The sequence below is a fragment of the Bradyrhizobium glycinis genome (assembly GCF_016031655.1).
GTDB lineage: Bacteria > Pseudomonadota > Alphaproteobacteria > Rhizobiales > Xanthobacteraceae > Bradyrhizobium > Bradyrhizobium glycinis.
Window position 1 is genome coordinate 1 of sequence record NZ_JACCHQ010000038.1, and the last position, 52661, is coordinate 52661.

The 52661-nt window shown below is 63.6% G+C and carries 66 protein-coding genes and 1 pseudogene (1 of these 67 running past the window's edge); 32 read left to right on the forward strand and 35 right to left on the reverse strand.

Features of this window, described 5'->3' with window-relative positions:
• Together HZZ16_RS33700 and HZZ16_RS33705 are read left to right on the forward strand one after the other, a co-directional pair.
• The coding region (locus tag HZZ16_RS33700; RefSeq protein ID WP_197954728.1) for a GrlR family regulatory protein at positions 1 to 557 on the forward strand (557 nt) is incomplete at its 5' end.
• Between the two features lie 144 nt (positions 558 to 701).
• Positions 702 to 1679 (forward strand): ABC transporter substrate-binding protein, encoded by a 978-nt coding sequence (locus HZZ16_RS33705; RefSeq protein ID WP_197954730.1) that lies wholly within the window; start codon positions 702 to 704, stop codon positions 1677 to 1679.
• A 141-nt stretch (positions 1680 to 1820) separates the two neighbouring features.
• Here the strand turns inward: HZZ16_RS33705 and HZZ16_RS33710 are convergent, their stop codons facing one another.
• On the reverse strand, positions 1821 to 2519 hold the full coding sequence (locus HZZ16_RS33710) for a substrate binding domain-containing protein (protein WP_197954732.1): 699 nt from the start codon (positions 2517 to 2519) through the stop codon (positions 1821 to 1823).
• Between the two features lie 78 nt (positions 2520 to 2597).
• A pseudogene (locus HZZ16_RS38490) lies at positions 2598 to 2648 on the reverse strand (hypothetical protein); the annotation flags it as partial.
• A 243-nt stretch (positions 2649 to 2891) separates the two neighbouring features.
• Between HZZ16_RS38490 and HZZ16_RS33715 the strand changes: the two are divergent.
• Entirely contained in the window at positions 2892 to 3593 is a 702-nt protein-coding gene (locus HZZ16_RS33715; RefSeq protein WP_197954734.1) for an alpha/beta hydrolase, read from the forward strand.
• Positions 3594 to 3821: 228 nt separating this feature from the next.
• Here the strand turns inward: HZZ16_RS33715 and HZZ16_RS33720 are convergent, their stop codons facing one another.
• From HZZ16_RS33720 to HZZ16_RS33745, 6 genes are all read right to left on the reverse strand, one after another.
• Positions 3822 to 4571: a metallophosphoesterase family protein gene (locus tag HZZ16_RS33720; protein WP_197954736.1), complete on the reverse strand. Its 750-nt coding sequence runs from the start codon at positions 4569 to 4571 to the stop codon at positions 3822 to 3824.
• Positions 4572 to 4685: 114 nt separating this feature from the next.
• A complete protein-coding gene (locus tag HZZ16_RS33725; protein ID WP_197954737.1) occupies positions 4686 to 4856 on the reverse strand; it encodes a hypothetical protein in 171 nt (56 codons plus the stop codon).
• A complete protein-coding gene (locus HZZ16_RS33730; protein ID WP_197954738.1) occupies positions 4853 to 6253 on the reverse strand; it encodes an amidase in 1401 nt (466 codons plus the stop codon). Before HZZ16_RS33730 ends, HZZ16_RS33725 begins: the two co-directional genes overlap by 4 nt.
• Positions 6254 to 6284: 31 nt before the next feature.
• Positions 6285 to 7634, reverse strand: a complete 1350-nt coding sequence (locus tag HZZ16_RS33735; RefSeq protein ID WP_197954739.1) for a TRAP transporter large permease — start codon at positions 7632 to 7634, stop codon at positions 6285 to 6287.
• The gene (locus HZZ16_RS33740; protein ID WP_197954740.1) at positions 7631 to 8233 is read right to left on the reverse strand and encodes a TRAP transporter small permease subunit; all 603 of its coding nucleotides are present in this window, start codon (positions 8231 to 8233) and stop codon (positions 7631 to 7633) included. The genes HZZ16_RS33735 and HZZ16_RS33740 overlap by 4 nt, the downstream gene beginning before the upstream one ends.
• Positions 8234 to 8347: 114 nt before the next feature.
• Positions 8348 to 9475, reverse strand: a complete 1128-nt coding sequence (locus HZZ16_RS33745) for a TRAP transporter substrate-binding protein (RefSeq protein WP_197954741.1) — start codon at positions 9473 to 9475, stop codon at positions 8348 to 8350.
• A gap of 361 nt (positions 9476 to 9836) precedes the next feature.
• On the opposite strand from HZZ16_RS33745, the gene HZZ16_RS33750 reads away from it, so the two are divergent.
• The gene (locus HZZ16_RS33750) at positions 9837 to 10007 is read left to right on the forward strand and encodes a hypothetical protein (protein WP_197954742.1); all 171 of its coding nucleotides are present in this window, start codon (positions 9837 to 9839) and stop codon (positions 10005 to 10007) included.
• Between the two features lie 4 nt (positions 10008 to 10011).
• Here the strand turns inward: HZZ16_RS33750 and HZZ16_RS33755 are convergent, their stop codons facing one another.
• The 4 genes from HZZ16_RS33755 to HZZ16_RS33770 form a co-directional block, all read right to left on the reverse strand.
• Entirely contained in the window at positions 10012 to 10338 is a 327-nt protein-coding gene (locus HZZ16_RS33755) for a GcrA family cell cycle regulator (RefSeq protein ID WP_197954743.1), read from the reverse strand.
• Positions 10339 to 10377: 39 nt separating this feature from the next.
• Positions 10378 to 10557 carry a hypothetical protein gene (locus HZZ16_RS33760; protein ID WP_197954745.1) on the reverse strand — a complete coding sequence of 60 codons (180 nt, stop codon included), beginning with the start codon at positions 10555 to 10557 and terminating at the stop codon, positions 10378 to 10380.
• A 161-nt stretch (positions 10558 to 10718) separates the two neighbouring features.
• Positions 10719 to 11030: a hypothetical protein gene (locus HZZ16_RS33765; protein ID WP_197954751.1), complete on the reverse strand. Its 312-nt coding sequence runs from the start codon at positions 11028 to 11030 to the stop codon at positions 10719 to 10721.
• Between the two features lie 162 nt (positions 11031 to 11192).
• Complete coding sequence (locus HZZ16_RS33770; RefSeq protein WP_197954753.1) at positions 11193 to 11408, reverse strand: dodecin family protein; 216 nt, start codon at positions 11406 to 11408, stop codon at positions 11193 to 11195.
• 262 nt (positions 11409 to 11670) lie between these two features.
• On the opposite strand from HZZ16_RS33770, the gene HZZ16_RS33775 reads away from it, so the two are divergent.
• Complete coding sequence (locus HZZ16_RS33775; RefSeq protein ID WP_197954754.1) at positions 11671 to 12333, forward strand: phytochelatin synthase family protein; 663 nt, start codon at positions 11671 to 11673, stop codon at positions 12331 to 12333.
• A gap of 425 nt (positions 12334 to 12758) precedes the next feature.
• A complete protein-coding gene (locus HZZ16_RS33780) occupies positions 12759 to 13352 on the forward strand; it encodes a hypothetical protein (protein WP_311974438.1) in 594 nt (197 codons plus the stop codon).
• Positions 13353 to 13416: 64 nt separating this feature from the next.
• Here the strand turns inward: HZZ16_RS33780 and HZZ16_RS33785 are convergent, their stop codons facing one another.
• On the reverse strand, positions 13417 to 14148 hold the full coding sequence (locus tag HZZ16_RS33785) for a DUF3750 domain-containing protein (RefSeq protein ID WP_197954757.1): 732 nt from the start codon (positions 14146 to 14148) through the stop codon (positions 13417 to 13419).
• A gap of 130 nt (positions 14149 to 14278) precedes the next feature.
• On the opposite strand from HZZ16_RS33785, the gene HZZ16_RS33790 reads away from it, so the two are divergent.
• Positions 14279 to 14533, forward strand: coding sequence for a hypothetical protein (locus HZZ16_RS33790; RefSeq protein WP_197954758.1), 255 nt, complete (start codon positions 14279 to 14281; stop codon positions 14531 to 14533).
• Between the two features lie 231 nt (positions 14534 to 14764).
• On the opposite strand, the gene HZZ16_RS33795 is transcribed toward HZZ16_RS33790, so the two are convergent.
• From HZZ16_RS33795 to HZZ16_RS33805, 3 genes are all read right to left on the reverse strand, one after another.
• Positions 14765 to 15580 (reverse strand): aminoglycoside phosphotransferase family protein, encoded by an 816-nt coding sequence (locus HZZ16_RS33795; RefSeq protein WP_197954759.1) that lies wholly within the window; start codon positions 15578 to 15580, stop codon positions 14765 to 14767.
• Between the two features lie 294 nt (positions 15581 to 15874).
• Positions 15875 to 16879, reverse strand: a complete 1005-nt coding sequence (locus HZZ16_RS33800; protein WP_197954760.1) for a methyltransferase — start codon at positions 16877 to 16879, stop codon at positions 15875 to 15877.
• Between the two features lie 13 nt (positions 16880 to 16892).
• Positions 16893 to 17870 carry a Bug family tripartite tricarboxylate transporter substrate binding protein gene (locus HZZ16_RS33805; protein ID WP_197954761.1) on the reverse strand — a complete coding sequence of 326 codons (978 nt, stop codon included), beginning with the start codon at positions 17868 to 17870 and terminating at the stop codon, positions 16893 to 16895.
• A gap of 159 nt (positions 17871 to 18029) precedes the next feature.
• Here HZZ16_RS33805 and HZZ16_RS33810 point away from each other — a divergent pair, with 159 nt between their 5' ends.
• Together HZZ16_RS33810 and HZZ16_RS33815 are read left to right on the forward strand one after the other, a co-directional pair.
• Positions 18030 to 19601: a winged helix-turn-helix domain-containing tetratricopeptide repeat protein gene (locus tag HZZ16_RS33810; RefSeq protein ID WP_197954765.1), complete on the forward strand. Its 1572-nt coding sequence runs from the start codon at positions 18030 to 18032 to the stop codon at positions 19599 to 19601.
• Positions 19602 to 19703: 102 nt separating this feature from the next.
• Positions 19704 to 21326 carry an ABC-F family ATP-binding cassette domain-containing protein gene (locus tag HZZ16_RS33815; RefSeq protein ID WP_197954766.1) on the forward strand — a complete coding sequence of 541 codons (1623 nt, stop codon included), beginning with the start codon at positions 19704 to 19706 and terminating at the stop codon, positions 21324 to 21326.
• Between the two features lie 84 nt (positions 21327 to 21410).
• Here the strand turns inward: HZZ16_RS33815 and HZZ16_RS33820 are convergent, their stop codons facing one another.
• Together HZZ16_RS33820 and HZZ16_RS33825 are read right to left on the reverse strand one after the other, a co-directional pair.
• Positions 21411 to 22502: a type II asparaginase gene (locus tag HZZ16_RS33820; RefSeq protein WP_197954767.1), complete on the reverse strand. Its 1092-nt coding sequence runs from the start codon at positions 22500 to 22502 to the stop codon at positions 21411 to 21413.
• Positions 22503 to 22758: 256 nt separating this feature from the next.
• The gene (locus HZZ16_RS33825; RefSeq protein WP_197954769.1) at positions 22759 to 23007 is read right to left on the reverse strand and encodes a hypothetical protein; all 249 of its coding nucleotides are present in this window, start codon (positions 23005 to 23007) and stop codon (positions 22759 to 22761) included.
• 202 nt (positions 23008 to 23209) lie between these two features.
• On the opposite strand from HZZ16_RS33825, the gene HZZ16_RS33830 reads away from it, so the two are divergent.
• Complete coding sequence (locus tag HZZ16_RS33830; RefSeq protein WP_197954771.1) at positions 23210 to 23668, forward strand: cupin domain-containing protein; 459 nt, start codon at positions 23210 to 23212, stop codon at positions 23666 to 23668.
• A gap of 8 nt (positions 23669 to 23676) precedes the next feature.
• Here HZZ16_RS33830 and HZZ16_RS33835 read toward each other — a convergent pair whose 3' ends face one another.
• From HZZ16_RS33835 to HZZ16_RS38195, 3 genes are all read right to left on the reverse strand, one after another.
• Positions 23677 to 24573 (reverse strand): dienelactone hydrolase family protein, encoded by an 897-nt coding sequence (locus tag HZZ16_RS33835; RefSeq protein ID WP_197954772.1) that lies wholly within the window; start codon positions 24571 to 24573, stop codon positions 23677 to 23679.
• 4 nt (positions 24574 to 24577) lie between these two features.
• On the reverse strand, positions 24578 to 25540 hold the full coding sequence (locus HZZ16_RS33840) for an alpha/beta hydrolase (protein WP_197954773.1): 963 nt from the start codon (positions 25538 to 25540) through the stop codon (positions 24578 to 24580).
• A 107-nt stretch (positions 25541 to 25647) separates the two neighbouring features.
• Complete coding sequence (locus tag HZZ16_RS38195; protein ID WP_311974441.1) at positions 25648 to 25806, reverse strand: hypothetical protein; 159 nt, start codon at positions 25804 to 25806, stop codon at positions 25648 to 25650.
• On the opposite strand from HZZ16_RS38195, the gene HZZ16_RS38200 reads away from it, so the two are divergent.
• The 3 genes from HZZ16_RS38200 (at position 25730) to HZZ16_RS33850 (ending at position 26667) form a co-directional block, all read left to right on the forward strand.
• Positions 25730 to 26044, forward strand: coding sequence for a nitroreductase family protein (locus tag HZZ16_RS38200; protein ID WP_311974439.1), 315 nt, complete (start codon positions 25730 to 25732; stop codon positions 26042 to 26044). The two genes, HZZ16_RS38195 and HZZ16_RS38200, sit on opposite strands and share 77 nt — an antisense overlap.
• On the forward strand, positions 25981 to 26331 hold the full coding sequence (locus HZZ16_RS38205; protein WP_376707609.1) for a nitroreductase family protein: 351 nt from the start codon (positions 25981 to 25983) through the stop codon (positions 26329 to 26331). Before HZZ16_RS38200 ends, HZZ16_RS38205 begins: the two co-directional genes overlap by 64 nt.
• 132 nt (positions 26332 to 26463) lie before the next feature.
• Entirely contained in the window at positions 26464 to 26667 is a 204-nt protein-coding gene (locus tag HZZ16_RS33850) for a hypothetical protein (RefSeq protein WP_197954774.1), read from the forward strand.
• Between the two features lie 26 nt (positions 26668 to 26693).
• Here HZZ16_RS33850 and HZZ16_RS33855 read toward each other — a convergent pair whose 3' ends face one another.
• From HZZ16_RS33855 to HZZ16_RS33865, 3 genes are read right to left on the reverse strand one after another with little or no spacing between them, the layout of a single operon-like run.
• A complete protein-coding gene (locus tag HZZ16_RS33855; protein ID WP_197954780.1) occupies positions 26694 to 27812 on the reverse strand; it encodes an HD-GYP domain-containing protein in 1119 nt (372 codons plus the stop codon).
• A 50-nt stretch (positions 27813 to 27862) separates the two neighbouring features.
• Positions 27863 to 28195 (reverse strand): PilZ domain-containing protein, encoded by a 333-nt coding sequence (locus HZZ16_RS33860; protein WP_197954782.1) that lies wholly within the window; start codon positions 28193 to 28195, stop codon positions 27863 to 27865.
• Positions 28192 to 29304 (reverse strand): DUF2336 domain-containing protein, encoded by a 1113-nt coding sequence (locus HZZ16_RS33865; protein ID WP_197954783.1) that lies wholly within the window; start codon positions 29302 to 29304, stop codon positions 28192 to 28194. The genes HZZ16_RS33860 and HZZ16_RS33865 overlap by 4 nt, the downstream gene beginning before the upstream one ends.
• A gap of 293 nt (positions 29305 to 29597) precedes the next feature.
• Here HZZ16_RS33865 and HZZ16_RS33870 point away from each other — a divergent pair, with 293 nt between their 5' ends.
• The gene (locus tag HZZ16_RS33870; RefSeq protein WP_197954784.1) at positions 29598 to 30545 is read left to right on the forward strand and encodes an AraC family transcriptional regulator; all 948 of its coding nucleotides are present in this window, start codon (positions 29598 to 29600) and stop codon (positions 30543 to 30545) included.
• A 51-nt stretch (positions 30546 to 30596) separates the two neighbouring features.
• Positions 30597 to 31187: an NADPH-dependent FMN reductase gene (locus HZZ16_RS33875; protein WP_197954785.1), complete on the forward strand. Its 591-nt coding sequence runs from the start codon at positions 30597 to 30599 to the stop codon at positions 31185 to 31187.
• Here the strand turns inward: HZZ16_RS33875 and HZZ16_RS33880 are convergent.
• On the reverse strand, positions 31184 to 33265 hold the full coding sequence (locus tag HZZ16_RS33880; protein WP_197954786.1) for a methyl-accepting chemotaxis protein: 2082 nt from the start codon (positions 33263 to 33265) through the stop codon (positions 31184 to 31186). The genes HZZ16_RS33875 and HZZ16_RS33880 overlap by 4 nt on opposite strands.
• Before the next feature lie 89 nt (positions 33266 to 33354).
• Positions 33355 to 33795, reverse strand: a complete 441-nt coding sequence (locus HZZ16_RS33885; protein WP_197954787.1) for a DUF1810 domain-containing protein — start codon at positions 33793 to 33795, stop codon at positions 33355 to 33357.
• Between the two features lie 206 nt (positions 33796 to 34001).
• Here HZZ16_RS33885 and HZZ16_RS33890 point away from each other — a divergent pair, with 206 nt between their 5' ends.
• The 7 genes from HZZ16_RS33890 (at position 34002) to HZZ16_RS33920 (ending at position 38914) form a co-directional block, all read left to right on the forward strand.
• Positions 34002 to 34952: a DUF2778 domain-containing protein gene (locus HZZ16_RS33890; protein WP_246510628.1), complete on the forward strand. Its 951-nt coding sequence runs from the start codon at positions 34002 to 34004 to the stop codon at positions 34950 to 34952.
• 66 nt (positions 34953 to 35018) lie between these two features.
• Positions 35019 to 35276, forward strand: coding sequence for a hypothetical protein (locus tag HZZ16_RS33895; RefSeq protein ID WP_197954790.1), 258 nt, complete (start codon positions 35019 to 35021; stop codon positions 35274 to 35276).
• 121 nt (positions 35277 to 35397) lie between these two features.
• Complete coding sequence (locus tag HZZ16_RS33900; protein ID WP_197954791.1) at positions 35398 to 36489, forward strand: TRAP transporter substrate-binding protein; 1092 nt, start codon at positions 35398 to 35400, stop codon at positions 36487 to 36489.
• 251 nt (positions 36490 to 36740) lie between these two features.
• On the forward strand, positions 36741 to 37439 hold the full coding sequence (gene minC / locus HZZ16_RS33905; RefSeq protein WP_197954793.1) for a septum site-determining protein MinC: 699 nt from the start codon (positions 36741 to 36743) through the stop codon (positions 37437 to 37439).
• A gap of 21 nt (positions 37440 to 37460) precedes the next feature.
• Positions 37461 to 38276, forward strand: a complete 816-nt coding sequence (minD, locus tag HZZ16_RS33910; protein WP_036022837.1) for a septum site-determining protein MinD — start codon at positions 37461 to 37463, stop codon at positions 38274 to 38276.
• Positions 38273 to 38554, forward strand: coding sequence for a cell division topological specificity factor MinE (gene minE, locus HZZ16_RS33915; RefSeq protein ID WP_035703963.1), 282 nt, complete (start codon positions 38273 to 38275; stop codon positions 38552 to 38554). The genes minD and minE overlap by 4 nt, the downstream gene beginning before the upstream one ends.
• A 174-nt stretch (positions 38555 to 38728) precedes the next feature.
• Positions 38729 to 38914, forward strand: coding sequence for a hypothetical protein (locus HZZ16_RS33920; RefSeq protein ID WP_197954794.1), 186 nt, complete (start codon positions 38729 to 38731; stop codon positions 38912 to 38914).
• A gap of 21 nt (positions 38915 to 38935) precedes the next feature.
• Here the strand turns inward: HZZ16_RS33920 and HZZ16_RS33925 are convergent, their stop codons facing one another.
• Positions 38936 to 39184, reverse strand: a complete 249-nt coding sequence (locus HZZ16_RS33925; protein WP_197954796.1) for a hypothetical protein — start codon at positions 39182 to 39184, stop codon at positions 38936 to 38938.
• A gap of 105 nt (positions 39185 to 39289) precedes the next feature.
• Positions 39290 to 39682 (reverse strand): hypothetical protein, encoded by a 393-nt coding sequence (locus tag HZZ16_RS33930; protein ID WP_197954798.1) that lies wholly within the window; start codon positions 39680 to 39682, stop codon positions 39290 to 39292.
• Between the two features lie 137 nt (positions 39683 to 39819).
• On the opposite strand from HZZ16_RS33930, the gene HZZ16_RS33935 reads away from it, so the two are divergent.
• Positions 39820 to 40602, forward strand: a complete 783-nt coding sequence (locus HZZ16_RS33935) for an SDR family NAD(P)-dependent oxidoreductase (protein ID WP_197954800.1) — start codon at positions 39820 to 39822, stop codon at positions 40600 to 40602.
• On the opposite strand, the gene HZZ16_RS33940 is transcribed toward HZZ16_RS33935, so the two are convergent.
• Both HZZ16_RS33940 and HZZ16_RS33945 read right to left on the reverse strand, forming a co-directional pair.
• Complete coding sequence (locus tag HZZ16_RS33940; RefSeq protein ID WP_025035960.1) at positions 40599 to 40829, reverse strand: DUF6894 family protein; 231 nt, start codon at positions 40827 to 40829, stop codon at positions 40599 to 40601. The genes HZZ16_RS33935 and HZZ16_RS33940 overlap by 4 nt on opposite strands.
• 490 nt (positions 40830 to 41319) lie before the next feature.
• Positions 41320 to 42378, reverse strand: a complete 1059-nt coding sequence (locus HZZ16_RS33945) for a hypothetical protein (RefSeq protein WP_197954802.1) — start codon at positions 42376 to 42378, stop codon at positions 41320 to 41322.
• Between the two features lie 341 nt (positions 42379 to 42719).
• On the opposite strand from HZZ16_RS33945, the gene HZZ16_RS33950 reads away from it, so the two are divergent.
• Positions 42720 to 43316: a L,D-transpeptidase gene (locus tag HZZ16_RS33950; protein WP_210342717.1), complete on the forward strand. Its 597-nt coding sequence runs from the start codon at positions 42720 to 42722 to the stop codon at positions 43314 to 43316.
• A 48-nt stretch (positions 43317 to 43364) separates the two neighbouring features.
• On the opposite strand, the gene HZZ16_RS33955 is transcribed toward HZZ16_RS33950, so the two are convergent.
• On the reverse strand, positions 43365 to 43793 hold the full coding sequence (locus HZZ16_RS33955; protein WP_197954806.1) for a COG4315 family predicted lipoprotein: 429 nt from the start codon (positions 43791 to 43793) through the stop codon (positions 43365 to 43367).
• A gap of 117 nt (positions 43794 to 43910) precedes the next feature.
• The gene (locus HZZ16_RS33960; protein WP_197954808.1) at positions 43911 to 44375 is read right to left on the reverse strand and encodes a MarR family winged helix-turn-helix transcriptional regulator; all 465 of its coding nucleotides are present in this window, start codon (positions 44373 to 44375) and stop codon (positions 43911 to 43913) included.
• A 102-nt stretch (positions 44376 to 44477) separates the two neighbouring features.
• Here HZZ16_RS33960 and HZZ16_RS33965 point away from each other — a divergent pair, with 102 nt between their 5' ends.
• The 4 genes from HZZ16_RS33965 to HZZ16_RS33980 all read left to right on the forward strand — a co-directional run bounded on the left by HZZ16_RS33965 (position 44478) and on the right by HZZ16_RS33980 (position 48325).
• The gene (locus HZZ16_RS33965; RefSeq protein ID WP_197954810.1) at positions 44478 to 46400 is read left to right on the forward strand and encodes an FAD-binding monooxygenase; all 1923 of its coding nucleotides are present in this window, start codon (positions 44478 to 44480) and stop codon (positions 46398 to 46400) included.
• Positions 46401 to 46552: 152 nt separating this feature from the next.
• Entirely contained in the window at positions 46553 to 47560 is a 1008-nt protein-coding gene (locus HZZ16_RS33970; protein WP_197954813.1) for an SH3 domain-containing protein, read from the forward strand.
• 169 nt (positions 47561 to 47729) lie between these two features.
• Entirely contained in the window at positions 47730 to 48011 is a 282-nt protein-coding gene (locus tag HZZ16_RS33975) for a hypothetical protein (protein ID WP_197954814.1), read from the forward strand.
• A gap of 107 nt (positions 48012 to 48118) precedes the next feature.
• Entirely contained in the window at positions 48119 to 48325 is a 207-nt protein-coding gene (locus tag HZZ16_RS33980) for a hypothetical protein (RefSeq protein WP_197954815.1), read from the forward strand.
• 40 nt (positions 48326 to 48365) lie between these two features.
• Here HZZ16_RS33980 and HZZ16_RS33985 read toward each other — a convergent pair whose 3' ends face one another.
• Positions 48366 to 48710 (reverse strand): DMT family transporter, encoded by a 345-nt coding sequence (locus tag HZZ16_RS33985; RefSeq protein ID WP_025035970.1) that lies wholly within the window; start codon positions 48708 to 48710, stop codon positions 48366 to 48368.
• 123 nt (positions 48711 to 48833) lie between these two features.
• Between HZZ16_RS33985 and pdxY the strand changes: the two genes are divergently transcribed.
• Complete coding sequence (gene pdxY / locus HZZ16_RS33990; RefSeq protein WP_197954816.1) at positions 48834 to 49652, forward strand: pyridoxal kinase; 819 nt, start codon at positions 48834 to 48836, stop codon at positions 49650 to 49652.
• Positions 49653 to 49656: 4 nt separating this feature from the next.
• Here pdxY and HZZ16_RS33995 read toward each other — a convergent pair whose 3' ends face one another.
• A complete protein-coding gene (locus HZZ16_RS33995) occupies positions 49657 to 50964 on the reverse strand; it encodes a M15 family metallopeptidase domain-containing protein (protein ID WP_197954817.1) in 1308 nt (435 codons plus the stop codon).
• A gap of 244 nt (positions 50965 to 51208) precedes the next feature.
• Here HZZ16_RS33995 and HZZ16_RS34000 point away from each other — a divergent pair, with 244 nt between their 5' ends.
• Positions 51209 to 51412, forward strand: coding sequence for a hypothetical protein (locus HZZ16_RS34000; RefSeq protein WP_025035973.1), 204 nt, complete (start codon positions 51209 to 51211; stop codon positions 51410 to 51412).
• Positions 51413 to 51433: 21 nt separating this feature from the next.
• Here the strand turns inward: HZZ16_RS34000 and HZZ16_RS34005 are convergent, their stop codons facing one another.
• Positions 51434 to 51784, reverse strand: coding sequence for a zinc ribbon domain-containing protein YjdM (locus tag HZZ16_RS34005; protein ID WP_197954828.1), 351 nt, complete (start codon positions 51782 to 51784; stop codon positions 51434 to 51436).
• A 344-nt stretch (positions 51785 to 52128) separates the two neighbouring features.
• Here HZZ16_RS34005 and HZZ16_RS34010 point away from each other — a divergent pair, with 344 nt between their 5' ends.
• Positions 52129 to 52533, forward strand: a complete 405-nt coding sequence (locus HZZ16_RS34010) for a VOC family protein (protein ID WP_197954821.1) — start codon at positions 52129 to 52131, stop codon at positions 52531 to 52533.
• A 97-nt stretch (positions 52534 to 52630) separates the two neighbouring features.
• Positions 52631 to 52661 carry the beginning of a cell envelope biogenesis protein TolA gene (locus HZZ16_RS34015; RefSeq protein WP_197954823.1) on the forward strand. 611 nt of this gene lie beyond the right edge of the window, so 31 of the gene's 642 nt are visible here — the first part of the coding sequence; the start codon lies at positions 52631 to 52633; its stop codon lies beyond the right edge, outside the window.

Sequence of the window (52661 nt, forward strand, 5' to 3'; positions counted from 1 at the left end):
CCCAGGTCATCACCGAGCGGCACAACCTCGACCCCAGCTACAAGCCGATGATGGGCGCCGACGTCGCCTCGATCGGGGCGCGCGGCCGGCTTTACGGCAACCAGATCCGTCTCGAGGGCGGCGCGGACACCATGCCCGGCGCCAGGTTCTGGGCTCATCTCACCCGCCTCGGCGACGAGGGGTTGCCGCCGAGCGGGACGGTCGGACCAGGCGGCATCGCCAACGGGCTCTATGGGATGAAGCTGAGTGCGCTCGACGGCGTCGACGCCGGACTGTCCGGCGTGATGCTGCTGATCGACGGGCGCATCCTCGGCGGCGATGCGTTCTTCTACTATCTCGGCGCCTATTCCTCGGCGGACGGCCGCTGGAAGGGCGAGATGCTGAATCAGGAGCACACGCCGGCAAAAGGCGAGAACCCCGTGTTCGGCGGCCTCGAGGTCGGCATCGGATTCTCCGGGACCTGCACGGAAGACAGCGGCGAGCTCGAAGGCATCGCGCTCGCGGGCAAGCGAAGCCTGCGGCTTGCGGCCTCGCTCAAGCTGATGCGAAGGGCGTAGGGCGCACACTCATTTGAACGGGTGTCCGCTTCGTGAGCTGAAGCAGACCTCACGCCTCGTCCCAGCCAATGTCAGCAAGTGGACCCAAAGCGGGCATAGCTTAATGTGCTATGCTTGTCCTCTTATGGCTCAGGAGGTCGGGCAATGAGGCGGCGGGATGTGATCACACTGGCGATGGGCGCGATTTTGGCGGGACCGCCAATTGCACGAGCGCAGCAATCCTCTCGTAAGGTCTGGCGTTTGGCATTCCTGAACACCGATTCCTGGGAAAGTGAAGTCCAGCGCGCCCTGTTCGAAGTTTTCAGGAACGAACTGCAGAAGCTCGGCTACATGGACGGCAAGAACCTTGTCATCGAGCGCAGAGCGGCAGAGGGCCATATCGAGCGCCTCGATCAGCTCGCGAACGAATTGATCGCCGAAAAGCCAGACGTAGTGGTCGCGGTTGCAACACCTGCAATAGTCGCCGCGCAACGAGCAACCGCAACCATTCCTATCGTGATGTGGGGAGCCGGGGATCCGGTTGCTTTGGGCCTTATCAATAGCTTGGCGCATCCCGGAGGAAACCTTACCGGTGTAACCACGATGTTCTCCGACACAACCGGCAAGTCGCTCGAACTTCTGCACAGTATCCTTCCCGCAGCAACGCGAGTGGCCGTGCTGGGGTCGCCTATCCCCGCCCGCAAGCGACAGTTTGAGGAGACGGAGGCCGCTGCAAAGATATTGGGTCTGGTGACGATCCCAATCTTTACTTCCTCGCGGGATGATCTCGGCCAAGCTTTCGAAAGAATGGTCCAGGAAAAGTGCGATGCACTTTTCGTACTTGCTGCTCCGATAGAGCCGGAGATTGTTTTACTGGCTGCTCGTAGGAAGATTCCAGCGGTTTACCAAATCAGCGCCTTCGTGGATTTGGGTGGCCTCGCAAGCTACGGGGCAAGCCTCGCAGTGATGGGCAAGCAAACAGCACAATATACAGCCAAGATATTTCAAGGAGCCAAACCGGCAGAGCTTCCGGTCGAGCAACCTGTCGCCTTCGAGCTTGCCCTGAACCTCAAGACGGCTGCGGCGCTAGGATTGAGAATCCCGGCCGAGGTCATCGGCCGAGCCGACAAGGTGATTGAATGATGACTGCTCCTGGCCCTAAGCCGAAGCTCGCTTGAAGACGTGTCATGTAGGCTCTCAGAGGCAGACCCGGACGCCGATCCAGCTTGGCGTCTACCGCCGCTTGTGATCGTTTGCGGAAATCGCGCGGACCGCGTTTTTTTGTCAGTTCCGAGGTTCAACACACAAAGTTCGCGACACGCCCAGGGACTCGACAAGAAAGTCGATGAACAGGCGCGCTCGCAGGGGAAGTTGCCGTCCGAACGCGTGCAGGACATAGACCGGCGTGGTGAACATCGGTATCTCCGGCAACACGATATTTAACCGTCCGGCGGCAAGCTCGTCCTCGATTGCAATACGCATAAACTGAGTGATACCCACGCCTTTTACGACGGCCTCTATCAACGACTGTGCATCGTCGCTATCGAATGGGCCATTGGGGATGACCCGGGTGCCGTCCGCAAAAGTGAATGCTTGCGGGCGGCCACCAAGCAGGTGGCGAAGGCAGGCATGCTGCTTGAGATCGTCGATCGACCGCGCAATTCCCCGGCGCTGAAGGTATTCTGGCGATGCGCCCAGAACGTACTGCAGGACGCCCAATGAGCGGCCGATCAGGTTCGTATCTTCCAATTCTCCAATTCTGACAGCGAGGTCGAAACCCTCGCGAATGAGATCGACACGGCGGTCCGTGACACTGAGGTCAAGCTTGATGTCTGGATAGCGCTCTAGGAAGGAGCCCGCCCATGCAGAGATCAACGGGCGTCCAAACGTACTCGGCACGGTGACGCGAAGCACGCCACGTACGTTGCCCGGAGCCTGAACGATGTCATCGGCTTCCTCGATAGCGCGCAGATGGGGCGCCACGTGCTCATAGTAAGCGGCGCCTTCGGAGGTTGGGCTGAGCGTCCGGGTCGAGCGCTGCAGAAGGCGGACACCGAGACGATGTTCGAGGCGCGCGACGCTTTTCGATACTGCCGACGGGCTGGCGCCGATTAGCCTCGCGGCGCCGGGAAAGAGCCCGTATCAACTGTCCGCACGAAGGCCAGCAGACCGGCCGTTCTTTCCAGAATCGTTGTCATTCATGACTTTCAATAACGAAAGAACCGAACGAAATACGGCTATTGGGCCATTTATGACCGAATAGGTTGAGCCTCGCAATGGGGACCCGGGAGCCGCGGTTGAGGCTTCCAACATGCCCGCCAACGCTCAACCTCCAGCAAGAAAAGGGAATGCAGTATGTCTGCGCGAACCAAACCAACGATCGTTTTCTGCCATGGTATCTGGGCCGATGGCTCGTGTTTCAGCAAAGTCATCCCGACATTGCAGGCCGAAGGGTACGAGGTCATGGCCGTTCAATATGGCTTAGACTCCTACGAAGAGGACCTGGCGACGGTTAAGCGCACGCTCAATCGTGTCGGCAGCCCGGTCCTCCTCGTCGGTCATTCCTATGGAGGCGCCATAATCACGGGTGCGGGGACGGATGAGCGCGTGGTTGGCCTCGTCTACATTGCAGCGGTCGCCCCGGATGCCGGTGAGACCGTACAAGACCAGCTCGACAAGTATCCGTCGGATATTTTTTCTCGCGTCGAGGTCGCAGACGGGCGTGCCTGGATGCTTCCGAGCGGCACCGAATTCTTCGCAGGAGACCTCTCCAAAGAAGACCAGAAGCTGGTGTGGGCCACCCACTATGCGCCCGTCTACAACCTGTTCCAGCAACAGAAGCTTAGCGCCGACAAGGTCGCATGGAGGTCGAAGCCGAGCTGGTACATTCTGGCGACGCAAGATCACACAGTGCATCCGGACCTGCAACGCTGGGTCTCGAAGCGCATGGGAGCGACCGTCACCGAGGTGGCGAGCAGCCACGTGCCGATGCTCTCCCAGCCTGATGTCGTCATCGACGTGATTCGCAAGGCCGCTGCCGCGGTTCAAAAAAGCTGATCGCAATAAGCACACGTTGCCGGACACGCAGGAGAGGCCGTTCGCAAGGCGGCCTCTCTTCATAGGCTGGTATGAATGACCGCTTTTGGCCCATCAGCGAAGTCGCGGCTCGCTCAGGATGAGGCTAATCAGCGTCGGTGCCTTTGAAACTGCAGCCGCGCACTCCGTCCTCATCCGGAGGAGCCGCCTCAAGCGGGCGTCTCGAAGGATGGCCGCAGCGAAAAGCTCTCAAATGCCAGCCCTCCGTTGGACCCAACCAGTTGCAATCGCGTCCGCCCAAGTGCGCATTCCTTTGCTGAGGGCAAGTTCAGCCATTGGCGCGTTATCGTAAGGCACGTACCGGATCGTCGAGAGCCACCCTTTTTTGGAGCGCTCCAAAATTGCGTAGCAAGCGTGCGGCGTGCCGACTTCAATCACGTAAGGAACGGGCGTTCTCCCGTCGTAACCCGGCAATCCAACGCTGCCGGGGTTCACGACAAGTCGTCCATCTCTCAAACGAATAACTCGGGGAATGTGAGTGTGTCCGCACAGGATGACCTCGGCGTCGATCCCGTCGGCTTCCGACTCGATGGCCTCGATTGGATTGGGGCGCACATCACCGTCGCTACTTATGTAGTCCAACCAAAAGGCAGCATCGTTTCTTGGCGACGCATGGCATAAGAACACATGGTCTCTGTACATCAACGTCGGTGGCATGCTCGCCAACCAATCGAAATGGCGACGTTCAAGCCGTCGAAAATCGCTGCGAGCCGATGTGCCAGCGTGCCAGAGTTCGACGAGGATTCGATCCTGATCGCCCCGCACTGACGGAAAGCCTCGCTCAATCAGGAGGTCTGCAGTTCCGGCCGCCTCCAACGGGCCGCTGACGTGATCACCGAGATTGACGACCTCGGAGATGCCGAACGCGGCAATATCGGCAAGTACGGCCTCGAGCGCTGAACGATTCCCGTGCACATCGGCGATTGCAGCAAATTTCATTTGACCCTCCCATTCGAGATGGCCGACCGAACGCCGTTGGGGTGACCGTTGAAGGCCTTGTAGCAGGAGGTGAGCAACTTGGCATCGTAGCAGCCAGAGTCCGCATCCTGGCGGTCAGCGAGGCGCGCCGTTCGTCCGCAGGGATCGCACGAAATCGATCACTGCCAGTATCATCACGCAGACAACGATGATGATGAGCGGGATGGCCTTGATCCAGGCCAACAGGATTCCGAGAAAGGTCATCACAAGCGCGAGGCCGATGAGACCGGTGATCAGATTGGTCATCGCACTTTCCTTTTCTCCGCGCCGGGAGCCGATTTCGAACCGGCGTTCGGGACGTTGCGCCGGCCGCTCCCACGCGTGCGCCCGATCGTCTTGATCAGCCAGTGGGCCGTGCGCAAGAGGCGGGCGTCGTTGCCGCGGCGGCCGACGAGCTGGACGCCCAGCGGAAGGCCCGATTCGGAACGCATCAATGGCAGGCTGATGGCGGGCACGCCGAGATAAGTCCAGAGCGTGCAGAAAACCGGGTTGCCGGTCGTTTCAATGCCGGGCGCCGCGCCCGGGGCCGCGGGCGTCAGGATGGCGTCGTATTCGTCGAAGATAGGGTCCAGCGCCTGGTTGAGCGGCGCAATCCCGGCCAGAGCGTTGCAATAATCCATCGCAAGATGCGAGCGGCCGCGCTCGATCGCCTGGCGTAGACGCGTGCTCAGTTTGTCGCCGCCTCGCTGGAGATCGCGCCGCAGATTGTGCGCCATATCAACTTCCATGATGATGCGATGCATATCGACGGCCCCGGCGAAGCTCGGCCCAAGCTCGACTTCGCTGCACGCTTCGCCCAAGGCGTCAACGAGCTCGGCAAAGGCTTCACGCGTCTCCGGCTCGGCCTGATCCCAGACCGGAGAGTGCACGAAGGCAAATCGCGGCGGCAACGGCGGCTCGCTCGCCGCGACCGCAGAGAATGGCGGGCGCGCAACAGGCCGCGTGTCCAAATCCTCCGGGTCGAAGTCGACCATGACCTCGGCCAGCAGAGCCACATCCTCCACGCTGCGCCCGAACACGCCGACATGATCGAGCGTGCGCGACAATTCGAGCGCGCCGCTGCGTGGAATGAGGCCATGCGTGGGCTTGAAGCCGACCACGCCGCAGAAGGCGGCAGGGCGGATCACCGAGCCGTTGGTCTGCGAGCCGATGGCACCCGGCACCATCAGCGCCGCGACGGCCGCGGCGGAGCCCGAGGACGATCCGCCGGGGGTGTGATTTGGATTGTGCGGATTTCGGGTCTTGCCCGGATTGTAGTACGCGTACTCGGTCGTCACCGTTTTGCCGAGGATCACAGCGCCTGCCATCCGCAGACGCGCCACAGCCGCCGCGTCGCGGCGCGGCGTGCGTCCGGCCCACAGCTCCGATCCGAATTCCGTCGGCATGTCGCCGGTGTCAAAGATATCCTTGATGCCTAGGGGGACGCCATGCAGTGGGCCTGTGGCCTTGCCCTGTTTGCGACGGTCGTCGGCAGCCTCGGCCTGCCGCATCGCGTGGTCGCGATCGAGGAACGCCCACGCATGGATGTCGCCATCGACCTCATCGATGCGCTTGAGGCAGTCGCCGACGAGCTCCAGCGAGCTGAGCCGGCCGTCGCGGATGCCGGCCGCCGCGTCCGCGAGGCCGAGCGCGTTGAGACTCATGTGCAGCCTTTCGGCGGTTTACAGGGCGCCCTCATCGCGATCCATAGAGATAGTCGGGCAACCACAATGCGATCCCCGGGAAGATGTAGACCATCGCCATGGTGAGGAAGACCAGGCCGACAAAGGGAAGCGCGCCGGAGAAGATGTCGGTCAGCTTCACCTGCGGCGGCGCCACGCCCTTCAGATAGAAGGCGGCCATCGCGACCGGCGGTGTATTGAAGGCGGTCTGCGTGTTCAGCGCGACCAGAATGCCGAAGAAGATCGGATCGATGCCGTACTGCGGAAGCAGCGGCAGGAAGATCGGCACGAAGATGATGATGATCTCGGTCCATTCCAGCGGCCAGCCGAGCAGAAAGATGATCAGCTGGGTCAGCAGCAGGAACTGGACCGGCGAAAGGTTCATCGAGGTGAAGAACTGCTCCACCACCGACTGTCCGCCGAGGACGGCAAATACCGCCGAAAACGTCCAGGATCCGATGAACAGGTAGCAGACCATCGCTGTGGCCCGCACGGTCAGATACACGGATTCGCGTATCATCTCGTAGTTGAGCGAACGATAGGCAGCCGCCAGCACGATGCTCATGAGGGCTCCCACCGCGGCCGCTTCCGAAGGCGTCGCGAGTCCAAACAGTATCGCGCCGAGCACCGAAACGATCAGCAACGCAAGCGGCAGGAACGACGTGGCGAGCGCCCAGATGACCTTCGAGATCGGCACGTCGGTCTGCTCGCGCGGCAGCTTCGGCGCGAGCGCGGGATTGATAACTGCCCGTGTCATCGCATAGAGGACGTAGAAGCCGGCCAGCAAGAACCCCGGGAAGAACGCCGCCGCATAAAGCTTGACTGCCGAGACGCCGGCGGTCGCCGCGTAGACGATCAGGAGAATGCTCGGCGGAATCAGGATGCCGAGGCAACCACCGGCGCAGACGACGCCCGCCGACAGCTTGGCATCATAGCCGGCCCGCAGCATCGCCGGCAATGCCAGCAGTCCCATCAGCGTGACGACGGCGCCGACGATGCCGGTGGCGGTCGCGAACATCGCGCAAGTGATCAGCGTGGCCACCGCAAGCGCGCCCGGCACGTTCTTCATCGACAGCTGCAGCGAGTAGAACAGGCGGTCGAGGATGTTGGCGCGCTCGATCAAATAGCCCATGAACAGGAATAGCGGAATCGCCACCAGCACGTCGCTGGATGTGACCTCGAACGTCTTCTGCACCAGAAGAGTGAAGATGCGGTTCTGGAAGAAGTCCTGACCGGGGGTGTAGTAGGCATAGTAGCCGAACGAGACGCCCATCGCCATCAGCGTGAAGGCGATCGGGAAGCCGAGCATGATGATGAAGATGAAGAGGCCCAGCATCAGCATGCCGAGTTGAGGATCGGTCATGCGCCTGGTCCCTTCTCGCTCTGCGGCTCGGCCGCGCGCTGCTGATGATCGCGGATGACGAGGCTCTCGGTCTCCTCCACGTCGTGCAGGCGTTGCGGCCATCGGCCGGTGCGGATGCACAGCACACAGCGGATGATTTCGGCGAACCCTTGCAGGAACAGAAGGAAACCGGTGAGCGGGATCAGCGCCTTCAGCGGAAACACCGGCACGCCGGCCGGACTGAAGATGCTGACTTCGCGGAAGCGCACCGACATCTGGGCGTAGTTCCAGCCCGAATACATCAGCGCCGCGATGGCCGGCAGGAAGAACAGGATATACAGGACGAGGTCCATCGCCGCCTGGGTGCGCGGCGACCAGAGGCGGTAGACCACGTCGGCGCGTACATGGCCGTTTCGCGAGAGCGTGTACGCTCCGGCCATCAGGAACATCGCGCCATAGGTGATGTAGCTGATGTCGAAAGCCCAGGTAGTCGGCGCACGCAGCACGTAGCGCACGAACACCTCGTAGCTGACACCCAGGGTGAGGACGAGGACCAGCCAGGCGAACGCCTTGCCGACCCACGTGCTGAGTTCATCGATGAAGAACAGGAATTTCGTCATGCGAGCCGAGCTCGCTGCGAACAGTACATCCGGATGTCCCCTCCCAACCGTGGGCGGCGCTTCAATTGCGCCGCCCCTCACGATACGGCCTCACGCGATGCGCCGCGACAGCCGTCAGACCTTGAGCACGCCCGGGAAGTGGTGCTCGAAGGCGCCGCGGTAGTCCGTCGCGTTGTTCATGTTGTAGTAGACCACGCGGCGCACCCATTCCTTCTGCGAGTCCATGACCTTCTTCATGAACGGATCCGCGCCGAGCTGGGCGATCAGACCATCCCACGCCTTGATCTGCGCGTCGAACACCGACTTCGGTGTTCGCTGGACGTTAACCTTGTCTTTGTTGATCAGCTCCTGCAGGTCCTTCGAATAATAATCCATGGCTTTCCATTCGTTGGCGGAGGACGCGGCTTCGGCGGCATATTGCAGGATCGCCTGCTGTTCCTTCGACAGCGAGTTGAATTTTGTCCGGTTGAACATGATCTCGAAATATTCCGTCGCCTGATGATGGCTGCCCAGCATGTAGTTCTTGGCGACATCCTGCGCGCCGAAGCGCCGGTCCGAGGTCGGATTGTTGAACTCGAACCCGTCGATCACGCCGCGCTCCATCGCCGGCACGATCTCGCCACCGGGCAGCTGCGCGACGGATGCGCCCATCGCCTGGAAGAGGTCCGCGGCCAGGCCCACCGTGCGATACTTCAAGCCCTTGAGATCAGCGTCGCTGGTGATCGGCTTCTTGAACCAGCCGAGCGGCTGCGTCGGCATCGGCATGGCGAAGAAGCTCTTGATGTTGACGTTCATGATCTTGGTCTGGAGCTCCTCGAACAGCTCCTTGCCGCCGCCGTTGTGGATCCAGCCGAGGCCTTCGTTGGCGTTGAAGCCGAACACCGGACCGGTACCGAACAGCGAGGCGGCCTTGTGCTTGCCGTACCAGTAGACGGTGACCGTGTGTGCAGCGTCGAGCTGGCCGCCATGAACGCCATCGAAGACCTGGAACGGGTGCACGATCGAACCGCCGACGAGATAGTCGATGCGCAGCCGGCCTCCGGCCATATCGTTCACGCGCTTCACATAATCTTCGGCCATCTCGTTGAAGACATCGGCCTTGCCCCACGAGCCCTGCATCTTCAGGGCCACCGTTTGCGCCCGGCTGATTTGCGGCATGGCGATGGTGGCGGCGCCGGCCGCGCCGGCCGTCAGCAGGAATTTGCGACGAGTGGTTCTGGTCTTCTCAGACTTTGAGTTCATGGACGTCCTCCCTGGCGGCCTGGTTATTCGAACGCGCTTCAGCGCGCTTGTCGTTATTAACCGCTGGAGGTATGCCGCATTCCAGCGACTTTGGTCACAGTTTGGACGCATTGCCGCCATCCGACAAGCCCCGGTGTCGCATTATTGGTCTTAGACGTTCGACTCCAAGCAGCCCGATGTTCACGCGCCTGTCGCGGCGCAGCAAAGATGCAGCCGGACTTTTGCCAGTGGACCGCGTCGTGCCCGCCCGACGCATCCTCGCAAGGGCACCGGTGAGCGAGGTGCGTGGTTTCGCGACAGCGAAGGGAATCTTCATAGGATCGATCTGCCGGTACGATCCTGACGCGCGGCTGGAGCGTCGTTGGCGCTTGAGGCGATCGGCAGCGCGAGCGCTGCCTTCGTCGAAGGCGCGATGAGCCATCTAACAAGCCTCGCCGATCTCGCGGTGAGTATTGTCCGAGCGTTCGCAGAACTCGTCGTTGGTGGTTGCGGCGGACCCAACATCGACGAGAGCCAAGAAACATCGTGGTGAGCTCTCAGCCGGTATTTTTGACCGCCTCAGCCAGAATGGCGTAAAGCTGCTGCCTGCTCAATTCCTTTGGCTGCTTCCTCTCTGCGGTCCTCGAGGACACCTTCTGCGCGATTGGACGGGCGCAAGCTGCCGACGACGGCCTCAGCTTCGGGGCTGGTCTTATCTGGGGCCTTGCTGTGGGCGGCTTGTGGCCGCGCTTCAGGTCCAGACGGTTCAGCATACCGCAGACCGCGTTACGGCTGCAGCCGAGATGGCGCGCAATCTGCGCCGCGCTCTGTCCTGCGGACCAGAGCTTCTTGAGAAGCGTTATGTCGTTCGCATCCCAGCCCATGGGAGATATTATAACGCCGACTGCCTGACACGGACCAGTCTAGTCTTCGTCCGGCTCGCGCACGACCGCCGGTTCGTCATCATCGTCTTGCTCGTCCTCGTCTTCGTCGTCCTCCTCGTCTTCATCGGGATCCCTGGGGGGCATCGCGATGCGCATCCGCATGAGCAGTGTCCAGCCGATGGCTGTGGTGGAAAATGCTTCGGAGGTGTGTTGCTTCATGCCACTGTGCTCCTTAAAAAAATACGCGCGCTCGCAAATTCTTGGCCGGTTCTTGGCCGGCGAATGCAAGGTGGCAGGGCGCGATCGCCGCAAGCGCGATGCGGGTGAGGTAGACTGCATCATCAGCGGGCGGCAGGCCATGCAACAGGCAGCGTTTTCGGCTACTTGATGCCCGAGGACCCATTGCGCTCTATGTTCACCAAAACCTCGCCGGCAGCGATCTCGGGAACTCCAAGTTCGAGGTCATGTAGACTGGCTTGAACGAATGCCAGTATCTTGGCGTTCGCTGCGTTGGCGCTTTCGCGGTCGTCAAATATCATCACGGCGATACCGATACCGTCGCCCGCATCCAGCACATGGTAAGATCTGAATCCTGGCGATTGCCTCAGGATCTCACCAACGCCGCTCTTGGCGCGACGAGCGGCGTCCGCTACCGAACGAACCTTGCTGTACTTGCGAATGATCATGTACATGGGGCCACCACGCGCCATTCGCCCCTTCGCATCAAAGCATTTCGGTCCCGCTCGGGCTAGTGCCAACTTCCGGGATGGGCCACAGCGTCCGGCTGGGGCGGACCGCACAACGCCCCTTTCCAATGAGCCATCCTCGCCCGAGAGGGGGCGAGGTGCTGAGGCTCAGGAGCCCTCGAACTTGAACGATACATTGAGCTTGGCGCGAAAGGCCTCGACTTTTCCCTTGTCATCCAGTTGCATATCGAGCTTGACGACCTCTGCAATGCGAAGATCTCGGAGAGATTTAGCAGCTTGCTCGACCGCATTGGCGGCCGCCTTCTCCCACGATTCCGTGCTGGTACCGACCAGTTCAATGACCTTGTAGACGCTATCGGGCATTTTCGTCCTCCTTACTCGGCAGGAGCGGCAAGTCTAGCATCAGGTACTCGACGCTGATACGTCCAAGGGGATGCCGCGGAAAGGGTCCGACTGGCTGTCTCTTTCCTGTTCGACCCAAAGAAGGACTCGGATTGTCCTGTCGGAGATTACGTTCGCATTTTCAGCCGGGATGGACGCGGACATGGAATCTCCGTCGCGCCCGCTGGCTTGCGAATATAATTCTGCGCGCCAATGTCGTCATTGCCACCAAGGTTTCTTAGTCATGAAGCGATGGCACCGCGTAAGCATCAGCAGCATGGTGATTGCCCTGGGGCTGGTGTGTGCCGGGACCCTGGTGGTCAATCAATCGCACGTGCCATCAGAAGCCAGAGCTTCATCGGTCACCCGTACTCCGGAGCTTATTGAGCGTGCGTGGCACCTGCCTGTGGCAGCCACATTTGAAAGACACGTTGACTGGCAGTCAAATGGCTCTCGCTGCGGACCTGCCGCCGTTGCAAATGCGTACCGGTCCCTTGGCGAGGCGGCAAGGACGGAGGCCAAGGTCTTGGCCGGGACGTGGAGCTGCTGGACAGGCGTATGCATCATGGGTCTCACGCTTGATGAGCTGGCCAACGTCGCCCAGGCCAACACCCGCCGGAAAGTTACGGTCTTGCGCGATCTCAGCGAGAACCAGTTTCTGGAGCACCTCCGCCGCTCCAACGATCCGGGGCGACGCTACATCGTGAATTTCGATCGCGCTCGAATCTTTGGTGCTGGTAGCGGACACCATTCCCCAATTGGGGGCTATTTCGAAGCCGAAGACCTCGTTTTCGTGCTCGACGTCAATTTCGATTTCCAGCCATGGCTAGTCGAGCGGAAGCGGCTGTTCGACGCTGTAAATACGTTTGACGGCGATAGGAAGAGGGGACTGCTGTCCATAGAGTAATATCCCGCTGCACGACTTTGGCGTTGAGCCGATTTGTTCTGAGTGGTATGTTCCAGCGACATCATTGCCTCGAAGGGCTGATGGGCGGGCGGGTTATCAGTCTTAAGGACTGCCGCCTGCCATTTTGGAAATTGGAATATTCTGGCCATAGGTCCCGCTTCCGGACGCATTTCAGGTCGGCCGGAGAATGTTGATCGACGTCATTTTCCTCCGTTCTTCCCATTGACTCGGAGGCGGGCTTTTCTGTCCAACTAGAAAAAGCCATCGCCATGTCTAGTTTGAGAAGCCGAGCCCGGTGCGCGGCAGGTAGTGGCCGTTCAAGCGCAAGGCGAGTTTGCAACTACGTTTTGGCTTGCATACTCCAAGCTGCCTGCGTCATTCCCTTCGCGAGCACCGCGTCCGCTCAATGCGCAGCCCGCGATGTCTTGCAGAACCAGCTCAAGACGCGCGCGGCCCCAGCGTCCGAACAGCCTATCAGGTCCGCTCGCGACGTTGCGACGTGGAAAACGATTGCGATAGGTACCTTCGCCAACTCACTTACCTTGCGCAACGAGCTCGCTAACAGGGGCTGCAGTGTCGGTGGTCAGGCTGCAGAGATCCTTGCTCGGCCGACGTTCACCGTTAGCTCTCAGAAGACAAATGTCGAGCTCGTCCATTTGTCGCCTGCGCAGCTTGGGTTTACCTTCGATACCGTGACCCTGGCTAACGTATACGCACGCGCCCAGCAGCTCGGCTTTAGGCTTGCTGCGGCCGAAGTGGGCCCGCAATTGCGCATCCAATATTTCGACCAACCTGTCGGCGAATTTCTCATCATCGGAATGGAGCCGATCAAGACGTGGAGCGGCGTGCCGATTATTCTGAATGTGGCAAATGGCGGCGCCGGATTGATCCTGATCGGCCAGGATGGTCGAGCCGAGGCGGATATACCCGTAACCTCCCGTTTCATTTTCGTCCGATCCCATCAACCGGCAGCCAGCAGCGAAGTCGTCGGGTCAGTCGCAGCATTCTTGCCGCCGTGACGGATTGAGGCTGCTTGGGATGGACATTGCAATATCGCCGGAGAACAAGCTGGGATCGCTGCTCTCACAGGCCGGGCGTGACCCCGAAGCGGCCGAGACCGGGGAGCTTGAGCGCCGGGCGTCGGATGTCGAGTCCGAGCACGGCGCCGAAGAAATTGATCTCCAAGCCTTCGACCCAGCCGATGGAAAAGCCGACATATCCGGCAAGCGAAGCATAGATGCCTGTGCCTGAGGCCGTTAGCCCGACCCATTTGCCCGTGTACGGGAAGTCCTTGCCGATTGCGGTCGGCGGCAGCACGGCTCGGAGCTCAGGGACGGCATCGAGCGCCGCCTGCACGAAGGTGTTCGAGTTGGGACCGGGCCAGACGCTGTAATCTCCATAGGACCGAAATCGGTAGTTTTCGATCACGTATCGGATTTTCGGGATCAGCGCCTCGGCGCGCTCGCCGTTGACGGCGACAATAATTTCTGGCGCAGCGCCGAACCAGCGTCCGTCCGGCGCGAAGCCGTTGGTGCGGATCGGCTCGCCCCACGCGGTGTAGTCGTAGCGGGTGTAGGTCGGCGCATTTTTCTCCTTGACGACGATCCAGGTGTGAACCGCGAAAATGCTGCGCCATCGCACCGTTCTCGCTCCGAACACCCGTATCACGGCTTCGCGATGATCAGCGGCCGCAGGCAGAAGACCCGCGCTCGACCGATCGGCGGTTTGCCAGTTCTGGCGGCCATCGCCCAGCCAGAAATATCTCGCCGCCGACGCGGCGAGCGGTGCGAAGACAAGGAACAGAAAGATCAGCAAGGGCTTCTTCAAGGGAGTGATGCGGCGGGCGTTTGACAAATCATATAGTTCGCATGAATGCCGCCGCCAGAGCCGAAGGCGCTGAGATCAAGAGGTTGTTCCGCAACCGCAGCAGGATAGGAGCACGCGCATGGACATGAAGGAAGCTGCGGCGATGACGGAAGCCTCTGGCCTTCCGGACAATCAGGGCGGATTGGAGCAGACCTCAAGCCCGCGGTCAGGTTCCGGGGAGCAAAGAGGAGCGGCCAACCCGCGGCCCGGCTCGCCTTCGCTGGATTCCGCCAGCCGATGGGCCGACCGGTTGCGTGAGGTCGCGATGAAAGCGCCTCTAAGGTCGCTGTTTGTCGCCTTCCTGGCCGGCGTGTGGATCGCTCGCCGGCGTTAGGAGCTGTGAGCTTGCGCGTTTGGCGACGAAGAGACTGCGGCTATTTATGACTTGCGGCCTCGCTCAAGCTGATGCGAAGGGCGTAAGGGCGTGTGCTCACGATGTTGGATATCCGTTCGCACGGGCTGAAGCAGGCTTACGTATCGTCCTCCGAACGATAGCTGAAACTGACCCAAAGGAGACGGTGATGCCTCGCTTCGACCTCGTCTCGCGCGCGCGACCAAAGACGGCTCAATCCTCCGAACGCAGCCCCGTTTCGATGCGCCGGATCAGTTGCTCCCGCAGCGCAGGCACCACGTTGCCGAGGACCACGAAGGTGCGAACGATGGGCAAATACGGCTCCATTGCCGCCGTCAGCTCCGCGAGAGACATGCCGGCGAGCCGCGCATATTCGGATTGCGCCGCCGCATTGGTCGCGCGCGGCCGCTCCGGATTGTCGGCTATTTCGGGGGCGAGCTCGGACAGGATCACATGCAAGAATCCAAGATCGAGGACAGAGGGCCCGCGCATCGCGAAGGTCCAGTCGACGAGTTTTGGGCCTTCCGCCGTTATGATCACATTTCCGGGGCTAAGGTCGCAATGGCAAAGCCCGTCGCCGGTCGGCAGGCGATCGATCAGGGCGAGGATATCCGCAGCGATGTGCTTCGGGACCTTGCCGTCGTCGTGCCGCAACTCGCTCTCCATATACTCGCGCATGGAGAGCACTTCCGGCGGCGGGGGCGGCGTCTTGTGAATCGACATGGCCAGAGCCGCGATGATCGCGCCCGCCTGTTCGAACGTCACCGCGCCGGTCCGCGAGAGGTGCCACAGGGTCGGTCCGTCGAGGCGCTCCAGTACGATGCCGAAGCGCCCGTCCAGTGTCACCTCGCCGAACACCGCCGGCACCGGGACACCGGCGGCGCGCACGGCGCGGATCATGCGTACCTCGTGCTGGCCGAGCAGATGTGAGACGCCGGCCTTAAACAGCTTCACGACCTGACCGGGTGCCCAGGCGTAGGCTTCCGAGAAGGCGCCTTGTCCGATCTTTTCCCCCAGCAATCCCTGCATGCCAGTCCTCCACCGTGCAGATGAAATACCGGCGGCGAGTAAAAGGGAACCCCTCCTGTCGCGAGGCAGGGTTATTGCATATGACTCGTGGCAGCGGCCTGCGCGCACGCCCCGCCGTTCGAGACGGCGCTTACGCGCCCCCTCAGGATGAAGAAAATGGCATCAGTGCTCGCTGAAACCGCTACCGCATACTCCGTCCTCATGCTGAGGAGTCCGCCAAAGCGGGCGTCTCGAAGGATGGCCGCAGGGAAAAGCTTTCATCTTCGATTGCCCTGCATCGGTCATCGTCTTAGCTCAGTGCGGCCGAGCTTCAATGACGTTGTGGATGCCCGCGGCGAAAACGCGCGTCAACTCGAAGCCGGACCTGGCAAGGAGGTCTGAAAACTCCTCGCGCGTGCGCTCTCGTCCGCCGGGCGAAACAAGCATATTCAGATCGCTGAACTTGGTTGCCGGCAATTCATTGAGGTGTCCGACGAGACGCTCAACGAGAAGCAATCTTGCACCATTCTGCGTAGCGCGCCGGCACACTTTCAGGATGGCGACGGCTTGATCGTCGCTCCAATCGTGAATCACGGCCCGCATCAGATAAGCATCAGCGCCCTCGGGTAGCGCTTCGAAGAAGCTTCCACTCACGATATCGCACCGGTCGATGACGCCGCGTTCCGCCAATACGGCCCTTGCTCGGGCTATGACGCTCCGCTGATCGAGCAGCGTGCCGCGAATGTGAGGGTGAGCGCGCAAGATCTCCGCCAACATCAAACCTTGCCCGCCACCCACGTCCACGATGTGGCGGAGCGGAGAAAAATCATAAGCGCGAACCACCGCTTCGGCGCTGGCGCGGGACAATTGCGTCATCGCACGGTCGAACGTTGCGCCGTGTTCGGGGTGCTCGGCGCGGAATTGCCACACGTTTTTTCCGTTCAGATCTTGAAATGCGTTCTCGCCGGTCTGCACGCTGTGCAGCAGATGGCCCCAAGCCTGCCAGAAATACGGGCTTCCGACGACTTCCGCCCACGCTCCGAGCGGCGTCGCGGAATCCGTACGCAAACAATCGCCCATGGGGGTGAGCGCAAACGTTCGCTCTTGCTCTTCCCGGAAAACATCCACTGCAGCGAGCGCCCGTAACAACCGGTACAGCGAATCAGGATGACTTTTTGTCAGTGCCGCGAGCTCGCCGACCGAACGAGCGCCGTCATGCAGATGGTCGGCGACTCGCAGGGTTGCGGCGACACGGATGGCCTGAGTGATCTGAAAGCCATTGATCAGGGCCAGCAGATCGAGCGAAGGGGCGGATGCCATTTGACGGACTCCGTCACTGGGTCGCTTTGAAATGGATTGCCTTCGCAAGATCAGCGAGGCGTCGGCGGTATTGGTCCAGCAAAGCAGAGAACTCGGACGCAGTGCCTGGACGAGCAGCCTGGCCAACGGCGGCCAGTCTTTCACGAATGCCGGGATCGCTTGCGACGGCTCGGACATCAGACGCAATCCGGTCACGCAACGCCTCGGGCATTCCGCGTTTGCCGTAAAATCCCACCACGCCGTCCATTCGAAGTTCGGGAAACCCCGCTTCTGTTACGGTCGGCACATTAGGAACAAGCGGCGCGCGGACATCGCTCGCAACTGCAAGGAGCCGCGCCTTGCCTGACTGCACCTGCGGCATGATCACACCCAGTGCGTGCGCGAATACATCTATGCGGCCCTCGCCGAGATCCTGAAGAGCAGGGGCAATGTCGCGATAGGAAACAACAGCGAGATCCAATTTCAAATTCTTGAAGAACCCTCCTACAACGAAGGGCGGAAGACCGGGCGAGCCGGTCCAGTTCAGCTTGCCTGGCTGAGCCCGAGCCGTTTCGACCAAATCGGCGAGCGAGCGGATCGAGCTCCTCTCGCTGGCCGCAATTGCCAGCACGACGTCCGAAGTTGGAGATATCGGGACCAGTTCACGCACCGGATCATAGGGCAACTTCTCGAGCGTAATCGGATGGACGGTGTATACGGCCGAGATTGCATAAAGCAGGGTATGATCATCGTCGGCGTTGAGAAAGGCAGAGACCCCGATCACCCCATCGGCTCCCGGCCGATTTTCCACGATGACGGCCTGTCGCCAGCGTTGAGAAAGTCGCTCCGCAAAAAGCCGCGCGCTGAAATCGGCGGCACTCCCGGCCGGCACGGGGAGAATCAAGCGCACGGTCCGATGCGGCCAGTCAGCGGCAACGACAGCGGAACTCCAGGATAAGGCGACGACCAGAATGATGCCGATGACAGCGGCAAAGCGACCGGACATGCGCATGGCACCCTCCTTCGGCGACCTGTGTTCTGCGACTTGAATCCTCGCGCGCAGACCGTATCAGGGCGTGCCCGTACTCGCTTAACCTCCATCTTACCATTTCCTCACTGATGGCTTATCTTTGACATCAGCACCGTCGCACATCACTCAGGTCGTTGCAGCTTGCGCTATTTCTTCGATGAATTTGTATTTGACGCCGAACGGCGCGAACTGCGTCGCGGGACGGATATGGTATCCGTTGCGCCACGGGTATTCGATCTGCTCGACTATTTGATCCGCAACAGGGAGCGGGTCCTCAGCAAGGAAGAGATCATCAAGGCGGTCTGGAACGGACGTGTCGTATCTGACGCGGCGCTGACGACCCGGCTGAATGCGGCTCGGGACGCCATCGGCGATTCCGGCAATGTTCAGCGTCTCGTCAAGACTCTGCCTCGCAAGGGCTACCGCTTCGTCGGACGCGTACGGGAGGAGCAGGGCAGCGCAGATCCAATCATTGCCAGTCGACCGGTAGAATCGCATCGACTGGAGTTGCCTGATAAACCTTCAATTGCGGTTCTCCCCTTCACGAACCTGAGCGCCGATCCGGAACAGGAGTATTTTGCCGACGGGATCGTCGACGACATCATAACGGCGCTATCCCACTTCAAGGCGTTGCTCGTCACTGCCCGGAATTCCAGCTTCACCTACAAGGGGCGCGCAGTGGATGTGAAGCAGGTCGGGCGTGAGCTTGGGGTAAGATACGTCCTGGAAGGAAGCGTCCGCAAAGCACCAAGCCGGATGCGGATCACCGCGCAGCTTCTCGATACTGCAACCGGGAGCCATCTTTGGGCAAACCGGATCGATGGTGGGCTGGGGGACGTATTTGATTTGCAGGATCGAGTGACCGAGAGTGTCGTCGCCGCCATTGCTCCGGCCGTGGAAAAGGCGGAGATCGAGCACGCCAAGCGTAAACCGACCGAAAATCTGGACGCTTATGCTTTCTATTTGCGCGGCATGGCCAAGCTGTACCAGTTTGCCAGCCAGCAAGCGAATGAGGAGGCGCTAGGCCTGTTCTATCGTGCAATCGAGCTTGGTCCGGATCTCGCATGTGCCTATGGGCGCGCCGCGTCCTGCTTCGCCCGCCTCAAGGCTGATGGTTGGATTGCGGGTACTCCGGATGAAATAGCCGAGGTTGCGCGGCTCACTCGGAAGGCGACCGAGCTGGGCCGAGACGATGCGATCGCGCTCGCCGCGAGCGGATGGGCCTTAGCGTTCGTCGTTCACGATCTCGGCGCAGCCGCCGACTTGATGGAGAGGGCGCTTGTGCTGAATTCCAACCTGGCGGAGGCGTGGCGTTTCGGCGGATGGGTGAAATGTTGGCTCGGGGAGCCCGAAGCTGCGATCGAACGCTTCGCGCGCGCTATGCGCCTGGATCCTCTCGACCCACGGATGGGCGGAATGCGAAGCGGCGTTGCGCATGCATGTTTCTTTGCCGGCCGCTACGAAGAAGCAGCTGGCTGGGCTGCAATGGCATTGCAGGACAATCCAAGCTTCCAACCTGCGCTGCGCATCGCTGCCGCAAGCAATGCGATGGCCGGACGGATGGACCAGGCCCGGCATTCACTGGTTGAACTGCGAACGCTGAATCCCTCGCTGGCCCTGTCCAATTTGAAGGACCGGTTGGGGCCCTATCAAAAGACGGAGAACATTCGCCGATACGAGGAGGGATTGCGCCAGGCTGGACTGCCGGAGTGAGAATCGAGGGTCAAATGACATGGATCCGTACCACGCCGGGCTTCCCCTCACGCCCTGCATGCCCTATGACGCTGCAACGCAAAAATCCCCCAAAAAGCCCCCATGATCCGCCTCGACAACGTCAGCAAGCAAGCCGGCCACCAGATCCTATTCATCGAAGCCTCCGCGGCCCTCAACAAGGGCGAGAAGATCGGCCTTGTCGGTCCCAACGGTGCCGGTAAGAGCACGCTGTTCCGGATGATCGCCGGCGAGGAACTGCCCGACGAGGGCCAGGTCTCGACCGATCGCGGCATCACCATCGGCTATTTTAACCAGGACGTCGGTGAGATGTCTGGCCGCAGCGCGGTGGCCGAGGTGATGGATGGCGCCGGTCCCGTCAGCGAGGTCGCGGCCGAATTGCGCGCGCTCGAGGCCGATATGGCCGACCCCGACAAGGCCGACCAGATGGACGAGATCATCGCCCGCTACGGCGAGGTGCAGCACCGGTTCGAGGAGCTCGACGGCTATGCGCTCGACGGCCGCGCGCGCGAGGCGCTGGCGGGGCTCGGCTTCAGCCAGGAGATGATGGACGGGGACGTCGGAAAACTTTCCGGCGGCTGGAAGATGCGCGTGGCGTTGGCGCGCATTCTCCTGATGCGTCCCGACGTCATGCTGCTCGACGAGCCGAGCAACCATCTCGACCTCGAAAGCCTGATCTGGCTGGAGAAGTTTTTGCACGATTACGAAGGCACGCTCTTGATGACCTCGCACGACCGCGAGTTCATCAACCGCGTGATCTCCAAGGTGATCGAGATCGATAGCGGCTCGCTCACCACCTACACCGGCGATTACGAATTCTACGAGCAGCAGCGGGCGCAGAACGAGAAGCAGCAGCAGGCGCAGTTCGAGCGCCAGCAGGCCATGCTCGCCAAGGAGATCAAGTTCATCGAGCGCTTCAAGGCGCGCGCCTCGCATGCGGCCCAGGTGCAGAGCCGGGTCAAGAAGCTCGACAAGATCGAGCGGGTCGAGCCGCCGCGGCGCCGCCAGAGCGTCGCGTTCGACTTCCCGCCGGCGCCGCGCTCGGGCGAGGACGTCGTGGCGCTCAAGAACGTGCACAAGGGCTATGGCTCAAAGCGCATCTATGACGGGCTCGACTTCATGATCCGCCGGAAGGAGCGCTGGTGCGTGATGGGCGTCAACGGCGCCGGCAAGTCGACGCTGCTCAAGCTGGTGGCCGGTGCGAGCGAGCCGGACGAAGGCACCGTGGCGCTCGGGGGCAGCGTCAAGATGGGCTATTTCGCCCAGCACGCGATGGATCTGCTCGACGGCGAACGCACCGTGTTCCAGTCGCTGGAGGACGCGTTTCCGACCGCGGGGCAGGGCTCCTTGCGCGCGCTCGCCGGCTGCTTCGGTTTCTCCGGCGACGATGTCGAGAAGCGCTGCCGCGTGCTCTCGGGCGGCGAGAAGGCGCGCCTCGTCATGGCCAAGATGCTGTTCGATCCGCCGAACTTTCTGGTGCTGGACGAGCCGACCAACCATCTCGACCTCGCCACCAAGGAGATGCTGATCAATGCGCTGTCGGATTTCGAAGGCACCATGCTGTTCGTCTCGCACGACCGGCATTTCTTGGCGACGCTGTCGAACCGCGTGCTGGAGCTGACGCCGGAGGGCATCCACCAATATGGCGGCGGCTACACCGAATATGTCGCGCGCACCGGGCAGGAGGCGCCGGGGTTGCGGAGCTGATCCCGCCGATCCATTTTCCGGCGGCGACGGCTTGTCTGATCAAGCCGTCGGCGCCGCGTTTGATTCCGTTTCCCGGATCAATCTCTAATAGGTGTAGAACATCCGCTGAATTTGCTTGGTGTCGGTCGTCTTGGTCAACGCCAGCATCAGCAAGATGCGCGCCTTCTGCGGATTGAGCGTATCCGAGACGACGAAGTCGTGTTCGTCGTCCTTGGCCTCGCCATTGCGCGCCACGATGCCGTTGCCGACACGGCTGCTGCGAACGATCACGACTCCTTTCTTGCGGGCTTCGTCGAGCGCCGGCTCGACGGCCGGGCGCGCCAGGCTGCCGTCACCGACGCCGGCATGCACGATCCCCTTGGCGCCGGCGGCGACAAAGGCGTCGATCGCGACCCGGTTCATGTTGGCGTAGCCGTAGACGATATCGACCTGCGGCAGGACATCGAGGTTGGACACGTCAAATTCGGAATCCGCCGTGTGCCGGCGGGTCGATTGGCGATAGAAATACGGCTTGTTGCCCTGCATGTAGCCGAGAAAGCCGAGTTCAGGCGTACGAAAGGTGTCTGCCGTGGAGGTGTTGTTCTTGGTGACGTCGCGCGCGGCGTTGATCTGATCGTTGAGCGCGACGAGCACGCCCTTGCCGACGGCTTCTTCACTGCCTGCGAGGATCACCGCATTGAAAAGGTTGATCGGGCCGTCCGCGCTGATCGCGGTCGATGGCCGCATCGCGCCGACGACGACCACAGGCTTCTTGCTCTTGACGACCAGATTCAGGAAATAGCTGGTTTCCTCGATCGTATCGGTCCCATGCGTGATCACGATCCCGTCCACGTCGTCCTGCGCGAGGAGCGTATTGACGCGCTTGGCGAGCTTCAGCCAATAATCATTGTTCATATTTTCGCTGGCGATCTGGAAGACCTGCTCGCCCTTGACGTTGGCCACCGTTTTCAGCTCGGGGACGGCATTCAAGAGGGTCTCGATGCCCACCGTGGCTGCGGTATAGCCGACGACGGTGGTGCTGCTCGCCCCGCTGCCGGCGATCGTGCCGCCGGTTGCGAGAACCATGACGTTGGGCAGGCCGGGGCCTCTTGCGATGGCAACGTCAAAAGTCATGAGCAGCGTAAAGAGCACGCTCATTATCGCCATCATGTGATCACGCACGCGGAACTGCAACATCTCGCCCATCCTTTGCTGGAAGCCTTGTCGATGCGCCCCGGTTCGCTCAGCACTGCATCATCTGTCAGCCGCCTCGTTCTGTCCAGGGTCGCGGCGAGTTTGCTTTACGCGCTCGGCGCGTGTCTGAAAACTGGCAGCGGGGCGGGGGCCAAAAAGCAAATGGCCGGGACATCTCGCGCGAAGACGCGCTTTGGCCCGGCCATGACGGCATTTCGTTTGTGATGGCTTGTTGACAAGCCTGCAACGGACTGCGCGCTTACGCGCTGGTTTCGCACTTCTTCATGAAGCTGTTCTTGGCCGCGCCGGCGAGCGGCTTGCCGTCGGAGCCAACCGCCTTGGGCGCACAGGCGTCTTCCTTGCACTTCTTCAGGAACGAGGTCTTGGCGGCACCGGCCAGCGGCTTGCCGTCCTTGCCGATGGCTTTGCTTTCGCAGGTTTCTTGCGCAAGGGCCGAGCCCGCTGCAAAACTGGCAACGATCGCAGCTAGGAAAATCCGCTTCATCATGGGGGTCTCCTGAACCAGAAATGGCCGGGAGATTGGAGCCGGGAATCGTGGCGCAATCAAGCAGGATGCGCACCGGCCGCCCGATCGCCCGCTGATTTTTGGGCTTCAAGCGCGCAAGATGTCGCCTCTGTTGCAGTGCTCGCTGACCCCATCGGGCGATCCTGCTAGGATCGGTCCCTCGAGATGGAGAGGAAGCATCGTGATGGACGCCGCGATCCCGCACGACCAGGCCGCCAATGAGCGGCATTCCCACCTGGTTCGGCCCCAAGACATGGACTGGCAGACCACGCGCTTTCCGGGCTGCGAGGCCAAGACGCTGCTGTTCGATCGCCGCACGGGGCTGATGACCGCCTTGATGCGCTTTGCGCCGGGATCGGTGCTGCCCGATCACGAGCATGTCGGCATCGAGCAGAGCTGGGTCATCGAAGGCGCGCTCGTCGACAAGGAGGGCCCGGCCAAGGGCATTGCCTGCAAGGCCGGCGAATTCATCTGGCGCGAGGCGGGCAGCCGGCACGCCGCCTGGTGCCCGGACGGCGCATTGATCCTGGCGATCTTCCAGGTGCCGAACAAGTTCTTCGAGGCCGACGGCCGCGTGGTCGATGCCGCCGGTCAGGACTGGGACGAGGTCTGGGGGCACACCGCCGCGCAGCGGGCGGGATAGGCCGCGCCTCAGTTCTTCCAGCGTTCGAGGTCGGCTGCGGCCTCGACGAGGGCGTCGTTCATGGCGGCTTGATTTCCAGGCAGGGACTGCCGCTTCGACGAGGGCTCGTCGAAACCATGGCTCGCGCCGGGATAGACGGTGAGGTCGATCCGGCTGCCGGCCTGCCGCGAACGCTCGGCGAGGCGCTGGCAATTTGCGGGCGAGACCTCCTCGTCATCGGCGCCGAGAAACATCGCCATCCGCGTCGCGGTGGAGACCACGGGCGCCAATAGCGCGGCCGGTCCGCAGCCCGGATAGAATAGAAGGGCGCCGCGATAGCCGTTGGTCTTGTCACCTTGGCGGATCACGACGTTGAGCGCCGTGCTGCCGCCGTTGGACCAGCCCTGAAGAAAGATCTGGCGGCCGATCACGTCGTTGCGCCCGCGCAGATAGGCCAGCGCGCCCTCGGCATCGAGCGGACGCACGGTCATCTCGTTGACATCGGCGCGGTCAGGATCGCCATGGGTGAAACGGCGGAAGCCGTGCGCCTTGCCGCGCGGACCGAAACTGTCCGGCAAAAGGGCGAGGTAGCCATGCGCGGCCCAGTATTCGCCCCACATCCTGTGACGCTTGGACAAGGTCGCGGCGTTGCAGGGCGAAGTGGAATGGGCGTCGACCGTGGTGCACGCGGAGTTGACACTGCTCGAATAGGGCCCGCCGCGGCCGTGCAGCATCACGACCGCGGGCCAGGGGCCCGGCGTGGCCGGCTGGAACAAGTAGCCGACCAGCTCCGTGCGGGCATCGGCGCTGCGAAAGGAGACGGTTTGCGGTGCGGCCGCAGCGGACGTCACCGACAGCCAGGTTGCCGTCAGGCCGACGAGGCTGCGGATGAGATGACGCCGCGATTGCGGTCGATCGAATGGCAATTGATCAGAGCCCGCGCGCAAGCAATGCCTTGAAGTCGGCCCGCGCGCGCTGCGCTTCGGCGCGCGCGACGTCGGAGGCGTCGCCCATGCCGAAATAGCCGTGGATCAGGCCGGGGCCCTCATGGTGCTTGACCTTCACGCCGGCGGCCTCCAGCGCCCGCGCATAGGCGGCCCCTTCGTCGCGCAGGGGATCGAACCAGGCGGTGGTCACGACCGCGGGCGCGACGCCGGCGAGGGATGCGGCCCGCAGCGGCGAGACGCGCCAGTCGCTGGCGTGCGCGGGATCGGCGAGATAGTGGCCGCAGAACCATTCCATCGTCGCGCGCGTGAGGAAGTAGCCATCGGCATTCTCCGCGCGCGAGGGATAGCGCGCGTTCTCGCGCGCATCGGCATAAGCGCCGACGACGTCGGTGACCGGATAGACCAGCAGTTGAGCGGCGAGCTTGATGCCGGCCTCCCGGCAGGCGATCGCGGTCGTCGCTGCGAGATTGCCGCCGGCGCTGTCGCCGGCAACGCCGAGACGCTTTGCGTCACCGCCAAATTCCGCGACGCGGCCAAACACGTCGCTCACCGCGGCGAAGGCATCCTCGAAGGCACCGGGAAAGCGCGTCTCGGGCGGACGGCGATAGTCGACCGAGACGACCACCGCGCCGGTCTCGATCGCAAGGTTGCGCGCCTGCCGGTCGTGGGTTTCAAGATCGCCCGCAACCCAGCCGCCGCCATGGAAGAACACCACGGTCGGTGCCGGCGCGGTGCCGTTCCGGTAGACCCGTGCGGGAAGGGGACCGGCGCCGCCTTTGACCTTGATATCCTCGATGCTGTCGACGGGCGGCGGCGGAATGGCGGCTCGCGAGGCAGCCAGTGCGCGCAAGGAATCGCGGGCGCTCTGTGGCGTCATGACCGTGGGATCGCGCATCGGCATGAGCGGAATGATCTGGGCGATGACGGGATCGAGCGGTGCGGTCATGGGCTTCCTCAGAGGGTTCTTGGTCTTGCTTGGTCATTAGCATAGGTTTTGCGGGTCGCATCGGCAACCGGCGTGCGTCTCAATGCCGGACGAACGGGCAGGGAGGTTCACGAGGTGGAATTCGAGACGCTGGTCCAGTCGCGCCGCAGCGTGCGTGGCTTCAAGAGCGAGCCGGTGCCGCGCGCAGTGATCGAGGCGATCATCGAGAGCGCCAAGCGCGCGCCCTCGTCGATGAACACCCAGCCCTGGCATGTCCATGTGCTCACCGGCCTTCCGCTGGAGGAGGTGCGTCGCCGCAACATGGAGGAGCTGGCCGGCGGCGCCAAGGTCAAGCGCGACATCATCAGCATGGCGAATACCAGGGCGTGCATCGCACCCGGCAGGTCGACATCGCCAAGAAGCTGTTCGGCGCAATTGGAATCGCGCGCGACGACAAGCCGATGCGGCAGGACTGGGTGCTGCGCGGCTTCCGCCAGTTCGACGCGCCGGTGTCGCTGGTGCTGACCTACGACCGCGTGCTCGATCCCGGCGCCGTCTGCCACTTCGATCTCGGCGCGCTCTGCTACGGCATTGTGCTCGCGGCGTGGGACCGCGGGCTCGGCTCGGTCATCAACGGGCAGGGCATCATGCGCTCCGACATCGTGCGCGAGGTCGCCAAGATTCCGGAGGACGAGGTCATCATGACCTGCGTTGCGATGGGCTATCCCGACGACGGCTTTGCCGCGAACGCGGTGCGCTCGGACCGCGAGCACAACCACCAGTTCGTGCGTTACGTGGGTTTTGCCGATTAGCACGAGCAAGAGGAGATTATTCTCTGGCGGAAATTTTTGGTGCGGTGTCGCGAGTGGCCTCTTGCAATCTCGAAGTCGCGGGAGGAACAATATGCGGACTGAGAGGTTTGTTGCTGGCGCGAGGGAATTGATATGCGGCGGCTGGCTAGCCTGGTTCGGCGGTTCTTCGGTCCGCGACTGCGGCCTAAGATCGATGATGATCCAAGTCTTCCTTTCACACCCGAAGAGTTCGGCAGGCTGATTCGCAGCGGCCGGCACGAGGACATGAAGCTGCTGGCCGACGGGCTGGCCTGCCGCTCCATCCCGCGCCGCGCCAGCTATCGTGCGACGCATTAGGCTGCGCTCGATACGGGTCACAGCGCTCACCGCGTGAGCGCGACCTGCTTGAACGAGCGGACCAGCGCCTTCTCCAGCTTGCCTGTCATCCCGCACAGAACATCGTAGGCCTGTGCGCGCGGCATAGTCGGCTTGTAGTGCCGGTGCTCGATCAGCGCTGCGAAGATGTCCGAGATCGTTAGAATCCTGACGATATCGCCAATGCTCTCGGCACAGAGCGCATCGGGATAGCCGCTCCCGTCGAGATACTCGTGATGATGGCGGACGGCATCGAGAATCTCCGGCGAGATCCCGTGATGGTCCTTGAGAAACGCATAGCCAGCGGCGGGATGCGTTTCGATCAGCGCGCGCTCGGCGGCTTCGAGGCGGCCCGGCTTGTCGAGGATGGCGAGCGGAATCTGCGCCTTGCCGATGTCGTGGAACATGGCCGCCGAGTAGAGACGTTCCAAGTCGGCCCTGCCGACGCCGAGGCTCAGCCCGAAGTCGATCGCGAGGCCAGTCACCAGCAGGCAATGCTGATAGGTTCCTTCGTGGTGTCGCCGCACCGTTGTGAGCCACTCCGTCAGGCTGTGCCGGGTGATGCGATCGGCGATCTGGCGACCGGCTTCCTTGGTGGCGTTGACGTCGAGCGGCTGGCCCAGGGTGACGGAGGTGAACATGGATGCGATCGCGGTCGCTGCGGTCTCGACGGCATTGTCGGACTGCGCGGTCGCGCGCGACGCAGGCGAAAGCGGATCAGCCGGATCGGCCAGCGCCGCCAGCAGCCTCGCCCGGTTGATCGTGCCCGGCAGGACCAGCGTCGCTCCAAGCGCATAGGCCTGCGAGATGCCGACGTGGGAGGTGTGCTCCAGCAGGAAAATCCGTTTCTTCGCTTTTGCGAGCTTGCCCGCGCGCTGCTTGATCGCCGCGATGTTGTCGACGTCGCGAAGCTCCGCGCGGATGACGATGGCGGACGGCACCTCTGACAGCTTGGCCTCGGCGTCCAGCCGCTCGCCCGCGACCGCGAAGCGTTGCTCGAGGATCGAGCACAGACCGGCCAGCTTGTCGGACGTGTCGGCCAGCACATGCACGAACGGGCGCGCCGCTTCAGCGGCCGCGATGCCGCCAAGGTTGGTGGGCTTGAGTGTGGTTGGCGCGTTCTGCACGGATATGACCCGGAATATCGCGGGCTCCAATCGACAGGGCGAATATTGGATTATTTGGCCTGAACGGAGCCCTGCGTTGCAGCAGCCGGCGTAGTCACCTGCTTCTTCTTGCCGTTTGCGGTGACGAAGTGGATGCCAGCCGTGGTGCCGTCGATCCAGACCAGCTCGCAGCGCCGGTAGGCGAGGCCCGTCGACGACAGCAGCATGAAGAATTCCTTGGCCTGGAGCACGTCCAGCGTGCCCTCGACCTCCACCTTTGCCCCCGTGCGCGAGACGTCGAGCAGGACGCAGCTGCGCCGCCAGGTGCCGTCGGATCCCATGAGATTGACCGGCTGCCTGTGGTCCATCTTCACGCGAGCGGCTTTGCGACCGTCGAACTTCATCGGCTAACCCCCATCTTTTTTGCGTCGCGGTGTCCCCGGCCGCTCTCCTTGGCGTTTGCGGCAATTTCGCCCCACCGCACGGTCCATTGACTGGTCGACAGCAGCAGCGTCTCGAAAATGTGCTGCGCGCGTTCGCGCTGGGTGAAAGAAAGCCGTGTGCCGCTGCGGTTGCTCAGGATGGCGAGGGTGGTCTGCCAGTTCAGCCGCGAGGCGCGGCAGGCCATGACGAGACCCTCGCAATCCTCGTCGGTCACGACATGCTCGACGATTTCGATGGGAGCGCCTGAAAGCACCGACAGCGCGGTGATGAGGTTGGCGATTTCGCCGCGGATGGCAAAGCGGTTCACCGTGGAATCGTTGAGCTTGCCGATGCGGCTGAGTGCAACGATCTCCGGCCGCGCGCTTGCATAGGCGGCCGCGGAGGGGAGCTTGGCGGCGATGGGTGCGGCCGTTGCGGCTTGAACCGAGACGGTGGCGCTCGGCCCTATGCCGGATTTCGTCACCGGTGAGGCCGACAGCAATTTCCGCATGACCGTATCGGGCGTGTCGGGCCTGAGCGCCAATGCCTTGGTGAGCTCGTCATCGGCCAGGCACTTCTCAACCAGCGCAACGTAGGCGGCGTCGGAGAACCTTGCCTCGCTGTTCCCGATCAGCGCAAGGCAAACGCTGGGAGTGCCACCCTTGATCAGCGTCTCCATCACCGGTGGATCGATCGGCGCGCGGCCGGCGATGGCGCATTGCTGCCTTACGCCGCTCACAGCTGCGATTGACGTGAGATCGGCCGTGGACAGTGACTGCGAGCGGAGCAAGACAGGGCAGGCGACTTCCGGATCGCGGTGCGAGGCAAGACGTCGTACCGTGTTCGGCGGAGCCACTTTGAGCTCTGCGAGCGCCGCGCTGACATCGATCAGCGCGCTCGCCTCAACCCGCTCGATCAGTCGCAGCAGAACGCTGTCGACCACATTGGCGAGCAATTCCTGGGGTCGACCGCGGCTGCTTGTGAGCAGTTGCAACAGGCCGAAGAGAATGCGCGTGCACCGGTCCAGCGGACATGTTGCAGCCGCGTTCTCCAGCTCGGCCAGATAATCAGCAGGCGAATTTGCCGTCATGGCAGGAGCCTGAAATGAAATAAGTTACGCGATGAAACGACGTCATTCCGCCGCAAAGGCGTTAATTTGAATCTTAAACGGCGAGGGTTTCGGTATTGGCGCACCGCCTCAATCGCAGGAAACGCTATCGAAATTCGGCGAGACAGGGTTGTCCCGGATTGTTCTTTCAACCGGCCCCTCTCCAATTGATCAGGGCACGTTAGGACCGATTCTAACGAAATAACCGAAGGAGGAAGCGAACCGGCACCCGCGGCCGGACGCATATCCAGAGCGGCGCGGCATTTCTTATTTTTATGAACAGCATTGACGATGTGCCGAGGTCGGCACTCAAGACATTTCGTTTTTCAGACGTTGACGAATTTCGAAGCGCCATACGCGGGCTGAATTTCGAATTCACCCCTTTTGTGCGGAAGATTTCGGCTGAGCAGACGATCCTGGCCTTACCCGGCTTCGACGTGAATTTGACGCTCGCGTTTCCTCGGGTGGTTGACGCACAACTCGTGGAGAATTGCACGGCGATCGGCTTCACGATGGACGATCTCAACGTGCCCATTCGCTTCAACGGCTCGCAACGGGCGCGACCCGTCGTGGTCATTGGCAGCGGCGGCGCGGCCTACACCACCATCGAGGAGGTGCAGCGGGAAATCGCCTCGGTGGTTTTCCGGCCGGAGGTGAGGGATCGCGGCTGGCCGACCACACTCTCGAGCTTCAAGATTTTTGAGATTTCCACGGCCGGGCTGCAGCGCTTGCGCGGCGTGGTTCGCGAGGTGCTGGCCGAGGCGTCCAGCCCGGTCGACGCACCGGAGCTCTTGTTGAAGGGCGCGGCGATGAAGGAGTCCCTGCTCGGAGCCGTTGACGAGGCCTTTGCAACGATCGTTTCGGCCCGCTGGACCCTGGCTCCCAACGACGGACGGAATTTCAAGATATTCCAGGATATCCGCGCGCTGCTGTCTGACGACCTGTCGGAGCCGATCTACAGCGAGGAGATCGCGCGCAAGCTCGGGCTGTCCGTTCGCACCATGCACGATGTCGTCCGCCGCTATCGCGGCATGAGCCTGCACCGCTACCTACGTCTGCGCAGGCTGTGGCTGGTGCGCCGGCGCCTTCTTGCCGGGGCCGATAGCGTCAAGGCGGTCGCGCTGGCGTATGGCTTCTGGCATCTCAGCGATTTCTCCAGAAGCTACCGCGACCAGTTCGGCGAGACGCCCTCGCAAACGCTGGACCGCGGTCGCGGAAGGTAATGCGATAAATCGAGTAGGGGCGGACGCCGGTTTTCGTGCTACCGTCCGGCCATGAACAATCGCATTCTCGTCCTCTACGGTTCTTACCGTTCCGACCGCATGGGCATCCGCCTTGCGAATTTCGTCATCAACCGGCTGCGCGGCCGCGGCGAGGAGGTCGAATTCATCGACGCCAAGGCGATCGGGCTGCCGATGCTGGACCGCATGTACAAGGAATATCCCAAGGGCTCGGCGCCGGAGGCGCTGGAGAAGCTGGCCGGACAGATCCGCGGCGCCGACGGATTCGTCTTCGTCACCGGCGAGTACAATTGGGGCATGCAGCCCGGGCTGAAGAACCTCACCGACCATTTCCTGGAGGAATGGTTCTGGCGCCCGGCCGCGATCGTGAGCTATTCGGCCGGCCGGCTGTCCGGCGCACGCGCGGCGACCGCCTGGCACGGCACGCTCTCGGAGATGGGCATGGTGGTGGTGTCGAGCACCATCGGTGTCGGCCCGATCGCGCAGACGCTGTCGGAAGCCGGCGAGCCGATCGGCGACGGCGGCAAGGCCCTGGAGCGCTCGTTTCCACGCTTCGCCGACGATCTGACCTGGTGGATCGAGGCGGCGAAAGCACAGCGGGCGCGCAAGGCGCCGCCGTACTAAGCCGCCCGGACCTCACCGAGGAAGCGCTCGAACTGACCGGCGAGATCGCGCGACTGGGTCGAGAGCTGCTCGGCCGCGCCCAGCACCTCTCGGGCGGCGGCGCCGGTGTCGTCGGCGGCGCGCTGCACGCCGGAGATGTTGCTGTTGACCTCCTGGGTGCCGCGGGCAGCCTCCTGAACGCTGCGGGCGATCTCCTTGGTCGCCGAGCCCTGTTCCTCGATCGCCGCTGCGATCGCGGTGCCGATCTGGTCGATCTCGGCGATGACGTCGGCGACGTTGCGGATCGCCGCCACCGTCTCGTCGCTCGCGGTCTGGATCGCGGCGATCTGCTCGGAGATCTCCGTCGTGGCCTTGGCGGTCTGGCCGGCGAGCGACTTCACTTCGGAGGCGACCACGGCAAAGCCGCGGCCTGCCTCGCCGGCACGGGCGGCCTCGATGGTCGCGTTCAGTGCGAGCAGGTTGGTCTGCTCGGCGATGCTCTGGATCAGCGTCACGACGTCGCCGATCTTCTGCGCGCCTTCGGCGAGCGTGCGCGCCGTGTCGCCGGTGAGGCGGGCATTGTCGACGGCGCGGGCCGCGATCTCGGTGCTTTGGGCGACCTGACGCCCGATCTCCGCGATCGAGGAGGTCAGCTCTTCGGTGGCGCTCGCGACCGTCTGCACGTTGGTCGAGGTCTGCTCGGAGGCGGCGGCAACGATGGCGGCCTGGCTGTTGGTCTGCGCCGCCGTCGAGGTCATCGACTGCGCGGTGCTTTCCATCGCAGCAGAGGCCCGCGACAGGCCGCCGACCAGCTCGGTGACCTTGGCCTCGAAGGCGCGGGTGAGATCGTCGAGCACCTGGGCGCGGCGCATCTTGCCGTCGTTCTCGGCCTGTTTCTCGGCCGCGAGCCGGTCGGCCCGGATCATGTTGTCCTTGAAGACCTGAACGGCCGCGGCCATCGCGCCGATCTCGTCGGAGCGCGCGGCGCCCGGAATTTCTTCCGCAACCTCGCCGTCGGCGAGCCGCGACATCCGCGTCGTCAGGCTGAGGATCGGCGCGCAGACGCGGCGGCGAACCGTCACGATGAGGCCGACGCTGGCGATCAGCACGGCAGCAAGGCCGACGAGGGCGATGGTGAAGCTGGTTCGCGCAGCTGAGGAGGCACCGGCGAGGATCTGCTCCGCGTTGTCGTAGAAGGCGTCGCGGACTTCGATGATGGTGCCGAGGCCGCGCTGCGTGGCGGCGTAATAGGTGTCCATGTCGTGCTCGTACTTGCCGGTGAGGGCGCCGTCCTTCACCAGCTTGAGCTCGCGGCCGAACTCCTCGACGTAGACCGAATTGAACTTCTCCAGCGCCGCGGCGACGTTGGCGGGTGTGGCCGGATTGCCGCGCAGTTCCTGCAGCGCCATCACGAGCTGGTCGTTGCGGCCCTGCGAGCGGGCAATATCGGCCTTCTCGGCATCGGTCGCCGGCTTCTTTCCGCCGAGGAGGTTCTTGTGCAGGCTGGAGTTGAAGCCGCCGACATCGCGCAGCGTCATCGCTAAGTTGGCGTAGCTGGCCTGCCGGTAGGCGTCACCGTTCAGAATCGCCATGCGACGGACCTGCTCGTTGAGCAGCGCGGTCACGCCGGCGTTGAGCACGGCATTGTCGGCGACGATCTTCTTGGCGGCGTCCTTGCGCGCATCGGCGGGACCCGCCAGCGCCTTGTCGATGGCCTCGCGCAAGCCAGTGAACTTCGCGTTGATGCCGTCGATGTTGCTGCCGATCGTGGCGCCGTCGTCGAAGGGGCCGGGCAGCTCCTTGCGCAGCGCGTTCATCTTGTCGCGGGCGCCGTCGGTCTGCTTGCGCAGCTTGTCCTGCTCGGCCAGCAGCGCAGGGTCGATGACCGCAGGCCCGTAGAGGATGTTGGTGGAAAAGCCGCGCTCCGGATTGAGATAGCGCGGGATGTCGCTGACCGCGCGGACGATCGCGAGCCGCCCCTGCGCTTCGGTGATCCGTTCCATGGTCTGGTATTTCGTCGCGGCGACGTAGACCGCGAGGCCGCCGCCGACGGCCGAGAGCGAGACGATGGCGCTGGTCAGGAGCGTACCGATTTTCATGAACTGTCCGGCAAAGAACGGAGAACTATTTTGCCCGGACGATAGGGTGGCCGTGTTAATCTGCGGTTTACGCTCCTTGGCCGGCCGGCTCAGCCGGATGTCCGCCCGAGCTTCGCCAGGATCTCCAGCGTGGCGCCGTCAGGCTCGCCTGCGAAATATCGGGCGAGCGCCTGATCGAAGACGGGATCGTCGGAGACCGCGCCGAACAGCGTCATCGACGAGCGGAATTTGGCGTCATCCGGCGCACCGGGGATGGCGTTGATGGCCCGACCCTCGACCGCGAGCACCAGCTTGGTGCATTCGATCAGCCGCCCGCCCAGGGTGGGGTGGGCGAGATAGGCCTCGGCCTCCGCGCGGGAGCCGATGGCGTAGCGCTGCGACATGGCGCTGGCGCCGAGACCTGCGACCTGGGGGAAGATGAACCACATCCAGTGAGTCTGCTTCCGGCCCCGGGCCAGCTCGCCCAGGACGTCGCGGTAGACCGGGTCCTGGGCCTGGACAAAGCGATCGAATTCGAACGGATCGGTCATTGGATACCTTAGGGGGGCCAGGCCACCCCGATTTTGGCGGCCCCGATTATGCCTAACTTTTGGCTCCCAATGTGGTAGCTGGTATAGAGTCTCCGGGTGGGGGTGGGTAAGCCCCCGGGGGTCGATTTGGGGATCTGATGGTTTCCGACGCAGCAAACGCCGAGAGGCTGTTGTCGCGCCGCCGTGTCGGGCGGGCCGAAACGATTCTGTTGTCTGTGGCAGCGATCGCGCTGGCGCTCGGCGCCGCCGCGTGGGTCGCCGATATCAGCGATTCGACGCCGCTGGTCTCCGCCGCCTTGCCGCCGGCCAATGCCCCCTCATTCGAGGACCGTTTCGCCTCGGCCTCCGCCGGTCCGTCGCCCCGCGAGCTCGGCCTGCGGGTGCTGGAGCGCTCCGCGGTGAATGCGGCCCAGCTCAAGCTGCGCGACGCCAAGGCGATGCTGGCCCAGAAGCTCCAGGGCGACGAGTGGCGCTCGATGCTGACCGAGGACGATCGATACGCGACTGAAGAGGCGAGGCAATCGCAGCGCGCCGATGCCATCCCCATGCCGCGCGCGCGTCCGGTCCAGGCGGACCTCTCCGCTCAGATCGCCTCCAGCCAGGCCTATGCGGACACCAATCTCAGGGTGGACAACCGCAACTTCTTCGAAAAATTCACCGACAAGATCAGGCTGGCCTCGCTGACGCCCGGCGACGGCCTGCTCCGCCGGGCGCCGGATCTCGCCGCTCTCGGCTACGATTCGCGCACCGCGGTCTACGACATCTCGGCCAAGGCGGTGTACCTGCCGAGCGGCGTGGCGCTGGAAGCCCATTCCGGCCTGGGCGCGCTGATGGACGACCCTGAACATGTCGACCGGCGGATGGTCGGCGCGACGCCGCCGGCGACCTACGATCTGAAGCCGCGCGAAAAGCCATTCCACGGCGTCCGTGCGCTGCGCATGACCCCGGTCGAAGGCACCAGCGCGCTCGGCCGCGTCGGGCTGCTCACGCACAATTACCTGCTCGGGCCGCGCGGCGATTCCAACGGCTGCGTCTCGATCAAGGACTATGATCGGTTCATCAAGGCCTACGACAATGGCGAGTTCAACCGCCTGGTCGTGGTGCCGAGCCTGCGCGGAGCGGCGACCGCCTCGCAGCGCGCGAGCACCGATTCCTGATATTCGCCTGCGACGGCGGGGCTGCCGTTTCCCCTTCGTTAAGCCGTCCTCGTCCAGAAGCAGCCCATGAGTGATCCATCCAGTTCCGAAACCCCGCTGCGCACGACGTTCAAGATCAAGCTGAACGGCGACACACTGGCGATCGCGACCGTGGGCCAGGCCTATCAATTCCTGACCAACTTCAAGTCGGTCGAATGGATGGAATTTCGCTCGCTGCACGAGGACGCCGTCGCGGCTCTCGAAGGCGCCGCCGGCAACGCCATCCTGGCGGTGCAGGCAACCAACGCCGTGCGCGCGCTGTTCGTCAGCGCCAAGCTGCTTTGAAACGGGCGACAAGCCGTTCCGTCGCATCTTGAACTCCGCTTTGGGAACGGGCAAACGGTCCGCGAAGACCGTTGCCGCGCAGCCGCATGTCTGAAACTTGCTTCAAGGGAGAGTCCTCATCATGAAACGCCGTACATTCTTGAAGGGCGGCGCGCTTGCCGGCGCAACGACGCTGGTTGCTGCACCTGCCATCGCGCAGAGCGCGCCCGAGATCAAATGGCGCCTGACCTCGAGCTTCCCGAAGTCGCTCGACACCATCTACGGCACGGCGCAGACCTTTGCGAAATATGTTGCTGAGGCCACCGACAACAAATTCCAGATCCAGACTTTTGCCGCCGGCGAGATCGTTCCCGGCCTGCAGGCACTCGATGCGGTCAGCACCGCATCGGTCGAGATGGCGCAGACCCCGCTGTATTTCTACATCGGCAAGGAGCCGGCGCTGGCCTATGCCACCGGTGCACCGTTCGGCATGAACCATCGCCACCAGGAATCATGGTGGCATTTCGGCGGCGGCGCCGACCTCACCAACGAGGCGCTCAAGCCCTTCAAGGCGCACGCCATCCTCTGCGGCAATTCCGGCACCCAGATGGGCGGCTGGTTCCGCAAGGAGATTAAGACCGTCGACGACCTCAAGGGTCTCAAATTCCGCATCGCAGGCATGGGCGGCCATGTGCTGGCAAGGCTCGGCGTCGTGCCGCAGCAGATCGCCGGTGGCGACATCTACCCGGCGCTGGAGAAGGGCACGATCGACGCGGTCGAGTTCGTCGGCCCCTATGACGACGAGAAGCTCGGCTTCTACAAGGTCGCCAAATACTACTACTTCCCCGGCTGGTGGGAAGGCGGCGCCATGCTGCACATGATCGTCAACGACGAGAAATGGGCTTCGCTGCCCAAGCAGTACCAGGCGATCGTCAACCAGGCGGGCGCGGCGGCCGGCGCCTGGATGCTCGAAAAATACGACAGCGTGAATCCGGCGGCGCTCAAGCGCCTGATCGCAGGCGGCGCGGAGCTGAAGGCATTCCCGCAACCGGTGCTGGAGGCCTGCTACAACGCGACCCAGGACCATCTCAACGAGCTCGCCGCCAAGAGCGATCTGTTCAAGCGGACCAAGGAAAGCCACGACGCGTATATGAAGGAGCTGCTGTTCTACACGCAGATCGCGGAGAATTTTTACGACAATTACCTGCTCGGCAAGATGCGCAACAAGAGCTGAGCGCGAGGAGGGCGCGGTGTTCACGTGCGCCCGGCTCTCGTAGGGTGGGCAAAGGCGCGCTTGCGTCGTGCCCACCAGCTCTTTCACTCGCTTATGGTGGGCATGCTTTGCTTTGCCCAACCTACAGCGCCGCGGCGCGGAGCCCGGATGGAGCGCACCGCCCTCACGTAACCCCGCGGAGAAATTAACCGGCCATTAACCATATCCGCCGCATCGTTAACCATTCAATAACAGGGAACGAGTCGGCCGCCATGGAGGCTGCAGCAAAGGTCCAACGTCAGATGGTGCGCCTGCGCGGGCGCTCCTATGTGGCTTTCGTGTTCACGCCGACGGTTCCGGTCCAGGACTGGCTGCATGAGATCGACGCCACGATTGCGCGCTCGCCTGGCTTTTTCGCCGGCCGGCCGGTCGTGATCGACCTGTCCTCGGTCGATCTCAGCCAGGCCGGCATCGGCCATCTGCTCACCAGCCTGCAGGACCGCAAGATCCGCGTGCTCGGCATCGAAGGCGTCGACGAGGGGCGGCTGACGCCGATGATGCCGCCGCTGCTGTCGGGCGGACGCAGCTGCGTGGTCGAGCCGAGCGCGCCGAAGAAGGCCGACGTGAAGGCCGAGGCCAAGCCGACGTCGCTGCTGCTCGAAAGCCCCGTGCGCTCGGGGCAGACCGTGATCTTCCCGGAAGGTGACGTCACCATTCTCGGCTCGGTCGGCTCCGGCGCCGAGGTCGTCGCCGGCGGCTCCATCCACGTCTACGGCGCGCTGCGCGGCCGCGCCATGGCGGGCGTGAACGGACACAACAGCGCGCGCATCTATTGCCAGAAGATCGAGGCCGAACTGCTTGCAATCGACGGGTTTTATCAAACCGCCGACGACATCGACGAGGCCCTGCGCGGCAGGCCGGCGCAGGCCTGGCTGCAGGGAAATACCATGCGAATCACCGCACTGAACTGACCAGCAAAGGAGAGATTTCAGATGAGTAAGGTACTGGTCGTGACATCAGGCAAGGGCGGGGTCGGCAAGACCACGACGACCGCCGCGCTGGGAGCTGCCTTGGCGCAGCGCGGCGACAAGGTGGTCGTCGTCGATTTCGACGTCGGCCTACGCAACCTCGATCTCGTGATGGGCGCCGAACGCCGCGTCGTGTTCGATCTCATCAACGTGGTGCAGGGCGTTGCCAAACTCCCGCAGGCGCTGATCAAGGACAAGCGGCTGGAGAATTTGTGGCTGCTGCCGGCTTCCCAAACCCGCGACAAAGACGCGCTGACGGAGGAGGGTGTCGGCAAGGTCATCGCCGAGTTGCGCAGCCGGTTCGACTGGGTGATCTGCGACAGCCCGGCCGGCATCGAACGCGGTGCCTCCATGGCGATGCGCTTTGCCGACGAGGCCGTGATCGTCACCAATCCGGAAGTCTCCTCGGTGCGCGATTCCGACCGCATCATCGGCATGCTCGATTCCAAGACGGTGCGGGCCGAGAAGGGCGAACGCGTCGAGAAGCACATCCTGATCACCCGCTACGATCCCTCGCGCGCCGCGCGCGGCGAAATGCTGACCATCGATGACATCCTGGAGATCCTTGCCACGCCCTTGCTCGGTATCATTCCCGAGAGCCAGGACGTGTTGAAGGCCTCCAACGTCGGCACGCCTGTCACTCTGTCGAATGCCGATGGAGCGCCGGCACGAGCCTATATGGACGCCGCCAAGCGCCTCTGCGGCGAGAACGTGACGATGCACGTTCCTGCCGAGCGCAGAGGATTTATGGACCGCCTGCTGCGACGGAGGGCTGCATGAGCATGGGTCTGCTTCGACTCCTCCGCGGCAAGAAGGCCTCGGCACCCGTCGCTCGCGAACGGCTGCAGATCCTGCTTGCCCATGAACGTGGAATGCGCGGCCAGCCCGATCTGCTCGGTGTGCTGCGTGAGGAAATTCTCGCCGTCGTGTCCAAGCATGTGACGCTGGACCCGACCAAGGTCATCGTCCGGCTCGAACGCGGCGACGAGGTCTCGACCCTCGAGGTCGATATCGAGGTGCCCAACGATTTCGAGCGCAAGAAGGTGGCGGTCGCGTAGGCGACTCGGTCGCAGCTTGCCGTTTGGGGTGGGTGAGAAGGCGGTCCGCCGGGCATGGCGGGCCGCCTTTGTCTTGCCGCTCACATCGATTGGACGGAACGCGACCCGCGCCTCGACCGTTGTGAACCACCCGCGGCAGCGTTGCACCGCGGCTGGTCAGACGGGAGAGCGCCCATGATGTCCGAGGTCCAGGTCCATACCGTTGCCCGGCAGATGCTCGAACAGCACGGCTTTGCTGCGATCGCGAAGGCCGCCGAGCAGGCCCAGGCCTGCGAGGGCCGCGGCGAGGCCGACGAGGCGAGGGAATGGCGTCACATCGTGGACGCCATGAAGATCATGCGCGGCCCGCATCAGAGCTGACATCCTAAGGCGCGAGCGTCCTCAACGCTCGCCGCGGTCGGTGCCTTGCGACGACGTGCGGATCTGTGTCTGGGGTTGCGCGCGCGCGCCCGATTCCCTGCAGGGCAGCGGTTCCCACGTGCCGTCCGGCGCCTGCTGATAGGCACTGCAGGACGGCGAGGTGGACTTCTCCCCGCCCTTCTGGGCATCGGAGTTTCTTGCCAGTGCGGGCGCAGTCAGCACCGCGGCGGCTGCAATCGCGCCGGCGAAAACGAAATGGATATTCCGCATGAGGACCTCCTGTTCGAATTCGAAGAGGCCGCATGCTTTCGAGGATTGTGACGATTTTGGGCCGCGGCAGAGGTTCCGTGGCGGCGTGCTTAACGGGGCGGCGCGCTAGCCGCCCTTGCTGCGGATGAGGCCGGTGAGATTGGTCTTCTGGGCTTCGCACCAGCCGGACATGCCGAGACGGCGCTGGTCCATGTCGGTCGCCTGGGTCGCGACCGCGACCTCAGCCATCAAATCATCGTCCTGTTTCTCGCCCATCTTGCCGCCGGTGTGCATCCAGGCGATCGCCTTGCGAACCTTCTCGGTGGTGCCGTCGGGCAGGTGCATCTGCTGCGCCCTCTGGACGAGGTCCTGATAGACGAGATCGGTGTTGGGGCACTCGACCTTGGCGGCGAAGGCCTGCAAGACCATCGTCACATAGGTCGACCGCGGCGGCGCGTCGCCCGCGAGGGCCGGCGCGGCGAACAGCAACAGGCCCGTCATCAGAAAACCGGTGCGCATCCTTGGGACCTCCTTGGGACCTCCTCCATTTTCCGAGAGGCTAGCGGCCGGCGCGCCGCTCGGCAATGGGACCGGGAGACAATTGTCGCCGATCGGCCCGGCGGGCTAACCTGCGCTCCCCAGCATTGGAGCGCAACATGAGCCTGTTCAGCACGCCGTTCGATCCCGCACGCGACACTGCGCTCGTCACAGGGGCGGGCAACGGCATCGGCCGCGCGATTGCGCTCGGCCTGGTCGGCGAGGGCGTCCGCACCGTGTTCGCGGATGTCAGCGCGGAGCGGGTGCGTGCCGCGATCGGCGCGAGCGAGAGGCCAGATCTCGCCGTGCCCTGGGTCGGCGATCTCGCGCGCCTCGAGGCCTGCGATGAGCTGCTGACATCAGCACATTCTGAGCTGGGCGACGTCACGCATTTCGTCCACAGCGCCTCGCCACCGCGGCGGGAGGCCGATCACGTGCTCGCGGTCGATCGCAACACCTGGCAGGAGATGCATGCCGTCAATCTCGATGCCGGCTTTCACCTGGCGCGCGAGCTCGCAAAGCGGCTGATCGCGGCGAAGCGGCCGGGCTCGTTCCTGTTTCTGACCTCGCTGCATGCAGGAACGCCGCGCAACCTGCCGCACTACTCGACCGCAAAGGCCGCGATGGCGATGCTGGTGAAGGAGCTGGCCAAGACGCTCGGACGCTACGACATCCGCGTCAACGCACTGGTCCCCGGCGCGATCGCAGCCGGCGGGTTCGTCGCCGATCCCGCGCTGGCGCGGCACATTCCGCTCGGGCGTCTCGGCGAAGCCAGGGACCTCGCACCGATGGCGCTCACGGTGCTGTCGAACCAGCTGTCCGCTTACGTCACCGGCGCAGCCTTCGTCGTCGACGGCGGATTATCGCTGACGAACTGGTTCGAGGCGCCGGTGCTGGATTAGCGCTGCCAGGCCGGCACCGGATCGAGCGGAGTGCGATAGAGCTCGTTGTGATCGCGATCGGTGACGCGCACCGCGCAACCCTTCTGCTGCAGCTCCGGCTTCACCTGCGACAGTTCGCAAGCCAATTGATCGGCGCGATCTGAGGCAACCTCGATGTCCTCGAGGATGATTCCACCCTGGTTCTTGAACTCTTCACCAACCACGAGATCGAAATAATAGTAGGGCATCCGATTTCCCCGGTGTGACGATCTGAGCTTCAGTGCAAGTCTCAACACATGTCGGATGTTACCACTGAGTCGACATCTATCGAATGAACAGAGCGCGCAATCTCTGGGCTTATGGCGCAGAAATGATGTGCAACGTGCGGGCTCGTTAAGAATTTATTAAATATGCCTGCGCGATCATTAAGACATGGAATTGCAGCAGAACCGGGCTCCGGGAACCGGCAGCTGCAAGAGAAGGCCGGCGGCATAGATCCCGACGGCCTTTTCTCTTGAGCGAGACGCGCGAGATGTCGCTTACCGTAATCGCCCGGAGTTAACGCTTCACATCGACTCGGACAGCGTACACGTCACATCAAGGCTGCGGCGTTGCTCTAAAGCGCGATGCGATCAGGGTGAATCGTCATCGCGCTTTTGGCTATCGTTTGAGCATGATCTTTTCGGAAAACCGCTACGCACTTTGCGCTAACGCGGCCCTTCGGGTCCGGATCATGCTCTAACGCAGCGGCATCGGCGGACGCACGATAGGTCCGTCGTCATCGGCAACGGCTTGCTGCGTCGTCGTGGTCGGCGCAGCTGCCGGCGGCGCGGCGGCGGCCTGCGATGACGGCGGCGGAGGTGCGAGCGGCGGGGGCGAAGAGGCCGGCATGTAGGTCCGCGTTACAGGCGGCTTGGGCTTGCGAACCGGCGGCGCCGCAGGCTGCGGCGGCAGTGCGGCAGCGCGTGCGCGCGGATCGACCGGCGGCCTCGCTTCGGTGACCGGCTTTGGTGCAGGGGGCTTCGCCATCTCGCGCGCCATCTGCTCCTGTCCGGCCTTCAACTCGGCGATGTTGGCCTTGAGCTGCTCGATCTGCTGCGCCATGGCGGCGAGATCGCGTGTCATCGATTGCACCGACTGCGCCGTGTCGACGGGCTCTGTTGCCGCAGGTGCGGCCGCAGCAAGCTGAGCCGCGGGCGGCGCAGCAGCTTGATCTGCCGCTTGGTTGGGTGTGGCTTCCGCAGTGGGGGGCGCAGCCTGGGCGGTGCCGACCGGCGCGCTTTGCTGCGGTGTCGCGGACAGCAACGAGGTCGTCGGGAGCAGCGAGGTCAGCGCCGGCGTCCATTCGGCCAGCAACTGCTTTGCCGTGTCGCCGTGCTTCTCCCAGGCGATGCTGGCGGCCACGCTGGCGCCGGCAAGCAGGAACGCGACGAACGCGCCGCGCAGCCACTTGCCGACCGAAGACCGCTTCTTCACCACGGGACCATCGCTGGACGTGACGCGGACAGCCGTGTCGATCGACGGTGCCGCGGTGGATTTTCCGTAGACGACGTTGATGGTGGGCTCGGGCGAGCGCGCCGGCTCCAGAGTGAACCTCGGCGTGACCTTGGGCTCCGGGGCAAACTTGGGCTCCGGACGCGGCGCGATCTCCGGCGCCAGCGCAGGCGACACGCTGGCGGGGCGCGAGGCCCGCACGATCTCGGGCGAGATCTGAACCGCATCGTGCGGATCGTTGTCCTTGACCGTGTCCTTCACGATCTCATCGACGATTTGCTTGGCGTTCAGCGTCGCGAGCATCGCAGCTCCTTTGAAGCCCAGTGTTCGTGGTTAAGTGATCCGCATTGGCGCGGGGCTAATCCGAGGTGAGCCCATGCCGTTCCCCATGCCGCACGAGTCCAGCCGGGTTTGACGAAAGCAAGGCGAGGGGATGGAGATCATGCGACACTCTTCCGCCCTTTGTGGTGATGGAACCCGATTTGCCGAACACGCGCATGTGTTCCGCACCGCCTTGTTTTCAGCACGATTTTGGCAATATCTGGTGACGCTGGGGGCGTCGTTATTCCGCTATCGGGGGGCCGGCGGTGCCAAGATCTCTACTCGTTTTGTTCGTCGCAGCCCTGCTGCCGCTGGGCGGCTGCATGCAGACGACACTTTCGCCATCGACGGATGCGAGCATGACGCCGCGCGACCGTCAGTTGCTCGCGCACGCGCCTTACGCGAAAGCGAACGTGCCCGAGCAATATCTGCGTCACATCGTCGATTACCACCGCAAGGAGCTACCGGGCACGATCCTGGTCGATACGGACGCGCGCTACCTCTATTACGTGCTGCCCGAGGGCAAGGCGATCCGCTACGGCGTTGCGGTCGGCGAGGAAGCCATGGCGTTCTCCGGCGTCGCGCGGGTCGGCCGTCTGGCGGAATGGCCGGACTGGGTCCCCACCGCGGATATCCAGGCGCGGCTCGGTCCCTATCCCGCGCGCGTTCCCGGCGGTCCCGCCAATCCGCTGGGCGCGCGGGGCATCTATCTCTATGTCGGCAACAAGGACACGCTCTACCGCATCCACGGCACCAACCAGCCCGAATATATCGGTCAGGCGATCTCGTCAGGCTGCATCCGGATGCGCAACGAGGACGTCATCGATCTCTATGACCGGGTGAAGCTCAATTCGATGGTCGTGGTGCTGCCGCCGGGACAGAGCGCGCAGGCCGAGGCGGGTGGACGCTGGCGGGGGTAAGGCCCCGCGACCGGTCGGCTCCGAATTGTCGTGAATGTTTGTGCGCGGCTACTCAGGCCGGGCGACCCGCCATTGCAGCGTCGTGGCATTGCCGTTGGCGTCGCCCGGCGCCTTGTCGGCGGGCGAGGTGTAGAGCGGGCGATAACGGTAGGCCCACATCTTGCTGCCGTCGTTGCGGCTGATCACGGTGAAGTCGCCGACGGCCTTGGCGTCGGCGGTTGCGGCGAGCGGCACCCAGCTCTCGATGCATTTGCCGTTGCAGTTCGACGTCTTTCCCGTGGTGTCGCGCTCGTAATAATAGAGCGTCATGCCCTTGAGATCGACGAGCTTGGGCCCCTGTTTGGTCAGGATCACCTTGGCGGGAGCCGTTGGCGCCTCGACCTTCGGCGGAGGAGGATCGCCGCCGCCATGGCCCCCTGCGACCGCCTGAACGGTCGAGAGCGCGACGGCCGCGGCCACAACTGGGAATCTGAACATCCGAAACTCCGCCCCGCAAAGTTAATGCGCGTTAAGCGCCCCAATGCGGCCGACGTTAGCAGCCGAAGGTTAGTCCCTGGTTTCGTGCGCTGCGACAATTACGGACATGGTCCGAGATCAGAGCTGCGCATCGCGCAGCGGGGCGCGGCTGAGCTCGTTGCCGGCGGCGATGGCCTTGCGCAGCAGCCGCATCAGCTCCTCACCCTCTTTCGCGCTGAGGCCGCGCAGCATGATGCGCTGCGCGGATTCGACGGCCGGGGTGATCTTGCGCAGCGTGCGGCGGCCCTCGTCGGTGATCTCGAGCTCGCGCGCGCGGCGGTCGCGGCTGGAAGGGCGACGCTCCGCAAGGCCCTTCTGCACGAGGCGATCGATCACGCCGGTGATGGTGGTGCGGTCGTAGGCGATCAATCCGGCGAGCGTCACCTGGTCGAGCCCCGGATTGGCCTTGATGGTCGCAAGCGCGGCGTATTGCACCGGCGTGAGATCGAAGCCGGCGTCCTCGACCTCGGCCAGGAACACCGCGACCGCGATCTGCTGGAAGCGGCGCGCCAGATGCCCGGGCATGTCGTTGTTGTCTTTCACCGAAATCTCCTCTGGGGCAGGGGCGGTGCGGATCATTGACAAGTATACTGATCGTCAGCATACTGATCAATATCAAAACAGAATGTGACGGGAGAGGTGCTCATGCAATTCCATCTCAATGGATTCCAGCCGGGTGACCCTGAAATCGCCGATCCTGCCGCGCGCGTCGCGGCGTCGGGAGCGGCGGGCGCCGTCCCTGGCGAGGTCGATGTCCTCATCGTCGGCTGCGGGCCGGCCGGCCTGACGCTCGCGGCCCAGCTCGCGCAATTTCCTGACATCAAGAGCTGCATCGTCGAGCAGAAGCCGGATCGCCTGCTGGTCGGTCAGGCTGATGGCATCGCCTGCCGCACCATGGAGATGTTCCACGCTTATCGCTTCAGCGAGCGTGTGCTGAAGGAGGCCTATTGGGTCAACGAGACCACGTTCTGGAAGCCGGATGAAGCGGCGCCGGAGAAGATCGTCCGCAGCGGTCGGGTGCAGGACGTCGAGGACGGGCTCTCAGAATTCCCGCACGTCATCCTGAACCAGGCGCGCGTCCATGATTGCTTTCTGGACGTCATGCGCAAATCGCCCGCGAAGCTCGCGCCGTATTACAACCGGCGCGTACTTGACTTGAATGTCGATCCGGCTGCCGGTGCCGACGATCATGCCGTGACCGTGCGCCTCGAACGCGTCGATGCCGCGAACGAGGGCAAGATCGAGACGATCAAGGCCCGCTACGTCGTCGGCTGCGACGGCGCCCGCAGCATCGTGCGCAAATCGATCGGGCGCGAGCTGCACGGGGATTCCGCCAACCACGCCTGGGGCGTGATGGACGTGCTGGCAGTGACCGATTTTCCGGACATCCGTTTCAAGTCGCTGATCCAGTCGGCCACGGACGGCAGCCTGCTGATCATTCCGCGCGAAGGCGGCTACATGGTCCGCATCTATGTCGAGCTTGCCAAGCTCGATGTCGGCGAACGCGTTGCCAACCGCAACATCACGGCCGACGACGTGATTGCGAAAGCGCAGCGGATCCTGAAGCCACATCGGCTCGAGGTGAAGGAGATCGCCTGGTGGTCGGTCTACGAGATCGGCCAGCGCCTCACCGACAAGTTCGACGACGTGCCGGAGGGCGAGATGGATACGCGCCTGCCGCGCATCTTCATCGCCGGCGATGCCTGCCACACCCACAGCCCGAAGGCCGGGCAGGGCATGAACGTGTCGATGCAGGATGCCTTCAATCTCGGCTGGAAGCTCGCCGCCGTGCTGCGGAGGCAATGTGCGCCAAGTCTCTTGCATTCCTACTCGGCCGAGCGCCAGGCGGTCGCGAAGGAGCTGATCGATTTCGATCGCGAATGGGCGAGTATCCTCGCCTCCGCCGCCAAGGCCGGCGGCGCCGATGCCGCCAAGACGCAGGACTATTTCGTCCGGCACGGGCGCTACACCGCGGGCACGGCAACGCATTACAGGCCGTCGATGCTCACCGGAGCGGCCACGCATCAGCACCTCGCGCAGGGCTTCAACATCGGCAAGCGCTTCCATTCCGCGCCGGTGATCAGGCTGGCGGACGCCAAGCCCGTGCACCTCGGCCATGCCGCACAGGCCGACGGCCGCTTCCGCATCTACGCGTTCTCGCCCGCCGAGAAACCCGCAGCGTCGGGCTCGGTCATTCGTGCCTTGTGCAATTTCCTCGCGGAGTCCCGGAAATCACCCATCCGTCGATATACGCCCGTTGGAGCCGACATCGACAGCGTGATCGATCTGCGCGCGGTGTTTCAGCAGGACCATCGCGAGCTCGCCATCGAGACGATGCCGCCGATGTTGCTCCCGAGCAAAGGCCGCTACGGCTTGTACGACTATGAGAAGATGTTCTGCCCCGATCTCAAGAGCGGCCACGACGTCTTCACGATGCGCGGCATCGATCGGACGGCCGGCTGCATGGTCGTGGTGCGGCCCGACCAGTATGTCGCGACCGTGCTGCCGCTCGACGGTTTTGCCGGGCTCGCCTCATTCTTCGACGCCTTCATGCTGCCGGTGCGCTGACGCCGAAAGCGCCGCGCGCCGTGCCGATGAACGACGTATGAATATTGAACTTCGCGCGTAGGCGCGTTCTCGATCTTTCGGCGGATGCGGTGATGACGGGCGGAACGCTCGTTCCGCCTGCGCGTTCCGTCTCGCAAGAGGAGGAACACGTCATGAAATTCAGAAGCGTTCTGGTTGCCGCATTGCTGCTCGTCCCGACGGCCGCGCTGGCCGCGCCGGGAATCGTCACCGTCTCGACCGGCCTGCGGGCCGGGCCGGGAACGGGCTTCCCCCTGGTCGACCGCATCCCCGGAGGTGCGCGCGTCAACATCCATGGCTGCCTGCGCGGCAAGGCGTGGTGCGACGTCAGCTTCTCCGACGATCGCGGCTGGGTGTCGTCGCAATATCTCGAATATCGCTACCGCAATCGCTACGTCTATCTGCCCGACTATGTCGAAGTGATCGATGTGCCGGTCGTCCCGTTCGTGCTGACCTCGTACTGGTCGAGCTATTATGCGGGACGGCCCTGGTACCACCGCCACGCCTATTGGAATGATTACTGGACCTCGCATCAGCGCTTCGCGACGCGGATGACGATCGACCCGGGCGCAGCGCGTATCGGTCGTGCAGCGACGCGTGACGCGGCAATCGCGCTGGAACGCGAAGGCGTGCGTGGCAAGGGTGCCGCCGCGGTCTCGGGACGTGACGGCATGACCTCACGGCATGATGCCGCAATGGCTGCTCGCGATGGCGCGATCGCAAGGCGTGACGCTGCGATCACGAAACGCGACGCCGCCATTACCGCCCACCGGACGCGTGCCGGACGGAGCGAGCGCCCCGCGCATGAGCCGGCCAATGTGCAGACTCGCAATCCACGCGATGCTCAGGCCCGCATGATGCACGAACAGGCCGCGAGCCGCGCTGCCGTGCGTGCGCAGCCGATGGCGCGTGCGCACGAAGCGCCACGCGCGCCGGCCGCTCGGCCCGCGACGCCTCATGTCGCGCAGCCGAATGTGAGTCACGGTGCACCCATGAATGCCCATGCGCAGATGCCGGCACCGCGCGCGGCGGCGCCTGCAATGCCGCACGGCGGTGGTGGCGGCGCGCCGCACATCAATGCTGCGCCACGAGGCGGCGGTGGCCCGGCTGGTGGCCCAGGCGGCGGTCACGAGAAGCACTAGCGCTGCCTAACGAAAGCCCGGCCTTGGCGCCGGGCTTTCTGCTGATTTGATCCGGTTCCGTGCGCGTACAATTTAAGAAAGTTCTTCGCGGGCAGATTTCATCGATCGTAATATGTCTATCCAAAGCTGTAAGCATCCACTCGGGGCAGCGGGGCACCGGAGGATGACGATGAGACAGAGTCAAGCGGAGACGCGCCGTCAGCAAAATGTCGCGAAGCGGTCGATGACCAAGGAGGCAAAGCAATTGAGTGGCCTGATTGCCGGCCTGCGCGAGTCTCTCGAAGCGATCCAGAAGGAACGGACGAGCGCAAAGCTCACCGGCGCCGAGATGGGGCTGCTCGACGAGCGTCGCAACAATCTGCTGCTGACGATTGCGGCCCTCGATGACCGCCTTTCGGCGGTGCAGGGACTGATCAATCTCGGCCGCCCGCATATCATCCGCGTGCACTAGCGGACCGAATCGGCCCGTGGCGGCGGCCACGAGGCCATACCGGATGGCACCAAATTGCCACGCTCCCGGCGAATTGCCGCCAAAGCCCGCTGTCACGAGAAGGCGGGGTGCAGGGCGACGCGAGGGGATGCGAATTGGCCTACAAGATGGTCGCAGAACGCGACAACGAAAAGTACAGTTTCGCCCGCGAGAGCCGGTTGCTCATCGTGGCGAAGGCGAAAGTGTGGGCGAGCGAGGGATGGCGGGTGGTCATCACCGACCAGGATGGCAAGGCCTACGCGCCGTCCGAACTCGATCAGCTGTCCGCAGCGTGATGGTGGAGCGCAATCTGACCTTCGGAGCCGGTACCGCGCATCAACGCACCGTGGTCTCCGAGAACAGGTTGATGATCACCACCCCTGATACGATCAGCGCGATGCCGACAAAGGCTGCGGCGTCCAGGATCTGACGGAACAGCACGAAGGAGACGGTGGCGGTCAGGATGATGCCGACCCCGCCCCAGATCGCATAAGCGATGCTCAACGGGATCACCCGGATAGCCACCGAGAGCGCGTAGAACGAGGCGACGTAGAACAGCACCATCGCCAGCGTCGGCCAGGGACGGGTGAACTGCGCGGATTGCTGCAGGAACGCCGACGCGGTGACCTCGAACACGATGGCGAGGGCGAGAGCCGTATAGGCGTTGAAGGCGGAGGTCATGCGGAGGCGGTGTCCGGGCCGACGATGGCTGACGTGCGAGCGGAAATATCACGCCGGAATGACGAGTCCGCGACAGGACGCGGCCCTTGCGTCGCCCGAGGTTTGACTCTACGGACCTCTTTCATGCTCGTCATCTCCATCCAGAGCCAGGTGGTCCACGGCCATGTCGGCAACAGCGCGGCCGCCTATGCCATGCAGGCGGAGGGCGTGAACGTCGCGGCGGTGCCGACGACGCTGCTGTCCAACCATCCGCGCTATCCGAGCCTGCGCGGGCGGGTGCTGGAGACCGAGCTCGTCGCCGATCTCCTCAAGGGAGTCGAGGAGCGCGGCCTGGTCGACGAGGCCGCGGTGCTCGTCACCGGCTATCTCGGCTCGCCCGGCAATGCCGCGGTGATCGCCGATTTCGTCGAGCGGGCGCGCACGCGGAATGCGAAGCTGATCTATCTCTGCGATCCCGTGATCGGTGACGACGGCCGCGTCTATGTCGCGGACGGCATCCTGGACGTGGTCCGCAACCGGCTGCTGCCGGCAGCGAACCTGACGACGCCGAACCAGTTCGAGCTCGAGCTGCTTTCTGGAGCCGCAATCGCGGACACCGAGAGCCTCAGCGCGGCCTGTGCGGTGCTGGCAGGGGCAGGCCGCACCGATGTCGTCGCCACCGGCTGCACCCTCGCCGATACGGCGGCGGGCCAGGTGGAGACGATCCTGTGCGCCGACGGGCGATTGTCGCGCTTTGCGACGCCGCGCCTGCCGATCCGCCCCTACGGCACCGGCGATCTCCTCACCGGGCTGATCGCGGCGCATCTGGCCAAGGGCGAAGCGATAGAGCTGGCGGTGCGGCGCGCGGTCGACACGGTCTTTGCCGTGCTGGTGCGCACGCAGGACGCCGGCTCGGCAGAGATGCGGCTGATGCCGCTGCCGACGGCCGAGCGCAAGCCGTAAACCGTCAGGTCGCGCGCTTGCCGGCCGATTGCGCCGACTTCTGCGGCTTGGCCGGGCCCTTCTGCTCGCGCGCGGCGTGGGCCTTCGGCGGCTTGGCGCTCGCGATGGCCCGCGGTTTCTTCGGCCTGGCGCCGGCAACGTCCTTGCGGTCGGAGGTGCCGCGCTTCGAGATATATTCCGCCCCGTCGATCGGGCCGACATGCGGCGGATCGCGGCCGAGATAGGGGCGGCCGATGCCGAACGCCTTGCCGTTGGCATCGACCCACTTCCACAGGATTTCGGTCGAGACCCAGCGCTGTGCCCGGTTGTTGCCTTGCGTGCTGACGATGTCGGCCGCCATGCCGTGGCCGTAGCCGCCGCGCGTGCTGCCGCCGTGATAGGAGCGATTGGAGGCAGCCTTCAGCCCGCTTGCGATCGACTGGCGATAGTCGTCGCGGAACGCGCTGGTGATGCCCGGTGAGAGGCCGGCGGCTTCGGCCGCGAGCATCATACGGAACAGCTTCTGCTTGAAGCTCTTGTCCATGCCGCCGATGACGTAATCCATCATCGACATGCCGGCGCGCTCGGCCGCCTTTGGATCCTTCCAGGTGAAATCCTGATCGACCAGCTTCGTGAAGCTGCGCATCACCGTGACGGTCTTGCCCTTGCGCTTGATGGTGACGGCGCGCCGCTCCTGAACCTTGATTGTGTCTTCCTTGGCGGTGCGCTGATAGAGCGCCCAGAGATAGCGGTCGATGCAGGCTTCGATGACGAAGCATTCGTCGAGCACAGCGATTGTGTCGACCGGCGGTGACGCCTTGCCCGCAGGCGCGGCGGGGCCGCTCGCGATCGCCGCGGCGGACAAGGCGTCCGTTGTCACGATCTCGGTGGGATCGGCGGATGCGAGCTTGACGGGCTCGGGCGCAGGGGCGGGGGCAGCCTCGCTGACGACAGGCTCCGGTTCAGGCAGGATCGGCGGCGCGGGCACGGCTTCTGCCGGCAGGATCAGCACCGGGTCGGCCGAGGCGAGCTTGACGGTGGCGGCGGGCTCCTCGGGCGTAGCCTCCGCTGGCGCCGCAGGGGCAGGGGCAGCAACGACCGCAGCCGCGATGTCGGCTGTCAAGGCGAAGCCATCGTCCTCGATGGTCGCCGCGCGCGGCACGTCGGCGAGGTCGATGCGGCCGAGATCCTTGGCGCGCGAGATGGCGGCCGCACTGGCGGCACTGTTTTCGATGAGCGCAGGCGCATAGGCGGAGAGAGACAATGCCAGCCAGCCGGCGACAACCGCCGAGGGACACGATACCGCCACCAGAAGAGACCGCCGATCGTTCATGATCCCTGCCTCCAAACGGTCTGCTCGAACGATCCTGCCCGAACAGTGATGATGCAAACGGTTGGACGAAACAGTCTTGCACGGAAAAGGCACGCAGCACGTCGATTGTTCGGGCCACGGTGTGGCGGCGCAATGGCTCAAATCGGGGAATGCGGGCTTTTCGGGGCAACTGTGGCCCGGGTGCAACGCCCGGTTCCATTCGGCATTGCCGCAACTTTGTTGCCGCTGGTGCGTTGGAGCCGCCATGACGCATCCCTCGCTTCGTCCCATGGACGCCTTCGACCCCACCGAGCCCGCCATTCTGCACGATCGTCTCTCCGACACGATCATCACGTGGACCGCCGATCAGGCCGAGGACTACCGGCGCGCCAGCCGGCCCGGCGCGGATGGAACCGTGGCCTGGAAGACTTATCTCTTCGATGGCTGGGGCAACGTGCTCGGCGGCTGAGCACCTGCCATAGGCGCCGAGCTAGGCCTTTTTCACGAACTCCGATTTCAGATTCATCGCGCCGATGCCATCGATCTTGCAGGCGATGTTGTGGCCGTCGCTGGCATCCTGCAGGCGGATGTTGCGCACTTTGGTGCCGCCCTTGACGACCGAGGACGAGCCCTTGATCTTGAGATCCTTGATCACGATCACGCTGTCGCCGTCGGCGAGTACGTTGCCGTTGGCATCGCGCACGCTCGCGTCCTGCGCCGTGTCCACGACCGCGTCCGCCGCGCCGCTCCATTCATGGCCGCATTCCGGGCAGACCCAGAGATCGCGGTCCTGATAGGCGTGTTCGGAATTGCAGGTCGGGCATTTCATCGTGTCGGTCATGACGGGTCTTGTCTCGCGCTTCGTTCGCAGCGCGACCGTAGAGGCGGGAACCGGGAAAGCAAGGCTGAGGCGCTTTGTTGACGCAGAAATTTTTTCGAAAACAACCCCATGCACAGTAGCCATCTCCATGGAATCGTGGGGTTTTGTTTTTCTTCGGTAATCCCGAATGCGCATTTGACCCGTCGGGCAAAACAATGGCATGATGCAATCGTGGCGATCGTCCGGGTGCTTCATGCGTAGAAATGGATGGGCCGCAGTCGGGGACGTCAGGTGCGGCACCATCCCGGATTACGCTTCCGCTCCATCCGGGCTACGCTCGCTTCGCAACTTGCGACGGGCCCCTCATGACCTTCCTCCTCAACATCGACGTTCCCGACGTGGCGAAGGCCACGAGGTTCTACACCGAAGCCTTTGGGCTGACGGTCGGCCGCCGCTTCGGCGCCGACTTCGTCGAGCTCAACGGCTGGCCGGCGCCGGTGTATCTCTTGACCAAGCAGGCCGGCACGATCGGCGCCGGCGGCGACCGCCGCCGCTATGAGCGGCACTGGACGCCGGTGCATATCGACGTCGTCGTCGACGATGTCGATGCCGCCGTCGCACGTGCGCTCGCTGCGGGTGCGATCCTCGAGGCCACCGCGCGCGATGCGCCCTATGGGCGGATCGCGATGCTGGCCGATCCGTTCGGGCACGGTTTTTGTCTGCTGGCGTTCAGCGCGCAAGGCTATGACGCGCTGCTGGGGAGTGCGTAGCCTAATCGGGGCCGAGCGTGCTGAGCCACCCCGGATTGCGCTTTGCTCGTTCCGGGCTACGCTCGCGCGCGGAAAGCTGCGCCGACATCGGAGCGACATGGCAAAGAAACTGAAGACTTACCAGACCT

Bases quoted from the DNA above. Each gene is read 5' to 3' on its own strand.
- HZZ16_RS33755 (WP_197954743.1), bottom strand. From the start codon at position 10,338: ATGGGCTGGGATGCGAACGACATAACGCTTCTCAAGAAGCTCTGGTCC.
- HZZ16_RS33950 (WP_210342717.1), top strand. From the start codon at position 42,720: ATGCAGACGACACTTTCGCCATCGACGGATGCGAGCATGACGCCGCGC.
- HZZ16_RS33880 (WP_197954786.1), bottom strand. From the start codon at position 33,265: ATGAAAATCGGTACGCTCCTGACCAGCGCCATCGTCTCGCTCTCGGCC.
- HZZ16_RS33850 (WP_197954774.1), top strand. From the start codon at position 26,464: ATGCGGCGGCTGGCTAGCCTGGTTCGGCGGTTCTTCGGTCCGCGACTG.
- HZZ16_RS33955 (WP_197954806.1), bottom strand. From the start codon at position 43,793: ATGTTCAGATTCCCAGTTGTGGCCGCGGCCGTCGCGCTCTCGACCGTT.
- HZZ16_RS34005 (WP_197954828.1), bottom strand. From the start codon at position 51,784: ATGACCGACACGATGAAATGCCCGACCTGCAATTCCGAACACGCCTAT.
- HZZ16_RS33975 (WP_197954814.1), top strand. From the start codon at position 47,730: ATGAGACAGAGTCAAGCGGAGACGCGCCGTCAGCAAAATGTCGCGAAG.
- HZZ16_RS33715 (WP_197954734.1), top strand. From the start codon at position 2,892: ATGTCTGCGCGAACCAAACCAACGATCGTTTTCTGCCATGGTATCTGG.
- HZZ16_RS33825 (WP_197954769.1), bottom strand. From the start codon at position 23,007: ATGATGAAGCGGATTTTCCTAGCTGCGATCGTTGCCAGTTTTGCAGCG.
- HZZ16_RS33900 (WP_197954791.1), top strand. From the start codon at position 35,398: ATGAAACGCCGTACATTCTTGAAGGGCGGCGCGCTTGCCGGCGCAACG.
- HZZ16_RS33940 (WP_025035960.1), bottom strand. From the start codon at position 40,829: ATGCCCTACTATTATTTCGATCTCGTGGTTGGTGAAGAGTTCAAGAAC.
- HZZ16_RS33730 (WP_197954738.1), bottom strand. From the start codon at position 6,253: ATGAGTCTCAACGCGCTCGGCCTCGCGGACGCGGCGGCCGGCATCCGC.
- HZZ16_RS33895 (WP_197954790.1), top strand. From the start codon at position 35,019: ATGAGTGATCCATCCAGTTCCGAAACCCCGCTGCGCACGACGTTCAAG.
- HZZ16_RS33765 (WP_197954751.1), bottom strand. From the start codon at position 11,030: ATGTACATGATCATTCGCAAGTACAGCAAGGTTCGTTCGGTAGCGGAC.
- HZZ16_RS33865 (WP_197954783.1), bottom strand. From the start codon at position 29,304: ATGACGGCAAATTCGCCTGCTGATTATCTGGCCGAGCTGGAGAACGCG.
- HZZ16_RS33830 (WP_197954771.1), top strand. From the start codon at position 23,210: ATGGACGCCGCGATCCCGCACGACCAGGCCGCCAATGAGCGGCATTCC.
- HZZ16_RS33860 (WP_197954782.1), bottom strand. From the start codon at position 28,195: ATGAAGTTCGACGGTCGCAAAGCCGCTCGCGTGAAGATGGACCACAGG.
- HZZ16_RS33795 (WP_197954759.1), bottom strand. From the start codon at position 15,580: ATGCAGGGATTGCTGGGGGAAAAGATCGGACAAGGCGCCTTCTCGGAA.
- HZZ16_RS33720 (WP_197954736.1), bottom strand. From the start codon at position 4,571: ATGAAATTTGCTGCAATCGCCGATGTGCACGGGAATCGTTCAGCGCTC.
- HZZ16_RS33875 (WP_197954785.1), top strand. From the start codon at position 30,597: ATGAACAATCGCATTCTCGTCCTCTACGGTTCTTACCGTTCCGACCGC.
- HZZ16_RS33840 (WP_197954773.1), bottom strand. From the start codon at position 25,540: ATGACCGCACCGCTCGATCCCGTCATCGCCCAGATCATTCCGCTCATG.
- pdxY (WP_197954816.1), top strand. From the start codon at position 48,834: ATGCTCGTCATCTCCATCCAGAGCCAGGTGGTCCACGGCCATGTCGGC.
- HZZ16_RS33935 (WP_197954800.1), top strand. From the start codon at position 39,820: ATGAGCCTGTTCAGCACGCCGTTCGATCCCGCACGCGACACTGCGCTC.
- HZZ16_RS33735 (WP_197954739.1), bottom strand. From the start codon at position 7,634: ATGACCGATCCTCAACTCGGCATGCTGATGCTGGGCCTCTTCATCTTC.
- HZZ16_RS33805 (WP_197954761.1), bottom strand. From the start codon at position 17,870: ATGCGCATGTCCGGTCGCTTTGCCGCTGTCATCGGCATCATTCTGGTC.
- minE (WP_035703963.1), top strand. From the start codon at position 38,273: ATGAGCATGGGTCTGCTTCGACTCCTCCGCGGCAAGAAGGCCTCGGCA.
- HZZ16_RS33945 (WP_197954802.1), bottom strand. From the start codon at position 42,378: ATGCTCGCGACGCTGAACGCCAAGCAAATCGTCGATGAGATCGTGAAG.
- HZZ16_RS33885 (WP_197954787.1), bottom strand. From the start codon at position 33,795: ATGACCGATCCGTTCGAATTCGATCGCTTTGTCCAGGCCCAGGACCCG.
- HZZ16_RS33920 (WP_197954794.1), top strand. From the start codon at position 38,729: ATGATGTCCGAGGTCCAGGTCCATACCGTTGCCCGGCAGATGCTCGAA.
- HZZ16_RS33925 (WP_197954796.1), bottom strand. From the start codon at position 39,184: ATGCGGAATATCCATTTCGTTTTCGCCGGCGCGATTGCAGCCGCCGCG.
- HZZ16_RS33760 (WP_197954745.1), bottom strand. From the start codon at position 10,557: ATGAAGCAACACACCTCCGAAGCATTTTCCACCACAGCCATCGGCTGG.
- HZZ16_RS38205 (WP_376707609.1), top strand. From the start codon at position 25,981: ATGCGGCAGGACTGGGTGCTGCGCGGCTTCCGCCAGTTCGACGCGCCG.
- minD (WP_036022837.1), top strand. From the start codon at position 37,461: ATGAGTAAGGTACTGGTCGTGACATCAGGCAAGGGCGGGGTCGGCAAG.
- HZZ16_RS33995 (WP_197954817.1), bottom strand. From the start codon at position 50,964: ATGAACGATCGGCGGTCTCTTCTGGTGGCGGTATCGTGTCCCTCGGCG.
- HZZ16_RS33965 (WP_197954810.1), top strand. From the start codon at position 44,478: ATGCAATTCCATCTCAATGGATTCCAGCCGGGTGACCCTGAAATCGCC.
- HZZ16_RS33705 (WP_197954730.1), top strand. From the start codon at position 702: ATGAGGCGGCGGGATGTGATCACACTGGCGATGGGCGCGATTTTGGCG.
- HZZ16_RS33820 (WP_197954767.1), bottom strand. From the start codon at position 22,502: ATGTTGCAGTTCCGCGTGCGTGATCACATGATGGCGATAATGAGCGTG.
- HZZ16_RS33800 (WP_197954760.1), bottom strand. From the start codon at position 16,879: ATGGCATCCGCCCCTTCGCTCGATCTGCTGGCCCTGATCAATGGCTTT.
- HZZ16_RS33985 (WP_025035970.1), bottom strand. From the start codon at position 48,710: ATGACCTCCGCCTTCAACGCCTATACGGCTCTCGCCCTCGCCATCGTG.
- HZZ16_RS33770 (WP_197954753.1), bottom strand. From the start codon at position 11,408: ATGCCCGATAGCGTCTACAAGGTCATTGAACTGGTCGGTACCAGCACG.
- HZZ16_RS33745 (WP_197954741.1), bottom strand. From the start codon at position 9,475: ATGAACTCAAAGTCTGAGAAGACCAGAACCACTCGTCGCAAATTCCTG.
- HZZ16_RS34000 (WP_025035973.1), top strand. From the start codon at position 51,209: ATGACGCATCCCTCGCTTCGTCCCATGGACGCCTTCGACCCCACCGAG.
- HZZ16_RS33930 (WP_197954798.1), bottom strand. From the start codon at position 39,682: ATGCGCACCGGTTTTCTGATGACGGGCCTGTTGCTGTTCGCCGCGCCG.
- minC (WP_197954793.1), top strand. From the start codon at position 36,741: ATGGAGGCTGCAGCAAAGGTCCAACGTCAGATGGTGCGCCTGCGCGGG.
- HZZ16_RS34010 (WP_197954821.1), top strand. From the start codon at position 52,129: ATGACCTTCCTCCTCAACATCGACGTTCCCGACGTGGCGAAGGCCACG.
- HZZ16_RS33775 (WP_197954754.1), top strand. From the start codon at position 11,671: ATGAAGCGATGGCACCGCGTAAGCATCAGCAGCATGGTGATTGCCCTG.
- HZZ16_RS33790 (WP_197954758.1), top strand. From the start codon at position 14,279: ATGGACATGAAGGAAGCTGCGGCGATGACGGAAGCCTCTGGCCTTCCG.
- HZZ16_RS33740 (WP_197954740.1), bottom strand. From the start codon at position 8,233: ATGACGAAATTCCTGTTCTTCATCGATGAACTCAGCACGTGGGTCGGC.
- HZZ16_RS33725 (WP_197954737.1), bottom strand. From the start codon at position 4,856: ATGACCAATCTGATCACCGGTCTCATCGGCCTCGCGCTTGTGATGACC.
- HZZ16_RS33870 (WP_197954784.1), top strand. From the start codon at position 29,598: ATGAACAGCATTGACGATGTGCCGAGGTCGGCACTCAAGACATTTCGT.
- HZZ16_RS33815 (WP_197954766.1), top strand. From the start codon at position 19,704: ATGATCCGCCTCGACAACGTCAGCAAGCAAGCCGGCCACCAGATCCTA.
- HZZ16_RS33970 (WP_197954813.1), top strand. From the start codon at position 46,553: ATGAAATTCAGAAGCGTTCTGGTTGCCGCATTGCTGCTCGTCCCGACG.